Annotated in this window: 55 protein-coding genes; 21 read left to right on the forward strand and 34 right to left on the reverse strand. The window is 60.2% G+C overall.

Features of this window, described 5'->3' with window-relative positions; translation table 11 throughout:
* Nucleotides 1-44 precede the first annotated feature (44 nt).
* From KDL09_RS11510 to KDL09_RS11520, 3 genes are read right to left on the reverse strand one after another with little or no spacing between them, the layout of a single operon-like run.
* On the reverse strand, nt 45-1,040 hold the full coding sequence (locus tag KDL09_RS11510; RefSeq protein ID WP_294384890.1) for a hypothetical protein: 996 nt from the start codon (nt 1,038-1,040) through the stop codon (nt 45-47).
* The gene (locus KDL09_RS11515; RefSeq protein WP_294384893.1) at nt 1,040-2,656 is read right to left on the reverse strand and encodes a BON domain-containing protein; all 1,617 of its coding nucleotides are present in this window, start codon (nt 2,654-2,656) and stop codon (nt 1,040-1,042) included. The genes KDL09_RS11510 and KDL09_RS11515 overlap by 1 nt, the downstream gene beginning before the upstream one ends.
* Nucleotides 2,657-2,665: 9 nt before the next feature.
* Complete coding sequence (locus KDL09_RS11520) at nt 2,666-3,439, reverse strand: metallophosphoesterase family protein (protein WP_294384895.1); 774 nt, start codon at nt 3,437-3,439, stop codon at nt 2,666-2,668.
* 83 nt (nt 3,440-3,522) lie between these two features.
* Between KDL09_RS11520 and KDL09_RS11525 the strand changes: the two genes are divergently transcribed.
* Nucleotides 3,523-4,278, forward strand: coding sequence for an ABC transporter ATP-binding protein (locus tag KDL09_RS11525; RefSeq protein ID WP_294384896.1), 756 nt, complete (start codon nt 3,523-3,525; stop codon nt 4,276-4,278).
* 1 nt (nt 4,279) lies between these two features.
* Here KDL09_RS11525 and KDL09_RS11530 read toward each other — a convergent pair whose 3' ends face one another.
* The 4 genes from KDL09_RS11530 to KDL09_RS11545 are packed head-to-tail and all read right to left on the reverse strand — an operon-like array spanning nt 4,280 to nt 6,798.
* The gene (locus KDL09_RS11530) at nt 4,280-4,672 is read right to left on the reverse strand and encodes a hypothetical protein (RefSeq protein ID WP_294384897.1); all 393 of its coding nucleotides are present in this window, start codon (nt 4,670-4,672) and stop codon (nt 4,280-4,282) included.
* A gap of 1 nt (nt 4,673) precedes the next feature.
* Nucleotides 4,674-5,195 (reverse strand): DsrE/DsrF/DrsH-like family protein, encoded by a 522-nt coding sequence (locus tag KDL09_RS11535; protein ID WP_294384898.1) that lies wholly within the window; start codon nt 5,193-5,195, stop codon nt 4,674-4,676.
* Between the two features lie 38 nt (nt 5,196-5,233).
* Entirely contained in the window at nt 5,234-5,545 is a 312-nt protein-coding gene (locus KDL09_RS11540) for a TusE/DsrC/DsvC family sulfur relay protein (RefSeq protein WP_294384899.1), read from the reverse strand.
* 23 nt (nt 5,546-5,568) lie between these two features.
* Complete coding sequence (locus KDL09_RS11545) at nt 5,569-6,798, reverse strand: FAD/NAD(P)-binding oxidoreductase (protein ID WP_294384900.1); 1,230 nt, start codon at nt 6,796-6,798, stop codon at nt 5,569-5,571.
* Nucleotides 6,799-6,882: 84 nt separating this feature from the next.
* Between KDL09_RS11545 and trxA the strand changes: the two genes are divergently transcribed.
* On the forward strand, nt 6,883-7,341 hold the full coding sequence (trxA, locus tag KDL09_RS11550) for a thioredoxin (protein ID WP_294384902.1): 459 nt from the start codon (nt 6,883-6,885) through the stop codon (nt 7,339-7,341).
* Nucleotides 7,342-7,373: 32 nt separating this feature from the next.
* On the opposite strand, the gene KDL09_RS11555 is transcribed toward trxA, so the two are convergent.
* The 5 genes from KDL09_RS11555 to KDL09_RS11575 all read right to left on the reverse strand — a co-directional run bounded on the left by KDL09_RS11555 (nt 7,374) and on the right by KDL09_RS11575 (nt 10,536).
* Nucleotides 7,374-8,432 carry a hypothetical protein gene (locus tag KDL09_RS11555; protein WP_294384904.1) on the reverse strand — a complete coding sequence of 353 codons (1,059 nt, stop codon included), beginning with the start codon at nt 8,430-8,432 and terminating at the stop codon, nt 7,374-7,376.
* A gap of 148 nt (nt 8,433-8,580) precedes the next feature.
* Nucleotides 8,581-9,258 (reverse strand): methyltransferase domain-containing protein, encoded by a 678-nt coding sequence (locus KDL09_RS11560; protein ID WP_294384906.1) that lies wholly within the window; start codon nt 9,256-9,258, stop codon nt 8,581-8,583.
* Between the two features lie 12 nt (nt 9,259-9,270).
* Entirely contained in the window at nt 9,271-9,753 is a 483-nt protein-coding gene (locus KDL09_RS11565; RefSeq protein ID WP_294384908.1) for a DsrE family protein, read from the reverse strand.
* On the reverse strand, nt 9,750-10,175 hold the full coding sequence (locus KDL09_RS11570) for a rhodanese-like domain-containing protein (protein ID WP_294384911.1): 426 nt from the start codon (nt 10,173-10,175) through the stop codon (nt 9,750-9,752). The genes KDL09_RS11565 and KDL09_RS11570 overlap by 4 nt, the downstream gene beginning before the upstream one ends.
* A gap of 10 nt (nt 10,176-10,185) precedes the next feature.
* Nucleotides 10,186-10,536 (reverse strand): metalloregulator ArsR/SmtB family transcription factor, encoded by a 351-nt coding sequence (locus tag KDL09_RS11575; protein ID WP_294384913.1) that lies wholly within the window; start codon nt 10,534-10,536, stop codon nt 10,186-10,188.
* A gap of 69 nt (nt 10,537-10,605) precedes the next feature.
* On the opposite strand from KDL09_RS11575, the gene KDL09_RS11580 reads away from it, so the two are divergent.
* The 8 genes from KDL09_RS11580 (at nt 10,606) to arsA (ending at nt 18,468) form a co-directional block, all read left to right on the forward strand.
* Nucleotides 10,606-11,103: a hypothetical protein gene (locus KDL09_RS11580; protein ID WP_294384915.1), complete on the forward strand. Its 498-nt coding sequence runs from the start codon at nt 10,606-10,608 to the stop codon at nt 11,101-11,103.
* A gap of 40 nt (nt 11,104-11,143) precedes the next feature.
* The gene (locus tag KDL09_RS11585; protein ID WP_294384918.1) at nt 11,144-11,350 is read left to right on the forward strand and encodes a DUF2892 domain-containing protein; all 207 of its coding nucleotides are present in this window, start codon (nt 11,144-11,146) and stop codon (nt 11,348-11,350) included.
* Nucleotides 11,351-11,377: 27 nt separating this feature from the next.
* Nucleotides 11,378-12,385 (forward strand): efflux RND transporter periplasmic adaptor subunit, encoded by a 1,008-nt coding sequence (locus KDL09_RS11590; RefSeq protein WP_294384921.1) that lies wholly within the window; start codon nt 11,378-11,380, stop codon nt 12,383-12,385.
* The gene (locus KDL09_RS11595) at nt 12,382-15,654 is read left to right on the forward strand and encodes an efflux RND transporter permease subunit (protein WP_294384924.1); all 3,273 of its coding nucleotides are present in this window, start codon (nt 12,382-12,384) and stop codon (nt 15,652-15,654) included. The genes KDL09_RS11590 and KDL09_RS11595 overlap by 4 nt, the downstream gene beginning before the upstream one ends.
* Nucleotides 15,651-15,818 carry a DUF6132 family protein gene (locus KDL09_RS11600; RefSeq protein ID WP_294384926.1) on the forward strand — a complete coding sequence of 56 codons (168 nt, stop codon included), beginning with the start codon at nt 15,651-15,653 and terminating at the stop codon, nt 15,816-15,818. Before KDL09_RS11595 ends, KDL09_RS11600 begins: the two co-directional genes overlap by 4 nt.
* A 13-nt stretch (nt 15,819-15,831) precedes the next feature.
* Nucleotides 15,832-16,221, forward strand: a complete 390-nt coding sequence (locus tag KDL09_RS11605; RefSeq protein ID WP_294384931.1) for a DUF302 domain-containing protein — start codon at nt 15,832-15,834, stop codon at nt 16,219-16,221.
* A gap of 118 nt (nt 16,222-16,339) precedes the next feature.
* Entirely contained in the window at nt 16,340-16,669 is a 330-nt protein-coding gene (gene arsD / locus KDL09_RS11610) for an arsenite efflux transporter metallochaperone ArsD (protein WP_294384932.1), read from the forward strand.
* On the forward strand, nt 16,666-18,468 hold the full coding sequence (gene arsA / locus KDL09_RS11615; protein ID WP_294384934.1) for an arsenical pump-driving ATPase: 1,803 nt from the start codon (nt 16,666-16,668) through the stop codon (nt 18,466-18,468). The genes arsD and arsA overlap by 4 nt, the downstream gene beginning before the upstream one ends.
* Nucleotides 18,469-18,541: 73 nt before the next feature.
* Here the strand turns inward: arsA and KDL09_RS11620 are convergent, their stop codons facing one another.
* The 3 genes from KDL09_RS11620 to KDL09_RS11630 form a co-directional block, all read right to left on the reverse strand.
* Nucleotides 18,542-18,901 (reverse strand): RNA-binding protein, encoded by a 360-nt coding sequence (locus tag KDL09_RS11620; RefSeq protein ID WP_294384936.1) that lies wholly within the window; start codon nt 18,899-18,901, stop codon nt 18,542-18,544.
* Nucleotides 18,902-19,080: 179 nt separating this feature from the next.
* Nucleotides 19,081-20,121, reverse strand: a complete 1,041-nt coding sequence (locus KDL09_RS11625) for a hypothetical protein (protein WP_294384938.1) — start codon at nt 20,119-20,121, stop codon at nt 19,081-19,083.
* Nucleotides 20,122-20,242: 121 nt separating this feature from the next.
* Nucleotides 20,243-21,181, reverse strand: coding sequence for a glucosamine-6-phosphate isomerase (locus KDL09_RS11630; RefSeq protein WP_294384941.1), 939 nt, complete (start codon nt 21,179-21,181; stop codon nt 20,243-20,245).
* Between the two features lie 114 nt (nt 21,182-21,295).
* On the opposite strand from KDL09_RS11630, the gene mazG reads away from it, so the two are divergent.
* On the forward strand, nt 21,296-22,093 hold the full coding sequence (gene mazG / locus KDL09_RS11635) for a nucleoside triphosphate pyrophosphohydrolase (protein WP_294384944.1): 798 nt from the start codon (nt 21,296-21,298) through the stop codon (nt 22,091-22,093).
* A gap of 10 nt (nt 22,094-22,103) precedes the next feature.
* Nucleotides 22,104-24,833, forward strand: coding sequence for a DEAD/DEAH box helicase (locus KDL09_RS11640; RefSeq protein ID WP_294384946.1), 2,730 nt, complete (start codon nt 22,104-22,106; stop codon nt 24,831-24,833).
* A gap of 3 nt (nt 24,834-24,836) precedes the next feature.
* Here the strand turns inward: KDL09_RS11640 and KDL09_RS11645 are convergent, their stop codons facing one another.
* From KDL09_RS11645 to KDL09_RS11655, 3 genes are read right to left on the reverse strand one after another with little or no spacing between them, the layout of a single operon-like run.
* Complete coding sequence (locus KDL09_RS11645) at nt 24,837-27,275, reverse strand: MFS transporter (RefSeq protein WP_294384949.1); 2,439 nt, start codon at nt 27,273-27,275, stop codon at nt 24,837-24,839.
* Nucleotides 27,276-27,283: 8 nt separating this feature from the next.
* Complete coding sequence (ispD, locus tag KDL09_RS11650) at nt 27,284-27,949, reverse strand: 2-C-methyl-D-erythritol 4-phosphate cytidylyltransferase (protein ID WP_294384952.1); 666 nt, start codon at nt 27,947-27,949, stop codon at nt 27,284-27,286.
* Nucleotides 27,950-27,966: 17 nt separating this feature from the next.
* Nucleotides 27,967-28,419, reverse strand: a complete 453-nt coding sequence (locus KDL09_RS11655) for a GatB/YqeY domain-containing protein (protein WP_294384954.1) — start codon at nt 28,417-28,419, stop codon at nt 27,967-27,969.
* A 113-nt stretch (nt 28,420-28,532) separates the two neighbouring features.
* On the opposite strand from KDL09_RS11655, the gene KDL09_RS11660 reads away from it, so the two are divergent.
* Nucleotides 28,533-29,399 (forward strand): PIG-L family deacetylase, encoded by an 867-nt coding sequence (locus KDL09_RS11660; protein WP_294384958.1) that lies wholly within the window; start codon nt 28,533-28,535, stop codon nt 29,397-29,399.
* A 66-nt stretch (nt 29,400-29,465) separates the two neighbouring features.
* Here the strand turns inward: KDL09_RS11660 and KDL09_RS11665 are convergent, their stop codons facing one another.
* From KDL09_RS11665 to KDL09_RS11710, 10 genes are all read right to left on the reverse strand, one after another.
* Nucleotides 29,466-29,945: a peptidylprolyl isomerase gene (locus KDL09_RS11665; RefSeq protein ID WP_345781088.1), complete on the reverse strand. Its 480-nt coding sequence runs from the start codon at nt 29,943-29,945 to the stop codon at nt 29,466-29,468.
* Nucleotides 29,946-30,380: 435 nt separating this feature from the next.
* A complete protein-coding gene (locus KDL09_RS11670) occupies nt 30,381-30,803 on the reverse strand; it encodes a hypothetical protein (protein ID WP_294384962.1) in 423 nt (140 codons plus the stop codon).
* A gap of 44 nt (nt 30,804-30,847) precedes the next feature.
* On the reverse strand, nt 30,848-33,403 hold the full coding sequence (locus tag KDL09_RS11675; protein WP_294384964.1) for a pitrilysin family protein: 2,556 nt from the start codon (nt 33,401-33,403) through the stop codon (nt 30,848-30,850).
* Nucleotides 33,400-33,813 (reverse strand): Minf_1886 family protein, encoded by a 414-nt coding sequence (locus tag KDL09_RS11680; protein WP_294384966.1) that lies wholly within the window; start codon nt 33,811-33,813, stop codon nt 33,400-33,402. The genes KDL09_RS11675 and KDL09_RS11680 overlap by 4 nt, the downstream gene beginning before the upstream one ends.
* Before the next feature lie 46 nt (nt 33,814-33,859).
* Nucleotides 33,860-35,152: a glycosyltransferase family 4 protein gene (locus KDL09_RS11685; protein WP_294384968.1), complete on the reverse strand. Its 1,293-nt coding sequence runs from the start codon at nt 35,150-35,152 to the stop codon at nt 33,860-33,862.
* Between the two features lie 12 nt (nt 35,153-35,164).
* Complete coding sequence (ilvN, locus tag KDL09_RS11690) at nt 35,165-35,710, reverse strand: acetolactate synthase small subunit (RefSeq protein WP_294384971.1); 546 nt, start codon at nt 35,708-35,710, stop codon at nt 35,165-35,167.
* Between the two features lie 19 nt (nt 35,711-35,729).
* Complete coding sequence (locus tag KDL09_RS11695; RefSeq protein WP_294384974.1) at nt 35,730-36,512, reverse strand: site-specific DNA-methyltransferase; 783 nt, start codon at nt 36,510-36,512, stop codon at nt 35,730-35,732.
* Nucleotides 36,513-36,553: 41 nt separating this feature from the next.
* Nucleotides 36,554-38,281 carry a biosynthetic-type acetolactate synthase large subunit gene (ilvB, locus tag KDL09_RS11700; protein ID WP_294384976.1) on the reverse strand — a complete coding sequence of 576 codons (1,728 nt, stop codon included), beginning with the start codon at nt 38,279-38,281 and terminating at the stop codon, nt 36,554-36,556.
* A 332-nt stretch (nt 38,282-38,613) separates the two neighbouring features.
* Nucleotides 38,614-38,850 carry a hypothetical protein gene (locus KDL09_RS11705; protein ID WP_294384981.1) on the reverse strand — a complete coding sequence of 79 codons (237 nt, stop codon included), beginning with the start codon at nt 38,848-38,850 and terminating at the stop codon, nt 38,614-38,616.
* 21 nt (nt 38,851-38,871) lie between these two features.
* Nucleotides 38,872-40,086 (reverse strand): PQQ-binding-like beta-propeller repeat protein, encoded by a 1,215-nt coding sequence (locus KDL09_RS11710; protein ID WP_294384983.1) that lies wholly within the window; start codon nt 40,084-40,086, stop codon nt 38,872-38,874.
* Between the two features lie 155 nt (nt 40,087-40,241).
* On the opposite strand from KDL09_RS11710, the gene KDL09_RS11715 reads away from it, so the two are divergent.
* Nucleotides 40,242-42,158 carry a carbon starvation protein A gene (locus KDL09_RS11715; protein WP_294384985.1) on the forward strand — a complete coding sequence of 639 codons (1,917 nt, stop codon included), beginning with the start codon at nt 40,242-40,244 and terminating at the stop codon, nt 42,156-42,158.
* Nucleotides 42,159-42,537: 379 nt separating this feature from the next.
* Here KDL09_RS11715 and KDL09_RS11720 read toward each other — a convergent pair whose 3' ends face one another.
* Complete coding sequence (locus KDL09_RS11720; RefSeq protein ID WP_294384988.1) at nt 42,538-43,464, reverse strand: ThuA domain-containing protein; 927 nt, start codon at nt 43,462-43,464, stop codon at nt 42,538-42,540.
* Between the two features lie 89 nt (nt 43,465-43,553).
* Between KDL09_RS11720 and KDL09_RS11725 the strand changes: the two genes are divergently transcribed.
* Both KDL09_RS11725 and KDL09_RS11730 read left to right on the forward strand, forming a co-directional pair.
* Complete coding sequence (locus KDL09_RS11725; RefSeq protein WP_294384991.1) at nt 43,554-44,069, forward strand: peptidoglycan endopeptidase; 516 nt, start codon at nt 43,554-43,556, stop codon at nt 44,067-44,069.
* A gap of 13 nt (nt 44,070-44,082) precedes the next feature.
* Entirely contained in the window at nt 44,083-44,553 is a 471-nt protein-coding gene (locus KDL09_RS11730; protein ID WP_294384993.1) for an RNA pyrophosphohydrolase, read from the forward strand.
* Nucleotides 44,554-44,556: 3 nt separating this feature from the next.
* Here KDL09_RS11730 and KDL09_RS11735 read toward each other — a convergent pair whose 3' ends face one another.
* The 3 genes from KDL09_RS11735 to KDL09_RS11745 all read right to left on the reverse strand — a co-directional run bounded on the left by KDL09_RS11735 (nt 44,557) and on the right by KDL09_RS11745 (nt 47,292).
* Entirely contained in the window at nt 44,557-44,964 is a 408-nt protein-coding gene (locus KDL09_RS11735; protein WP_294384995.1) for a hypothetical protein, read from the reverse strand.
* Between the two features lie 108 nt (nt 44,965-45,072).
* Nucleotides 45,073-46,173 (reverse strand): recombinase RecA, encoded by a 1,101-nt coding sequence (gene recA / locus KDL09_RS11740; protein WP_294384998.1) that lies wholly within the window; start codon nt 46,171-46,173, stop codon nt 45,073-45,075.
* Between the two features lie 123 nt (nt 46,174-46,296).
* On the reverse strand, nt 46,297-47,292 hold the full coding sequence (locus KDL09_RS11745) for a type II secretion system F family protein (RefSeq protein ID WP_294385001.1): 996 nt from the start codon (nt 47,290-47,292) through the stop codon (nt 46,297-46,299).
* 131 nt (nt 47,293-47,423) lie between these two features.
* Between KDL09_RS11745 and ribD the strand changes: the two genes are divergently transcribed.
* The 3 genes from ribD (at nt 47,424) to KDL09_RS11760 (ending at nt 49,738) form a co-directional block, all read left to right on the forward strand.
* Nucleotides 47,424-48,482 (forward strand): bifunctional diaminohydroxyphosphoribosylaminopyrimidine deaminase/5-amino-6-(5-phosphoribosylamino)uracil reductase RibD, encoded by a 1,059-nt coding sequence (gene ribD, locus KDL09_RS11750; RefSeq protein WP_294385003.1) that lies wholly within the window; start codon nt 47,424-47,426, stop codon nt 48,480-48,482.
* A gap of 59 nt (nt 48,483-48,541) precedes the next feature.
* Nucleotides 48,542-49,123, forward strand: coding sequence for a GNAT family N-acetyltransferase (locus KDL09_RS11755; protein ID WP_294385005.1), 582 nt, complete (start codon nt 48,542-48,544; stop codon nt 49,121-49,123).
* 63 nt (nt 49,124-49,186) lie between these two features.
* The gene (locus tag KDL09_RS11760; RefSeq protein WP_294385007.1) at nt 49,187-49,738 is read left to right on the forward strand and encodes an HAD family hydrolase; all 552 of its coding nucleotides are present in this window, start codon (nt 49,187-49,189) and stop codon (nt 49,736-49,738) included.
* A gap of 1 nt (nt 49,739) precedes the next feature.
* Here the strand turns inward: KDL09_RS11760 and KDL09_RS11765 are convergent, their stop codons facing one another.
* On the reverse strand, nt 49,740-51,122 hold the full coding sequence (locus tag KDL09_RS11765; RefSeq protein WP_294385010.1) for an N-acetylmuramoyl-L-alanine amidase: 1,383 nt from the start codon (nt 51,120-51,122) through the stop codon (nt 49,740-49,742).
* Between the two features lie 141 nt (nt 51,123-51,263).
* On the opposite strand from KDL09_RS11765, the gene gpmI reads away from it, so the two are divergent.
* Both gpmI and KDL09_RS11775 read left to right on the forward strand, forming a co-directional pair.
* Nucleotides 51,264-52,814 carry a 2,3-bisphosphoglycerate-independent phosphoglycerate mutase gene (gene gpmI, locus KDL09_RS11770; protein ID WP_294385015.1) on the forward strand — a complete coding sequence of 517 codons (1,551 nt, stop codon included), beginning with the start codon at nt 51,264-51,266 and terminating at the stop codon, nt 52,812-52,814.
* Complete coding sequence (locus KDL09_RS11775; protein WP_294385018.1) at nt 52,811-53,134, forward strand: phosphotyrosine protein phosphatase; 324 nt, start codon at nt 52,811-52,813, stop codon at nt 53,132-53,134. The genes gpmI and KDL09_RS11775 overlap by 4 nt, the downstream gene beginning before the upstream one ends.
* Here the strand turns inward: KDL09_RS11775 and KDL09_RS11780 are convergent.
* Entirely contained in the window at nt 53,131-55,722 is a 2,592-nt protein-coding gene (locus KDL09_RS11780; protein ID WP_294385020.1) for a VWA domain-containing protein, read from the reverse strand. The genes KDL09_RS11775 and KDL09_RS11780 overlap by 4 nt on opposite strands.
* Between the last annotated feature and the right edge of the window lie 10 nt (nt 55,723-55,732).

Below are 55,732 nucleotides of genomic sequence, written 5' to 3' on the forward strand. Positions count from 1 at the left end.
CAGCGAAGCAAGGCGTGAGGCGGAGAACATGCGGAGGACTGAAATCAGGAAAGGGGGCCGTGGGCGGCTTCATGCAGCGCGCGTGCCTGCTCCTGCCACTTTTCGCGCGCGGCGCGGTTTTTGAAGGCCAGGATCTCACTGAAAGCGCGCAGCTCGTTTTCATCCCACTGGGCGATCTGCCTCCAGGTGCGGATGCCGTGTGCGTGGAGCTGCTCGCGAATGACTTTTTTGATGCCCTTGATCTGCGTGAGATCATCGTCCGCCACACCGGCGAGCGCGGCGGCTTTTTCCTCGGAGCGTCGCAGCGCCTGCGTCTGATTTTGGAGACGTTCGATTTCGGTGGTGGTCGTGAGCAGGCGTTTTTCGCTGTCGGCAAGGCTTCGGCGTGCGAGGCCGAGTCCTGCGGGATCAGCGGGCTGCACTTCTTCCAGGTGGCTGACACGACGCCTCCAGTCGTCCCGCTCCTGGGTCAGCGCGGCGAGGACGGGCTTCTGCTCGGCAAGCCGGGTTTCGAGTGCGGCAACTTTGTCGCGAAGCGTGGCTGGCGGCGTCTCCTTGGGTTTGGCGGCGGTGCTCCGTTTGCGTTTGGGTTTTGCCGGAGCTTCGGGGACGACGGGCGTTGAAGACGGCGGCGCGCTTCGAAGTTCCGTGAGTTCGGATTGAACGGCGGCGAGAGCCTCCTTGGCCTGATCACGCTCGGCGCGGAGGAGATCCATGTCGCGCAGCAGGCGGGCGGCTTCCTCTTCGAGGGCCCGGGCAGCTTCGTGTGCCTTCGCGGTGTCGTAATCACGTCTGCGGATCTCGGACTGGGCGGACTTCAATTCCTCACGCAGGGCGGTCAGCTCGGTGTCCTGTGGTGGCGGGCTTTCCGTTTCAGGGGAGGGCTGGTTCGTTAGGGCTTCGTCAACGCGGGGTTCGACCTCCTTGATTTCCTGCCTCAGCTCACGGCCCCGCCATTGCCAGCCGAACCAGCCGAACACTGCGGCGGTCAGGCCGAGCAGCGGGGCGAGGTAGAGCAGCAGCCAGAGAGTGGATGACATCAGCGGGAGATGGGAGAAGGCGAAGGAGCGGTGAGATGCAGGCGAAGCTGTTCCATAGCTTCTGCGGACAGATCCTCAACGAGTCCGACTGGAAGACTGTTGGGAATTTGACCGGATTTTGCGAGACCGCCCGCCTCCACCAGTTCATGCGTGACGGGAATGACCTTCCATGTGTCACCGGGAACAGCGATGGCGAAGACTCCCGCGTCCGATGCGGCCGGCGGTGGTGGCAGACTTTGAAACGTGTGAGGAACGCGTGCGGCAGGCCGGCAGTCGCCGCGGACATGAAAGTCGTCACTGATGACGAGAATGCGAGGGCCGTAGGTTCGGCGTGCGGCGGCGACGAGCTGCGCACGCACAGACTCTTCAGCGACCTGGCCGGAGAGGATGGCCTTGGAATCAAACAAGGCCAGAGTGATGAAGGCGGGCACGGTTTCAGACGGGCGGGAGGGCGAATACGTCCCCTCTCCCTGCAGCCAGCCGGTGAGCGCCGTGCTGTCATCCAGCAGCATCGCGGTCTGGAGCCCGGAGCGCAGTTTCGTCTTCCACGATTGTTCCTTCGGGGCGGTCTGCCAGTCCACGGGCACCCAGGCGTCATCACTGAGACCGAGAAAAAAGGATCTGCCACCGGGCCCTTTTGTCTCAGGCAGCAATGCGGTGGTGATGGGACCGAAGTCGCCCATCGGACGGCGTTGGGCGCTGACGCGGATTTCATCGTGAATAAGCCGTGGGGCAAAGGCGGCGAACGCCTCATTCAAGACCACATTCTTGATTGCGGTGGTGCCAACTTCTCCACGCAGGACGATCTCTTGATCGCGTACCGCGAGAAAGAGATGGCCCGGTGGAAGTGCGGCGAGGCGTTCTTGTTCAGTCCGGGCGAGATGCTGCTGTTGAAATGTCTCACGCAGCCGGTGCAGCGCCGGAAGGACCATGCTCTTCCAATCTTCTTCGGAGACACCGACGGAGCGTGCCTCGGTGTGCAGTTCGGCGTCGGTCTGGTTCAGCGAAAGCTCCTTCCAAGGCTGGCCGATGCGCGCGAGAAAAGCCTGGGCGGTGTCTTTCGGAATGGGAACCGCACGCAGCGTGGTCGAGACGCTGGCGGCTTCATCGTGGTTTTTGCCATCGACTTCGGGCGTGCCCGCGGAGCTGCCTCCTTGCGCACTCCAGCTTTGCTGTACGCTGCGGGCGAGGTCTCGGGCCTCGTAATCCGTGGCGGCGGCGCCCAGCAGACGGGCACCTGGGCCTGTGGCGGCCAGCAGCAGCCAGCCGGGAGGGTAGGGGGAGACTTCGATGTCGTTGATCACTCGGCTGACCGGATTGAGCCGAAGACCTAGACCGCCGGTGAGCGGGGTGGGAGCGCGCACAAGATCGCGCACGGCGGCTTCGATGACGTGACGGTCTTCCGGTGTGCGCACCCTGCCCGTCAGATGCGCCTGCTGGCCGTTGAACACGAGGTGCAGCCGGTCGAGCCTCTTCTCCAGCGCCGGCTGTCTGGCGAGTACGCTCTGCGCGGCGGTTTCGAGATCACGTTGCAGATGCGGCAGCACGATCAGCGCGCCAATGAGCCAGAGTGCGAACAGGGTGACAGCAGAAATGATCCAGCGCGCGCGTGTCATGGCGGGTGATCACTCTTTCTCGTTGAGCACGCGCACTTCCTCGAAGCTTAGCCGCCGTACTTCGCCGCGCTGGCTGGCCTGCACGAAAGTTTCCGTGCCGACATCGAGCGCCGTGAGCCAGCCTTCGCCATAGGCCCAGGTGTCGATGCAGATACGACCGGGCAGAACGCGGGGCAGGCCGTTTTTTTGCGCCGTGTGTCCGCAGATCAGGATCTTCCCGGAGAAGTGGGGATGTGAGTCGTCAAACCGCCGCCAGAACAGCCAGTCGTCGCTCTGATCCGGCATCGGCAGCATGGCGTTCAGATTCGCGTGGGCAAAGATGTGGGTGGATGTCGCATGCCAGCGGCGCAGACGCTGGCTGAGAAAATCCCAGTGCTCCTGCGGGATGGCGTTCCAGTCGGGCTTGTCCACGCATCCGTAGGATTGCATCGTCTGTCGTCCGCCCACGCCGTACCAGGAATCGGAATCAACCAGCCTGTTGCGGGCGTCCAGCATGAGGATCTCATGGTTCCCAAGCAGGGGGATAAGCTGGGTCTTTTGTTCCAGTTCGAGCAGGCGGTCGATCACGCCACGGGTGTCCGGTCCACGGTCCACGTAGTCGCCCAGCGTCACCAGGTTGTCATCGCGGCCCGGCTGGAGCTCGCCGAGAATCAAGTCCAAGGCGGTCGAGCAACCGTGCATGTCACCGATGACCAGCGTGCGCCCACGGGATGTCTCACGCGTGGGCAGTCGAACCCTCGATGTGTTGATGTCGGCTGCGTCGTCGCTGACGAGAATGGGCATCCACCATTCTTGCGCGAGGAACGCCGGACGCAACCGCCGATCATCGTGATGGCACATTCCCTTTCACGATGCTAAATGCGCGAATGCCACGCCACCAGTCAACCCGCCCGCAACCTTCCGCTGCCAAGCCGGCCTCTCCGCCGATCTTCGAGGCCCGGGGCCTGCGCAAAGTGTACCACACGGGCGATCTGGACGTGGTGGCGCTTCAGGGCGTCGATCTCGACTTTCACCCCGGTGAACTGGTGGTTCTGCTCGGTGCTTCCGGCAGCGGCAAGTCCACGCTGCTGAACGTGCTCGGTGGTCTCGACATCCCGACGGCCGGAACGCTGCGCTACAAGGGCTGGGATCTATCCGGCGGCGGCGAGCGCACGCTCACCCAGTTCCGCCGCAACTGCGTCGGCTTCGTCTTCCAGTTCTACAATCTCATCCCCAGCCTCACCGCCCGTGAAAACGTGGCCCTCATCACCGACATCGCCCCGGATCCGATGAAGCCGGAAGATGCGCTGGACCGCGTCGGGCTCAGCCATCGCCTCGATCATTTCCCTTCTCAGCTCAGTGGTGGCGAGCAGCAGCGCGTGGCCATCGCCCGTGCGATCGCGAAAAAGCCCGAGGTGCTGCTTTGCGACGAACCCACCGGCGCGCTCGATGTCACCACCGGCATCACGGTGCTGGAGGCCATCGAACGCATCAATCGCGAGCTCGGGACTCTGACGGTCGTGATCACCCACAACGCCGCCATGGCCGCGATGGCCGACCGCGTGCTGCATCTCTCCGACGGTCACATCATCAAGGAAAGCCGCAACGAGACGCGGGTCGACGTGAAGACGCTGCAGTGGTGATTTACGCCCGCGCCGGTGTCACCATGCAGCTTCGCATGCCGCGCAGGATGCGGTGTGTGCATTGCTCGAAGTGCGTCATGATTTCCTCTGCGCTGGTGTCCGGAGGCAGTGCTGCATCTGCCACGACCGGTTTGTCGCTGAGTGCGTCGAGGAAGACCAGCACGTCGGTCAGATGATGAAACAACTGCGCCTCCTGATCGGCCTCGGACAACATGACGAAGGCCAGATTGATGAGCCAGCGGCCGTCCTTGAGCAGGATGAAGCGCTGCGGGCGGAAATCGACGCTGCCGGGAGCATGGCCCTCCTGCCGCACAAGATACGGACCATGCCCTTTCGGCCCCCAGCCGAGGTTCATCACCTCGCAGCGGGCCGGATCGTTGCTCAGCGCGGGCATCTTAGGTGAAGAGGATGTGCGTGCCTGCACCAGCGGACTCGTTGTAGAAATCGCCCACGGTCAGCACACCATCGACGCGGTCCATGAGGTCCTCTTTCTTCAGCTTGAACATGTCCATCGCCAGCTTGCAGGCGAAGATCTTGCCGCCGGAGTCGGAGATGAGTTCGAGGAACTCGCGCACGGGCGGGATGTCGAGCTTTTCCATCTCCTTGTTCATGAGGTGTGTCGCAAAGGCGGACACGCCCGGAATTGCGCCCATCACGGTCGGAAACGGAACGGTCATCGGCATGCCAAGCATGGGCATGGCCATGTTCAGCGCGGAGTTGCCGACGGTGGACACCTTCAAATGATCCAGCGTCTTGTTCGCCAGCGCGTTCAGGCCGAAGAAGGTGAAAAACAGCGAGGCTTCGATGCCTTCCATGCGCGCGCCGTTGGCCATGATCAGCGCCGGGTAAATTCCATCCAGCGAGCCGCGGCTCACAATGATGGACATCTTCTTCACAGGTTGTTTGTCGTCGGACATAGGTGTGCGTGGTTCTTGGTTCCTTGTTCTTTGTTGAATCAAATGCAGCCGACCGGTTTCGGAATGCCCGAGATCTTCGACGCCTTCTTTAGCGGACCGCCGGGAAAGAGATCGTAAAGTTCCTTCGTCGTCACGACGCCGCTCTTGCCCATGCTGCGGATGGTCAGCGCCGCGCCTTTGGCCTGCTGTTCGCGCAAGTAGCGCACGACCTTCATGTGGGCATCGGTCAAAGCAGCCAATCCTTCTTCCGTGGCGATGGCGGCGGCGATCTGTTCATTCCATTGCGACATGTCGGTGAGGTAGCCTTCCTCATTCACGTCGACTTCGGTTCCTGCGATGGTTTTCTTCATGGTTTGATGGGTTGGGTTGATGATTACGCTTCCACAGGCTTCTTCTTCTGTCGGCTGATGCCAGGCAGCGGCCAGCCGCGGAGGAGCACGTTCCAGTAGATGTGTCGGAAGGCGAGTTTGCCGAGGTGATTGAGCCGGCTTTCCTCCAGCAGCTTCATGGGGCCAAAAGCAAAGGGGAAATTGCCCTCGTGCGGTTCATACTCGTAGTTGAAGTCAATCAACAGCGCCTTGCCGTTGCCGGATTCGACAAAGCAGTTTGAATGGCCGTCGAACTCTTCCTTCAACGGTTCGCCCTGGATGTGGCGGATGACGTTGTCGGTGAGCGTTTCGCTTTCGAAATGCGCCACGGATCCCGCTTTCGACGCGGGAAGGTTGGTTGCGTCGCCGATGACAAACACGTCGGGATACTCGATCGACTGCAACGTGTGCTTGTGCGTCGGGATAAAGTCCAGATCGTCGCCGAGCGCGGAACGCCGCACCGCTTCATCGCCCATGTTCGTCGGGGTCGTGACGAGCAGATCATAGGGAACCTCGCGGCCATCGAAGCACACAAGCTTGTTGATCTCCTGATCGACTTTCTCCGCCACGAAGTCGGTGACGAGTTCGATGCCTTTGTCCGTGAGCAAATGGCCGAGCTTCTTCGCCGCCTTCGGCTTGGTGAATGCGCCTGACAGCGGCGTGACGTAGGTCAGCGTGACTTTGTCGCGAACACCGCGCTCGCGGAAGAACGTGTCCGCCAGGAAAGTGAACTCCAGCGGAGCCACCGGGCACTTGATTGGCATTTCGTTTATGTGGATCACCACTCGGCCGCCTTCGAAGGATTTCAGTTTGTCACGCAGCGCCCGTGCTCCGTCGAGCGTGTAGAAGTCATGCACGTTCACGCGCCATTTCGGTCCCAGCATGCCTTCGGTCTCCTCCGGAGCCGTGCGGCAGCCAGTGGCGACGATCAGCACGTCGTAGTGCAGTTCTCGTCCATCCTTCAGCGCCACAGCATGATCTTCGGGCTTGAGCAGATCCACCTCCGCCTGCAGAAACTCCACGTCGTGGGGAATGAAGTCCCGCGTCTGGCGGACGATGTCGCTCTCTTCATACTTGCCGAATGGCAGGAAGAGAAACCCTGGCTGATAGAGGTGCTTGTCCGAGCGGTCCACCACTGTCATGCGCCATTCATGCGCGGGCAAACGTCGGCGCAGATGGTTGGTCATCATGGTGCCGGCGGTGCCGCCACCGAGGATGAGGAGATGCTTGTTCATGGTTGTTAATACGTTGCCTTGCATCACTGCTATATGAGTGTATGCGTATATGCAATAATTAACTCTGTTCCAATCTTGTCATCCATGAGCCACTCCCTTCAATCAGACGAACGCGGCATCATCCAGTCCTGTCCCGCCTGCGGCACGGCCAATCGCATCGCCTACGCCAAAATTGCCCAGCAGGGCCGCTGCGGCACCTGCAAGGCCGACCTGACCCGCATCGCCGAGCCGGTCGAAATCGACAGCGTCGAGGCCTTCGCCGCGCTCGTGTCGCAAAGTCCGCTGCCTGTCGTCATCGACTTCTGGGCGTCGTGGTGCGGCCCCTGCCAGATCATGGCGCCCGAATTCGCCAAAGCCGCCGCTCAGACCGCTGGCGAAGCTGTCTTCGTCAAAGTGAACACGGATGAACAGCAGCAAATCGCCGGACAGTTCCGGGTGCAGGGCATTCCTGCCTTTGTCTTGATCAAGAACGGCAAACTCGCGGCGCAAACCAGCGGCTTTCAAGCTGCCGCACGATTGCTGGCGTGGGTGCGGCAGTCTTGATGATCGCAGGCTCATCTTGCGAAGCAGGATGGCTACTTGGCCTTCAAATAAGGGCGCAACGCCTCAAAGCGAAAATCGATCTCGGCGATCTCATCCGCCGTCAGCTTCAGTTCGGAGAAGACCGGCTTGTCCGGGATGCTGCGATTGGGGCCGTACTGGCGGGAGATCATGTTCTTGAAGACGCCGCGTTTCTTCCACAGATGGAGTTGAAAGCCGCGCAGGTCGCCGCCGGGGAGATGCTGGCCGAGATTGAAGAGCAGCATCAGCTTGGCGTGGATGTCGCGCACGGTGTCAGGGTCTTTGCCGCTTTGCATGAGGTCCCAGACCTTCGCGAGCACATCCGCATACACCGCACGCTCCGTGATGAGTCCCTCGGTGCCAAGATGGGACTCATAGAGCCAGCCATGCGCTCCACGAGCGCTGAACACACGGCGGATCACCGGTTTCGCGGCGCATAGTTCTTTGGTGCGGGCGATGATGGGCGCGGCTTCTTCTTTGATGTAGCCGAAATTTGAAAACTCCTTCGCCAGTTCGATCATGAGCTTCACCGAGGGCACCGGACCTTTGTAGGCCACGCCGCCGGTTGTTTGGAAGATGACGGGCCGTGTCGCCATCTTGCCCAATGCCCGCCAATATTGCCGCAGGTCGTCCTCCGTGCGCCCCGAGTCCGGTGGACGCGAGATGATCGCCGTGGGCGCGAGCTTTTCCGCATGCCGTGCATAGACGAGCATCTCCTCCGTGTCTCGCCCCTGCACCCCGAGGCAGAGCGCTGATGTTTTGAAACTCTTGGCCGTCTCCGCCAGCACCTCCATTCCTCGCATTTTCTCGTCCATCGTCAAAAGGTCCACACTGTCGCCCGACTGCGGCCAGATCATGCCCGGGCAACCGCCCCAGTCCACGAACCGCGCTTGATCTGCCAGCACCTCATAGTCCACGGCACCCGAGTCCGTGAACGGCGTCGAGAGAATCGGAAACGGACCGCGCACCCGAGGATCAGCATCGGCGGCATGAAGAGCACCGCGGGAAAAAAGGACCGTTGCGCCCGAAACGGCAGTTCCGAGGAGATGGCGTCGTGTGAGGTTGTTCGTCATGGCGTTGCTTTCTAAACGCGACAGGAACTCGACATCTCCAACAATGTGGTGAGCGCCAAAAACAAACCCCGCCCTGACTGATGCCAGAACGGGGTTCCGTGGGCTTTGGGATTTCAGATCACTGCGCACCGTGGACCTGCCCTCGAACTCACTTCCGCCGGAACTTCACAAAGTAGTTCTCCTTCAGCACATCCTTCACCTCGGCGATCTTTTCAAAGCCGGCGGCAGTGACCTCGGCTTCGAAGACTTCCTGTCCGGCCCGCACATGGCCCATGACGAAGTCGCTGCTCTCGCCGGGGATGCGTTTGAAGTCGATGAGCATCAGTTCGCCGCCGGGTTTGAGTGCCTTGTGTAGCGTAGCGAGCGTGGCCTGTGGATACTCGAAGTGGTGATACACATCGCAGATGAAGGCGAGATCGATGCTTGCTTCGGGCAGTTCCACACTCTTCTCGGTGCAGAGGATCGTCTCCACGTTCGCAGCATGGGCCTTGGAGGCGCGTGCCTTGATGTGCTCGAGGAAGTTCTTGGCGATATCGACGGCGAAGACCTTGCCCGTTTCGCCGACAGCCTGTGAGAACGACAGGGTGAAAAGTCCTGTGCCTGCTCCAATGTCCGCCATCGCCATGCCAGGCTTCGGTCCGACGGCTGCGGCGATCTTTTCCCGTTGATGGAAGATCTCGCGGCTCTCGGTCTCGAACTTCTGCGTCCACTCCTCCACCTTGAGCTTCGGATCGAGGAACTTGTCGTTGATGCCTGGTTTGACACTCGCCTCCTGGGCGATGGCGATTGTGGTGAGAAGGCAGAGGGAGATGAGGCTGCGTTTCATGGCTGGGAGGAGTTACTCAAACTTGATGTAGGCAAAGCCTTGGAGTTGTAGATCAATGAGGCGAGGGAAGGCGCCGACGACGAGTTTCACGCCAGCCATTAGTTCCGCCGGCTTCACGCCCTTCTGCTGCATGGTGTTTTCGCACAGTTCCACCTGCACACCCCGCTTGATGAGTTCGGCGAGGATCTCGCCATTCGGATTGGCGGCTTCTATACCCAGACGCTTCCGCGCTTCGTCATTCACCACGGCGGCGATGCCGGTGCCGTGGTAAACGAGATGCAGATGCACCTGATCAGCGGCGATGCCTTGCTTCTGATAGGTGTTGATGAGCTTGCGTGCGTAAAAGAGCCCCTTGTTCACGCCCTCATGCTGTGCGTCATCGGTGACTTGATACACGATGCGCAGATTTTCACGCACGAGGATTGGAATGACCTCCGGCTCGGCGGCTGCAGCGGTGAGGGTAAAGGTCAGCAGGCAGAGGATCAGTTTTTTCATGGTTGGGAATCCGGTTTCCACGACATGTAGCCGCGGTGGATGTGCTGGATGTTTTTGAAGCCGAGGTCTTTCAAGCGCGTGACGGCTTTGCGGCTGCGGAATCCACCGGCGCAATAGACGAGCACCGGCTTTTCTTTGTCGAGCTTGGCGACCTTGGTGTCGAAGGTGTCGTCGCCGATGGAGATGTTGACTGCCTTGGGCAGCGCACCGCCTTCGAACTCGCCTGCCGAGCGCACATCGAGCACTTGGGTCTCAGGATGCTCTCGCAGCCACGCGTTTGCCTGACCGGCGTTGAGGTTGGCGCACACGCAGCCGGGGGCGGCTTTGAAAAGCTGGCGGTCCCAGTCGCCTTCATACCAATACCAGCCGCCGACGATGACGGCGAGGATGAGAATCGTCCAGATCATGAGTCGGAAGAACATGAAGAGGTGGTCACGAGCCGCCGAGTTTCTTGACCTGGTTGGAGAGGCGCTTCAGCAGGTTGCTGCACACGTTGTCGCACAGGTCGGTGATGCTGGGGTCAGCGATGAAGCAGATGACCGTCAGTCCTTCCTTGCGGCGGCCGACCATGCCGGCTTCGACGAGCGACTGGACGTGGCGGGAGACGTTCGCCTGAGTGAGGCCTGTGGCTTCGACGATCTCGGTGATGTTCTTCTCACCTTCCTCCAGGGCGCGCAGGATTTTCAGGCGGCTGGGCTCGGCGAGCGTGCGGAACCATGAGGCGATCAAAGCGAGGGCCTCATCGGTGACCGGCGGCAGGGATTTCTTTCGTGCGGCGGGCATGATGTCAAAAAGGGTTTGCAGACAGCGACTATATGCGTATAGACTCATACAGTTGAATAAGAGAACACCATGAAAACCACTTCGTCCACCAAAACCTTGCTTCTGGCTGTTGTTGCCGTCGCCACGGCCTGTTCCACCTCCTGCGCGCAGCAGCGCGGCGGTCCGGGCATGCCCGCCGAGGCACGGGAGCAGATTCACGCCCTGTTCGACGGGCATGACAAGATTCATCGCGATTTGAAACTTACGGCGGACGGCTACACCGCCCTCACTGAGAGCGACGACCCGAAGATGGCGACGGCTTTGAAAAAGCATGTCGGCCAGATGCAGGAACGACTGGCTTCCGGCCTGAGTGTGCGCCGCTGGGATCCGGCCTTCGCCGAATACTGCGACCACTACAGTGAGATGGAGCATCAATTCACCACCACGGACAAGGGCGTGCGCATGACGGTCAAGGGACGCACAGCAAACGCCGCCAAAATCGCGCAGAATCATGCCAAGGTCGTTTCCGCCTTCGCCGCGCACGGCTGGAGTGAGCATGACAAAAAGCACGACACTGTGACCCGCTGATTTTTTCCTCCAACAATCGAAACCTGATAACATCACCACCATGAAACTCGAAAACGCCATCCGCGCCCTCGCGGGCACCTTCATCCTCATCAGCCTCGCTCTGGCACACTACGTCAGCCCGAACTGGCTTTGGTTCACCGCCTTTGTCGGCGCAAACCTCCTGCAGTCCGCCTTCACCGGCTTTTGTCCGGCGGAGATGATTCTCAAGAAACTCGGCGTCGGCGGCTCCTGCTGCTCGAAGAGTTGATCCACTGAACGCCGTTCTTTCCCCGCCATGAAACGCCTTCTCCCGATCCTATTCCTTGCTGCCTGTGGCAAACACGACCCGGCGCAACACACGGCTCCCGATCTTCCAAGCATCGCCGTGAAGGTGCAGGCTGCAAAGCTGGCACCGCACACCGCGTCTGAAGAGGTCGTGGGGACGGTGCGTTCGAAATTGCGCGCCATGGTGGAGGCCAAGGTCAGCGGGCGCGTGCTCGAATACACCGCCACGCCCGGCGCGATGGTGAAGGCGGGCGATCTGCTCGCGCGGCTCGATGTGCAGGAGATTCAGGCGAAGGTCGATCAGGCCAAGGCGATGCTCGACCAGGCCAATCGCGACTTTGACCGCCAGAAGCAGCTCATTGCCAGCAACGCGACGACACGTCAGGACTACGATGCGGCAGATGCCCGCGTCAAAGTGGCGACCGCCGCCGTGAGCGAGGCCGAGACGATGCTCGGCTACGCCAAGGTCACCGCGCCCTTCGATGGCGTGGTCACGCGCAAGCTCGCCGATGTGGGCGATCTCGCCATGCCGGGCAAACCTTTGCTCGAGATCGAAGCTCCAACCGCACTGCGCTTCGAAGCCGATCTGCCGGAGGCGATTCTCGATCGCGTCACGATGGGCGCGAAGATGCAGGTGAAAGTCGCCTCCGTTTCAGGACCGCTGGAAGCCGTCGTGAGCGAGATCGCACCTGTGGCCGATCCGGTGAGTCGCACGTTTCAGGTGAAGCTTGATCTGCCCAAAGCAGACGGCCTGCGCACCGGCCAGTTCGGTCGCGTCTCGGTGCCCGTGGCAGAGGTGAAGCTTCTGCTCGTTCCCAAAAGCGCCGTGATGAAGCGCGGGCAGATGGAGCTGGTGTTTGTGGCGAAGGATGGCAAAGCATCGCTGCGTCTGGTGAAAACCGGCAAATCGCTCGACGGCCAGGTGGAAATCCTTTCCGGCCTTGAAGAAGGCGAGCAGGTCGTGATCAGCGACGTGGCAAAAATCACCGATGGCCAACCCGTGACGATCCAGCCATGAGCGAGCCTTCATCCAGCCATCTCGGCATCGCCGGTCGCATCGCCGCGTCGTTCATTGACTCCAAGCTGACGCCGCTCGTTGTCATCGCATCCGTGCTTCTCGGTGCGGCGGCCATCGTGCTGCTGCCGCGCGAGGAAGAACCGCAGATCAAGGTTCCGATGGTCGATGTCATGGTCTCCATGCCCGGTTCATCGGCGAAGGAGATCGAAGAACGCGCCACGCGGCCGATGGAGAAGCTGCTGTGGGAGATTCCCGGCGTTGAATACATCTACAGCACGTCGAGCGACAGCCAGAGCCTGGTCATTGTACGTTACAAGGTCGGCGAAGATCCGGAGCGCAGCCTGTTCAAGCTCACTGAAAAACTGCGCTCAAACTTTGACCGCATCCCGATGGGGGTCACGATGCCGCTCATTAAGCCGAAGAGCATCGACGACGTGCCGATCCTCGCGCTCACCCTCCACAGCGGCCGTTACGATCACCTCACGCTGCGCCGGCTCGCCGCGCAGGTTGAGGAGTCCGTCAAACAGGTGCCGCTGGTGGCTGAGACGACTTTGCTCGGTGGATCGCGTCGCGCCGTGCGCGTAATGCTTGATCCCGTCAAACTGGCCAGCCGCAATCTGAGTCCCGCAGGCTTGGTGCCGATGCTACAACAGGCGAACCGCCAGTTCCGCGCGGGAGGACTCACCACCGGCAACAACGAGGTGCTCGTCGAGACTGGCGCCTTCCTCAAAACAGCCGAGGACGTCGGCAATGTCGTCATCGGCGTCTTCAGCGGGCGTCCGGTTTATCTGCGCGAGGTCGCGGAGGTGCTCGATGCAGGCGAGGAACCGACGCAATACGTCTTTCACGGTACGAAGACCAAGGAAGAGCCCGCCGTCACGCTCAGCATCGCCAAACGCCCCGGCGCCAATGCGATCAGCGTTGCCGACGAAGTGCTGCGCAAGGTGGACACGCTCAAAGGATCGATCATTCCTGCTGATGTGACCGTGAGCATCACGCGCCACTACGGCGAGACCGCGGCGGAGAAATCGAATGAGCTGTTGTTTCACATGGGCATCGCCGTGTTCAGCGTGGCGATCCTGATCTGGCTCACACTCGGCTGGCGTGAGTCGGGAATCGTCGCCGTGGCCATTCCGGCCACGCTGGCGCTCACGCTGCTCATTTTCTACCTCTACGGCTTTACGCTGAACCGCATCACTCTCTTCGCGCTCATCTTCAGCATCGGCATCCTCGTCGATGACGCCATCGTGGTCGTGGAGAACATCGTGCGTCACTTCCACTTGCCGCAGAACAAAGGCCGCAGTTGGAGCACGATCGCGGTTGAGGCCGTGGGCGAGGTCGGCAATCCGACTATCCTCGCCACCTTCGCCGTGATCGCCGCCGTGCTGCCGATGGCCTTCGTCGGCGGCCTGATGGGGCCTTACATGCGCCCGATTCCGATCGGTGCGAGCGCCGCGATGTTCTGGTCGCTGCTCATCGCGTTCATCGTCACGCCCTGGGCTTCGATTCGCATCCTGCGCTGGGGAAAGAAGTATTCCAAGCTCACGGAGGGCACTGCATCCGCCGCGGATCTCGCGCATCACAACGCCAGCGAGCATCCGGAGGATTTCTTCACGAAGCTCTACCGCCGCATGATGGGGCCGCTCATTCATCACACCGGCTGGCGCTGGATGTTCCTCATCGGCATCACCGTGTTGCTGCTCGCATCGATGGCGACCGTTGGCATCGGCTGGGTGAAGGTGAAGATGCTGCCGTTCGACAACAAGAGCGAGTTTCAGGTCATCTTGAACATGCCGGAGGGCACTTCATTGGAGCAGACCGCCGCCGTCGCTCGTGAGATGGCCGCGGCGATCCGCACGGAGCCAGAAGTCACGAATTATCAGGTCTATGCCGGCGTCGCTTCGCCCTACAACTTCAACGGCCTCGTGCGTCACTACTTCATGCGCCGCGGTGCGAACGTGGCCGACATCCAGGTGAATCTCGTCGGCAAACACGAACGCAAGGCGCAAAGCCACGACATCGCCAAACGCGTGCGGCCTGCGGTCGCCGCCGTCGCGGAACGTTACGGCGCACGCGTCGCCATTGCCGAAGTGCCACCCGGACCGCCCGTGCTGCAAACGCTCGTCGCGGAGATTTATGGTCCAGATGATGAGTCGCGGCTCAAGCTCGCGGAAAAGGTGAAGACCATCTTCAAATCCACGCCCGGCGTCGTGGACGTGGACTGGTATATCGAGGCCGATCAGCAGAAGGCGCGATTCATCATCGACAAGGAAAAAGCCGCGCTGCACGGCATCAGCGCCGCCACGATCTCCCAGACGCTCAAGATCGCCGTTGATGGAGAAACGGTCGATCTACTGCATCAGCCTGCCGAGAAGGAGGACGTGAACATCCGCCTCGAACTGCCACGCAGTGCGAAGACCACGCCCGAAGAACTGCTCGCGCTGCGCGTGCGTTCTGGTGATGCGAATGCACTGCCTGAACCCGGTGCCTCCGGATCGCCGCTCGTGCCATTGCGCGAACTCGTGAAAGTCGAGCACGTCACCGTCGAGAAGAGCCGCTATCACAAGAACCTCATGCCCGTGACTTACGTCATCGGCGATGTGGCAGGCGTCGTCGAAAGTCCCGTGTATGCCATCTTCCAGATGAACGAGGCGCTCAAGAAGCTCGATACACGCGAGTTCGGCGGCAGCGGCGCCGAATTGAAAATCCTCAATGCCGCGATGCCGTTCAGTGATGAACAGCCTTCGATGAAATGGGATGGCGAGTGGCATATCACCATCGAGGTCTTTCGCGACCTCGGCGCGGCCTTCGGCGCGTGTTTGATCCTCATCTACGTGCTCATGGTCGGCTGGTTCCGCAGCTTCCTTACGCCGGTGATCGTCATGGTGGCCATTCCATTCTCGCTCGTGGGCATTTTGCCCGCGCATGGCCTGCTCGACGCCTTCTTCACCGCCACCAGCATGATCGGCTTCATGGCCGGCGGCGGCATCGTCGTGCGAAACTCGATCATCCTCGTCGATTTCATCGAACTGCGAATCAAAGAAGGCATGCCGCTGAGCGAAGCCGTCATCGACGCCGGCGCCGTGCGCTTTCGTCCGATGCTGCTCACTGCCATGGCTGTCGTGGTGGGAGCCGCGGTGATCCTCGCCGATCCGATCTTCCAAGGCCTCGCCATCGCCCTCATGGCCGGAGAGATCGCCAGCCTGTTCATCAGCCGGATGGCCGTGCCGGTGTTGTACTACATGGCGAACAAACATTCCCATCCATGATTCGCCTCCTCATTCCCATCACTATCGGTGCCGCACTGGGTGCAGCCATGGGCTACTTTGGCCAGTGCAGCTCCGGCACCTGTCCGCTCACCTCGACTTGGTGGCGAGGAGCCATCTACGGCAGCGTGATGGGCCTCATGTTCGCGCTCAGTTCTCATCGCTAACCCCCATCACTCTATGAACCCACGTTACGTTGTTGAAACCACCAAGAGTCCGGACCAGGCCGTGGCCGATCTCGAAGCCTCCGTCAAACAGCACGGCTACGGCGTGCTTCATGTCTACGATTTGAAGGCGACGCTCGCCAGCAAGGGCTTCGATCTGCCAAATGCCTGCCACATCCTCGAGGTCTGCAATCCCAAGCAGGCCGTCGCTGTGCTGACCGCCGACATGGGCATGAACATCGCCCTGCCTTGCCGAATTTCAGTCTACCAAGACGGCGGAAAAACCCTGATTGGAATGGCGCGCCCCTCAGCTTTGCTGGCCTCGCTGTCACAGGCCGAGGAATTGAAGGCCATCGCCGAGCAGGTCGAAAAGGACACGATTGCCATCATCGAGGCGGCGAAGTGAGGCATGCAGCCCTCCGAGCGCCTGTATCAACTGCGGTTTGCAATGGAGGAACATGGCAGCACAAAAAGCAGGCTGATTTTTGCGGTTACTTGGCCGAATGGCCAAGTATAGTGGCGTCATGAAAACGATCCAAGTCTATGATCCGGCGATGTGCTGCTCCACCGGCATCTGTGGTCCAAGCGTTGACCCTGATCTCGTCAATTTTGCGGCGATGCTGTCCCAGCTCAAAGGCATGGGGGTTCATGTGGAGCGCTTCAATCTGGCCCAGCAGCCGATGGCGTTTGCTACGAACGCATGCGTGAAAGAGATTCTGGCGAAGGAGGGAACCGCAGCGCTGCCGATTTCATTTTGGGATGGCGAGGTCCATTTGAAAGGCCGCTACCCAACGCATGATGAGCGCCCAGGCTGGTTTCAGGCAGCGATAGAAAAGAAGGAGGCCGCGGTATGAAACTGCCGCTGTTCCGTCCTGATGCAGCCACAAGCACGCGCTATCTGTTTTTCACCGGCAAGGGTGGTGTGGGGAAGACCTCACTTTCGTGTGCGACGGCTCTCAAGTTGGCGGAAGCGGGCAAACGGGTGTTGCTGGTGAGCACGGATCCGGCGTCAAATCTCGACGAGGTGCTCATGACGACGTTGACGAATCAACCGACGCCTGTGCCCGAGGTGCCTGGACTGCATGCATTGAACATCAATCCCGTGGAAGCGGCGGCGGCATATCGTGAACGGGTGATCGGACCGATGCGAGGCGTGCTGCCTGAGGCAGCGCTCCGCAGCATGGAGGAACAGCTTTCCGGCTCATGCACGGTCGAGATCGCCGCGTTTGACGAATTCTCCGGATTCATCGGCAATCCTGACGCGGCGAGGGATTTTGATCATGTCATTTTCGACACCGCACCCACCGGCCACACGCTGCGGTTGATGAGCTTGGCAAAGGCCTGGGATCAGTTTCTGGACAACAACACCAGCGGCACTTCCTGTCTGGGACCATTGGCGGGGCTGGAGAAACAGCGCGGCATTTACGAGGCCACGGTTCAGACATTGTCCGACGCCTCGGCAACGACGCTGGTGCTGGTGAGCCGTCCTCAATTGTCAGCACTGCGTGAAGCCGAGCGCACGTCGGGCGAGTTGCGTGCCTTGGGTGTGACAAATCAATGTCTGGTGATCAACGGCACCTTTGAAACCAACTGCCCGCAAGATGTCACCGCGCAGGCCATGCAGCAGCGTGGTGAATCGGCAATGGGCAGTGCCTCAGTCTTCATCGACAGCATGCCAAGTTTCATCATGCCGCTGCGGCCGATCAATATTCTTGGAATCGAGGGACTGCGTGTGCTGCTGGATGGCGAGTCGGCGAAAGGCAGCGTCGCGCCTGTCGATGCCGAGTGGATTCCGCCAGACATGCGCCGTTTGACAGATCTCGTGGATGAAATCGAGAAGAACGAGCATGGCGTCATCATGACGATGGGCAAAGGTGGCGTTGGCAAAACGACCGTTGCTGCAGCGATCGCGGTGCTGCTGGCCCGTCGAGGTCATGCCGTGCACCTCAGCACCACCGATCCTGCCGCACACATCGCACAGACGCTGGACGGGCAGATCGATGGTCTCACCGTGAGAAGAATTGATCCTGCGGCGGAAACGGCGGCCTATCAGCAGGAGGTGATGCAGACGCAGGGCGCGCAAATGGATGAATCAGGTCGCGCGCTGCTCGAAGAGGATCTGCGCTCTCCGTGCACGGAGGAAATCGCCGTGTTTCGAGCCTTCGCACGCGAAGTGGGGCAGGGGACGCGACGCTTTGTCGTGCTCGACACCGCTCCCACGGGACACACGCTGCTGCTGCTGGATGCGAGCGAGGCGTATCATCGCGAATTGCAGCGGCAGGCGCGCAGTACACAGCCGGAGGAGGTGCTGCATTTGCTTGATCGTCTTCGCGATCCCGATTTCACGCACATTTTGCTCGTCACCCTGCCCGAGGCCACACCCGTGCATGAAGCCGCTGCGTTGCAGGCGGATCTGCGCCGCGCTCACATCGATCCGCATGCGTGGGTGATTAATCAAAGCCTGCTCGGCTGTGGTTCGTGCGATCTTTTGCTGCGACGTCGGGAAGAAACGGAGCATCGCTACATTCGCGAAGTCGTCGAGAAACAAGCCAAACGCACGGCGTGGCTGCCGTGGCAGGCGGTGGAACCTGTGGGGGGCGAGGCCCTGAGTCGTCTGGCACAAAGCGGCGTTCCGAGGATGACAGTCGCCTAACGCCAAAAAAACGGCACCCTGTCGCCAGGATGCCGCCGTGAATCTCTTGGGGTTGGAGTGTTGGCAGGGGCGCTTAGTAGCGACCGCCGCCGCCGCCGGAGTAGCCGCCACGGCCACCGCCTTTGCCACCACCGTAGCCGCCACGGCCACCGCCGCCACCACCGTAGCCGCCTGCTGGGCGATCTTCTTTCGGACGGGCTTCATTGATGGTCAGGTTGCGACCACCGAAGTCTTTTTCGTTGAGGCCACGGATGGCTTCATTCATGGCGGTTTGGGAGTCCATGGTCACGAAAGCAAAGCCACGAGGACGACCGGAGTCGCGGTCCATGGGCAGGTGGATGTCAGTAACGGTGCCGTAGTCGGTGAAGAGGGCGCGGACGTCGTCTTCGGTGGCAGTGAAGGGCAGATTGCCCACATACATTTTGGTATTCATATCGATTTCTTGGGTTCAGTCAGCTTGAACGATTGCTGAAGTAAGCTCCGTGAGCGGATTTCAGAACACCAAAGAAACAACCTGATGAACGACTTAGCTTAGCCTTTATCAGGTTAACTTGCGGCGCCCCTGTCGTCTGGATTCAGACAATAGCAAACGATTGTTTCACTGCAGGTGCCTCAGCCCTGCCGTGATTCAGTGCTGTCGATGATCAATCCGGCGGGTGGGATTGGTCCGGTCATGCCAGCCTCTCCCGTTGGCACGGTGGCTGTTGCATCCGGCTTCGCACCGGCACCGCGCAGGTTGATGATCTTCTTCATCAGGTCGAACCAGAACTGGGCGCCGAGGGCCGCCGCCGCCCCCGCCATGAGCCAGCCGAGAAGGCTTTCAAAAAAGGTGCTCAAAGGGTGTGTGGCCCAGGCCAGTGCCGTGGTCTTGTTCCACCCAACGGGAAAACCAGCATCGGACAGCTCCGTGACAGCCTTGTCGAACTCGGCGCGGGCACCTGCGGATTCTTCCACGCCCATTTTGACGATGAGATCGCTCTGCGCTTTGACGGAGGCTTCCGCCCGCTGCACGAAAGCGGCACGCAGGTCGTCGTTGGTGGAGAGGGCCCGTGTCATCGCGACCACGTTCAGGTTGCAGGCAATCGCCAATGCCAGGCCGAGGCCAAAGTTCCAGACTTGTGTCAGGCGCTTGTACCAGCCGGTGGTGCGGTCCATCATCGAGTCGAACCACTGACCGGCAAGAAACTGGAAGACGCTCATGGGTTCCTGTCCGGGCAAAAGATTGCGTTCGGCATCTCGGCTCAGTGCCTGTAGTGCGCCGCGCGAATCTGCGGGAAGCTGTGAAATGCCCTTTTGCACCTGTTCCCAGCGTGTCTCTGCCTGTGCTTCGGTCCCCTTCGACTCCAAGAGGTCCATCAGCACCTGGCCGAACTGTCCGCTGGAGAGATAGGACGGGAAGTGCTTCGCCACACTCGCGTTAGCCGAGGTGTGACGGTGCATGCCCGTCATGAGCGGATGCTGCACGAAGTCCTTCAGCGGCTCCGCGTCTTTTCCGTGCCCGGACTGTGGCAGCAGGTGCGCCAGTGCCTTCCACAGGGTCTTTCCACGGGCATTGCTCCAGGAGAGAATCATCTCGCTCGTTGTCGAGACGAGCACACTGAACAGGAAGAAGATGAACGAGAGACCGAGGGCGACGTCGAGTGTCTGGAGCATGGTGCGGGAGGGAACCTTGGTTGCGGAGAGTACTCAGGGCCGCGAATGACGAAACCAGAAATTAGAATGGCGAATGTTTCACCTTCCAAGGCTTTGCATTCGTCATTACCCCCTCCGGCGGTCAGTGCATCTCGACCTCGCAGTGGCCGAGGCCGCCGCGATAGTAGTTGAACTGCACATTCGGATGATCGGCGAGCAGCGACATTGGCACGGAGGAGTCCGCGAGGCGCTTGGAAATCATCAGCGCGGTGAGTCGCTGGCCCAGAGGATTGTCGTGAAGGCCGGCGTGCCAGATGCTGACCTTCTCGGCCATCCAGGTTTCCTTGGGTCCCACGGTGATCGCTTTTTGAGGCACCATCGTGATGTTGCCACCGCCGGAAGTGCGGGCGTTCTGCATCAGGGTCACGGGATGGAGATCCACAATGCGCGTGGTCAGCTTGCGGTATTCGGCAGGCGGCGGCGGCTCATTCTTGAATTTGCCAGCACGTTTGGGCGGATCGTTGAAGGCCCAGTGCTTGATGTCGCCCTGACCGCCCTGCATCACCGCGCACCGCACACCGCTCTGCCAGCTCTTGATGTAGGCAGCAGTGTCGGCTTTGGGAAAATGCAGCTGCGAGTCCGGCATGCAGAGCTTCTTTTGCATGCGGTCGAAGCAGAGCTCGCGGTCGGCGCGTTCGAACGACAGCGGATGCTCCATCGTGACTTCCTTCTTGGTGTTTTCGTCGTACCACTCGTCCATCCCCCAGAAGTGGCCGTCTTTGATCGAGATGCCGAGATCGTTCACGAGGCGTGCCACGAGAGGCAGCTGCTCCGTGGGGCCGATCGGCCCGCAGATGCCCGCCGGATTGTCCGGTGTGGCCTGCTTCCAGGCGTGGATGTATTCCAGAGCCTCCGCGAGATAAAAATCCTCCAGCGTGTCATACATCACCACTTTGAAGCCGGGGCGGGTGAGCTGTCTCAAATCCCTCTCCGTGAGCCGTGCGGCGTCGTTGATGAGGTCATTTTCCAACGTGGTGTAGTCCCACCAGTCCGGTGCGATGTGGCTGTGTTTACGCGGCATGGTTCGTTTGGGTTGTTGCGGAGATAGTCAGGGAGAACGGTCCTTTTGCCAAGCTCTCATCACCCCCGGTGAAAATTTTCTTCCCTCAGCCCTCGAGGCACGCTACCAGCACGCATGGACGACGCCACCATGCTCAACCACCCCGACGCCCTCACCCGCCTTCGCTACGTCGTGCACCGGCTGCGCGCGCCAGGCGGCTGCCCGTGGGATATGGAGCAGACGCACACCTCGCTCATTCCGCATGTCATCGAAGAGGCCTATGAGGTGGCGGATGCCATCCGCGGAGGCGATTCCGCCCAGATTTGTGATGAACTCGGCGACATTCTTCTGCAGCCCGTACTTCATGCCGAAATCGCAAGCGAGACGGGAGCTTTCGATCTCGACAAGATGGCGAACGGTCTGACCGACAAACTCATCCGCCGTCATCCGCATGTCTTTGGTGACACCACAGCCGCCACCTCTGATGCCGTGCTCAGCCAATGGGACGCCATCAAGCGCACCGAGAAGGGCACCGAGCACGAAGGAATGCTGCATGGCACCGGCAACGGCCTGCCTGCTCTAATGCGCGCGCAGAAACTGCAGAAGAAAGCCGCGCGTGTCGGATTCGACTGGCCGGACGCTACGCCTGTCTTTGCGAAGATACGGGAAGAAGCCGCCGAACTCGAAGGAGCCATCGCCTCAGGAGACAAAGCCCACATGGAGGAGGAGCTCGGTGATCTTCTCTTCAGTGTCGTCAATCTCGCGCGCAAACTCGGCATTGAGTCCGAGCCTGCGCTCGCCGCGGCCAACGAGAAATTCACCCGCCGGTTCCACGCGATGGAGACGCATCTTCGCGAGCAGGGGCACGAACTTGGCAAGCTCTCGCTGGAGCAGATGGACGTGGCGTGGGATGCGGTGAAGCACAGTGTCTGAGAGCGCGTTCATGGAGCCCGGCGATTTCTCATTCTCACAACTCTGGACGCAGGTGCGTTCGAAGTCGTGGCTATGGTTGTTCCGGCGGCAGCAGATTGAGGAGGGCGGGCGCCTGTTGAAACACGGCGACATCGGCCTAGCGGGTGTGCATGTCTGCGCGGCGAACGAAGTCGAGATCATCGCGGGTGTCGGTACCGGATTGTTCAACTCCGCCTCCGTCACGGCGCATCTGCGGCTGCGGGATGATGGCAGCATGGCGATGACTTCGCACTGCACCTGCGCGGTGGGCACGCTGTGCCAGCACGCGGCGGCGCTGATGCTGATGCTTGACCATGAGGAGGGACGCAACCGCATCGAAGGCATGGCGCGAGTGCGGGAGCGAACCTCTGTTGCGCCGGAGGATGAGCCTGAGGTTCGGAAGGAACCCGTGGAGGTCGAGATGCCTCCGTCTGAACCCCGGCCGTTGCTGCTGGTGAGGCGCATGATGGTGGAGATGCCGCAGATCACCGCGAAGCGAAACATCGGCGGCTGGGAACCGCGCAGCATCGCTTTCATCCAGCCTTGCGCGGAATACGACGACTGTCCTCTGCGCTTTGAGATGCTTGTGCGCAGTCCGGCGCATCAGTGGGAGGATGAATCGGGCAAACGCCACACCTTGGTGCGCAACCTGCGCTCGGAACGCTTGTTGCTCGCCGATTTGTCCAGCCTGGGCTTCAAGTCGTTCTCCGAGGCGCTGCCTGGAGCCAAGGCTCCCGAATCCACGCTCGGGTTCATGGCCGTGGCGGGAGATCAGGCGTTGTTTTGGTCCCAGTTTCTCAAGGACCAGGTGCCGAAGCTGCGGGAGACCGGCTGGCGCGTCGAAGTGCCCGAGGGCATCGGCTTCCAAATCCATGAGGCGGACGAAGACGCGTGGTTCACCGATCTCGCTGCGGATCAGGGAGGTCGTGAGTGGTTTTCGCTTGATCTGGGTGTCGAGATTGAAGGACGTCGCATCTCGATGGTGCCGCTGCTTGTCGATTGCGTCGATCAGGGGCTCACTTCGTCCGTGCTCGAGAAGAATCTCGATCAGCGCTTTCTGCTCTCGCTGGGAGGTGACGACGGCGACGTGCTCTCCGTGCCGGCGCATCGTCTCGTGGTGCTTCTTCGCTTCTTTGACGAACTGCTCGCCACACGACCTGTGCGTAAAGACGGCAAGCTTCAGCTCGACAAACTGCGCGCCGCGCAGCTCGCCACGCTTGATGGCATGCCGATTCGTGCTCCGGCTGAGCTCACCGCGCTGAGCGAGCAGCTCGGCAGTTTCCGCGAGATCGGCCTCATCAATCCGCCAGCGTCGCTCAAGGCCAGTCTGCGCGACTATCAGCGAGAAGGCGCTTCTTGGATGCAATTCCTGCGCGAGTTCGGACTGCACGGCATTCTGGCCGACGACATGGGCCTGGGCAAAACGCTGCAGACGCTCACGCACATCCTCGTCGAGAAGGAAAGCGGGCGCATGAAGCATCCCTGTCTAATTGTGGCTCCAACGAGCGTGCTGCGAAACTGGATCAATGAGTCGATCAAGTTCACACCGACACTCAGTCTGCTGCTCATGCACGGGCAGTCGCGCAAAAGCGATTTCAAGCATCTCAAGCAGTACGATCTTGTCGTCACCAGCTATCCGCTGCTCGTGCGTGATGCCGATGTGATGCAGGCGCAGGACTGGCACGTCGTGGTGCTTGATGAAGCGCAGAACATCAAAAATCCGAAGAGCCTAGCCGCGCAGGTTTGCGGTGGCCTGAAGGCGAAACACCGCCTCTGCCTCACCGGGACGCCGATGGAGAACCACCTCGGCGAGCTGTGGAGCCTCTACAATTTCCTCATGCCCGGGCTCCTGAGCGATGCTGACACTTTTCGTCAGCACTACCGCAATCCCATCGAGCGTGATGCGGATGCGGAGCGCCAGAAACAGCTCAGCACGCGCATCCAGCCGCTGCTGTTGCGCCGCACCAAGGACGCAGTGGCCAAAGAACTGCCGCCAAAGACGGAAATCCTGCACAGCATTGAACTTGGCCGGGCACAGACCGATTTGTATGAGACCATCCGCGCTGCGATGGACAAACGCGTGCGCGAGGCGATTGAGGTAAACGGTTTGGACCGTTCGCAGATCGTCGTGCTCGATGCGCTGCTCAAACTCCGCCAGGTCTGCTGTCATCCGCGGCTGCTGAAGCAGGAGACGGCGCAGACTGTCGAGGACTCCGCCAAGACTGCCTATCTGATGGATGAGATGTTGCCGGAACTGATCGAGGAAGGACGCCGCATCCTCATCTTCTCGCAGTTCACCGAGATGCTCGCGCTGATCGAGGCGCGCTTGAAAAAAGAGGGCATGCGCTATGTGAAGCTCACTGGCAGCACGAAGGATCGTGAAACACCGATTCAGGAGTTTCAGGCCGGCAAGGTTCCCATCTTTCTCATCAGTCTGAAGGCCGGTGGCGCGGGCATCAACCTCACCACCGCGGACACCGTGATCCATTACGACCCGTGGTGGAATCCGGCGGCGGAAGCGCAGGCGAGTGACCGCGCGCATCGCATTGGACAGAAGAATCCCGTCTTCGTCCACAAGCTCATCTGCGAGAACACGATCGAGGAGCGCATTCTCAAAATGCAGCAGAAGAAGGCGGCGCTGGTCGAGGGCCTGCTCTCTGGGCGCAGTGACAAGCTTCAGCTCACGCAGGCCGACATTCAGGCGCTTTTCATGGCCGAATAGAAATCAGCCGACGAGGAAGCCCTGGTCGTCGAGTTTGACACCTGCGATGCTCACGGTGCGTTCGTCGTCTGGCATGAGGCCGCTGATGCACACGCCGTCGGCGGTGGATTCGATGCGAAGTCCTGGCAGCAGGCGGCCGATTGAATTGGGTTTCCGGCCGAACTGTTCGTCTTTGTCATTCGCCGGCATCGGTGGATCAGGAACCTCGACGGAGACGAGGATGCCGGTCTCCGCATCAATGTAACCGCGCAGAGCCGGGGCAGGGGACGTTGAGGTGATGTCGCTGTCGAGGCAAAAGGCGAGGCGTTCGTGGCCTGTGAGTTTCGAGAGAGTCGCGCGCGTGCCAAAAGCAATGAGATGCGTGGCGTGGGCTTCGCTCGGGCATTCGACGTATTTGGATCCGGGGATCAACTGGGTGAGCGCCTTCACGGTTCGGTGAACGACACTTCCTTCTGGCTCCAGACTGACGAAAACATCTCCAGCGCGATGCCATTCCACTTCGGCAAGGCGTTTGGCATTGGCAAAGGCCACCTTGTCCTCGCCGGCGTGTGTCCAGCTTTTGCGTCCGAGAAAGGCCTCGTCGCTAAGGGCGAGCATCGAACGGCGAACGGCCTCTGTGGTGGCTTCGCGCGCAGCTAACGGTTCGCCGAAATGCACTTCGACGGGATAGCGCAGATGCTTGGGGCGTTTGGTGAAGAACTTGCCGCCTTGGAAGGAAAAGATGCTGCCGTAGAGACCGTCGAGATAGACGGGAACAACATGCGCATCCGCCTGACGCGCCATGAGCTCGAAGCCTTTGCGCAGTTCGTTCACCATGCCGTGACGGGTGATCTGGCCTTCGGGGAACAGGCAGACGACCTCGCCTTCCTTGAGAGCTGTGGCGACGGAGCGGATGGCGTCCTTGGCACGTGTCGCGGAGATTGGCACGGTGCCGACGAGACGCATGAGCCATTTCAGCCACCAAAGATTGTAAAGCGCATCCCACATGACGAAGCGCACCGGACGGCGACTGGCGGAGCCGACGATGAGAGCATCGACATAGCTCACATGATTGGGCAGCAGCAGCACGCCGCCGGTCTCCGGAATGCGGTCCACATTCACAGGCTTCACCTTGTAGAGGGCGCGCACGGCGGCGAGCATGAGGAAGCGGACGAGGTCCTGGGGAAGCAGGCGCATCGTGTAAACAGCGGCCGCGAAGGTCGGAATTGAGAGCAGGATAAACTGGGTCGAGGAACTGAGTTCGAGCCATTTCATCAAGGCAACGATGGCCACGGCGACAAGCGTGCCGAGGCAGTCCATCAGGTTCATCCCGGCATGAATGCGCGCCTTTTCATTTTTCTCCGCCTTGTCCTGGGCGAAGGCGTAAAGCGGCACCATGAAGCAACCGCCTGCAGCACCGGTGAAGATGATGCCCGCATACATCCAACTGCTGCCCAGGGAGGCGAGACCGGACCAGAGCAGACCAGCCACAAGGCCAAACCCGCCGAGCGGGATCAGGCCTAGTTCGATGCGGTTTTTGCTGATGTGCGACGCGAAGAAGCTGCCGCTGATCACACCGATGCCAAGAATACCGGCGACCTTCGCGAGTTCCATCGGCCCGTCGCCATGACCCGTGTCCGGATGTAATTCTTTGGTGAGCGTGACGAGGATGAAGCTCAGCGCGTTGGAGATGAACCAAAAGTAAGTGACCCCGAGAGCCGCGAGGCGGACAGAACGCCGGCGGAAGACGATTTTGAGACTCTCAAAGTGCTCCAAGGCCATGCCTTTGCGCCAGTGAACGTCATGATGCGACGGCGTCTGCTGGATGCAGAGGGCGGCGATCAGTTCTCCGATGCCGAAGATGCTGATGATGATGAGCGGCCAGAGCGCCGACATCCAAGCATCGCCCGTCTTTTCATACTCAGTGCCATACCAGATGCCGCCGGCCCACATGCCGCCGAGGATGCCTGCGAGCATCGTGACTTGCAGCCAGCCTGAGACGCGTCCGAGTCGGCGTGAGCCTGCGAGCTCCTTCATGATGCCCATCTTCGCCGGGCTGAGCACCGCCGCCTGGACCGCCAGCACGAAGAATCCGACAAGGCAGATTTCGAGCGAACCGGGAACACGCTTCATCCACAGGGCAAGGGCGAGCCATGCAAAGCAGATGATCTGCATGACCTGCATCCAGATGATGACGTTGCGCTTGGAGAATCGGTCCGACCAGTAGCCGGCGAGGGGGGCAAACAGCATGTAGGGCAGTGAGAAGATCGCGCCAAGCCAAAGCTCCATATGGCGGCCCACCCACGAGTCGCGGGCGATGATGATCGACAGGGCGATCAGCAGCATTTTGACAAAGTTGTCGCTGAACGAATTCAGCGCCTGAACGATGAGCACGAGAACAATGGACGCCCAGTTCCGGCGTGGCAGGTTCGGTGCGTTGTCGAGGGCGGCGTATTCGGGCATGGCGGCGTTCAGTCCACAAAACGTTCCGCCAGCGCGATGTCGGCTGGAAACGTGATTTTCGGATTCGGCTCGAAGTTTTCGATCACAAACACGGGCTCTCCAAGATGTTGCACGGCGGAAACTTCGTCAGTGACGAGAAGGCCGTCGCGAATCACCGCTTCGTAGGACCGCATCAGAATGTCTTTTTGGAAGACCTGCGGGGTCTCCATGATCCAGGCATTCGAGCGGTCGATGGAATCGATGATGCGGTCTTCGCCGTCACAGCGCTTGAGCGTTTCGGTCATCGGGCGGGCGCAGGCGACAGCGGCCTTCTGTCTGGCCGCTTCCACGCAGCGGGTGATCTGCGCCACAGAAATGAGCGGACGCGCGCCATCATGCACGGCGACGATGTCACAGGCCGGGTTCAATGCCCGGAGACCCGCCTGTACGGAGAGATGGCGCTCAGCGCCGCCAATGATGATTTGCGTGACCTTCTCGGCGCCGCTGGAGCGCCACACATCGACTTCCATGCGCAAGGCATCGCTGGTGACGACGATGATTTCGTCAATGACCGCGCACTTTTGAAACACGCCGATCGTGCGTCGCAAGACGGGTTCGCCGCTGAGCTGGGCCAGGAGCTTGTTGAAGCCCATGCGACGGCTGCTGCCAGCGGCAACGATGATGGCGGAAGTCATGAAGACGTTCGGGTCGGTTACGCGAGGCGTTTTGCGACTTCGGTCGAGATCGACTTGCTGTCGGCACGTCCAGCGACGCGCTCCTGTAGCGCCTTCATCACGCCGCCCATGTCTTTCTTGGATGTGGCGCCGAGTTCTGCGATGACGGTCTCGACGAGTTTGGCCAGTTCGTCGGCACTCATGGCGGCAGGGAGATACTTTTCCAGAACGGCGATCTCGGCTTTGGCGGCGTCCACCGCTTCCGGACGACCGGCTTTTTCAGCCCCATCCACGGAGTCCTGCAGTTTCTTGATCTCCTTGCGCACGACGGCAAGCGCGTCGGTGTCGCCCAGTTCTCCGTCCGCGCCGAGTTTTTCGATGGCGGCATACTTAAGGGCCGACTTGAGGTTGCGGATCACGTTGAGAGCCACGGTGTCCTTGGCGCGCATGGCGTTTTTAAGATCTTCGGAAATCTGGGAGATGAAGCTCATCGGAAAGGTGGCGTGGTTGGGTTAAGCTGGCCCGCGATCATGGCGTGGCGGCGGCCTTTGTCCACCTGTTAGGGAGCGCCGAATGGATTGGCCTTTGCACAGCCCGGGCCGCCGTGCATGGTCAATTTACTGTGCAATTCCGACATCCCAAACACGATCTTTACATCCCTGACGAAACCGAACCCTGGACTGCCCTGCGTCGTGTGACGCATCTGGGCATTGTCTCCCACCAGGACGATCTAGAAATCGCTGCGTATCACGGCATCACCGAGTGCTTTCATAGCGAAGACCAGTGGTTCGGCGGCGTGGTGGTCACGGACGGTGCGGGCAGCCCGCGCAAGGGGCCGTATGAGAAGTATACCGACGAGGAGATGCAGAAGGTGCGTCTCATCGAGCAGCGCAAGGCGGCCTATGTGGGAGAGTACAGTATCATGGTGCAGCTTGGCTATCCGAGCGAGGATATCAAAAAGCCCAGACATGCGCCGGCAGTGGAGGATTTGAAGTTTATTCTGGAGCACGCCCAGCCCAAGATTTTGTATCTCCACAATCCGTGCGACAGGCATGACACCCACGTGGCGACTTTTTTGCGCTGCCTGGAGGCCATTCGGGAACTGCCACCGGAGATGCGTCCGGAGACGGTGTATGGCTGCGAAGTCTGGCGGAAGCTCGACTGGCTGCTCTCTGATGACAAAGTGATGCTCTGGGTGGACAAGCACCCGCACATGCTGCGCCCGCTGCTGGGCGTGTTTGATTCGCAGATCAGCGGCGGAAAGCGGTATGATCTGGCCGAAGAGGGGCTGCGCCACGCAAACGCGACCTACTTTGACTCGCACACGACAGACAACACGAACCTGCTGACGTTTGCGATGGATCTGACGCCGTTGACGAAGGATGACAGCCTGTGCCCGGTCGAGTACGCGGTGAACTATGCGGAACGTCTGGTCGGTGATGTGCGCGATCGCGTGAAGAAGTTTATGTAGCCACAAAAAATGCCAGCCGGAGCGACCGGCTGGCATTGAGATCCTGAATCAAAGTTCTCGGAGCGATTACTCGGCGAGCTTGGCGCTTTTGATGACGATTGGCTCGTTGGGCACGTCACCGTGGGGGCCTTTGCGGCCTGTGGCGACAGCAGCCATGGCATCGACGACGTCCATGCCTTTGGTTACTTTGCCGAACACGCAGTAGCCCCAGCCGTCCTGACCGGGGTAGTCGAGGAAGCTGTTGTCCTTGAGATTGATGAAGAACTGGGAGCTGGCGCTGTGTGGATTGGGCGTGCGGGCCATGGCGATGGAGCCCTTCACGTTCTTCAGGCCGTTCTTGGCTTCGTTTTCGATGTTACCGTCCGTTTCCTTCTGCTGCATGTCAGGGGTGAAACCGCCGCCCTGGACCATGAAGTCAGGGATCACACGGTGGAAGATCAGGCCGTCATAAAAGCCTTTCTTCACATACTTCACAAAATTGGCGACGGAAATGGGGGCCTTGGCGGCGTCGAGTTCGAGTTCGATGGTGCCTTTGGAGGTTTCCATCACGATTTTCACAGGTTTGGCGTCACTCACGGTTTGGGCTGGGGTTGTTCCGGTCAGACCGGCAAACGTGATGACGAAGGCGGCAAGAGTCGGTGCGATTGATTTCATAGTTGGGGTTGGGTGGGAACGGGAATGAGCCACGGAGCTCCCTCATTTGCAATGATCAAAATCTTCGTCCCGCCTGCGCGCGAAGGCGCAGTCATAGGAGCCGCACCGCATGCCGGTGTCTGAAAACAACTCGGCCCGGAGGGACCCAACCAAAATCCCTCCGGGCCTTTAGGTGACCAAGGAGTCCCAACCATGAAGCGACTCCCCAGCTCGTTGTGTGTTTCCCTGAGCGAACCCAGGAAATGTTTGTGAAGCTTGCGCCCCAACTGAGTCTTGAATAGAGCAGCCGTCGGGCCAAGTCTGGCGGCGAAATTCAGTTTTTTTACCTTAGGGTATTCCGCTGCCCCCGGAGAGGTTTGCAATGATCGTCACCAGAGGATCCACCAGAACAGTCGCAACGAGGTGGCCAGACAAAATCAGAACTGCCGCTGAAACTACTGCCGACACCCATACATGGCGCCCTTGTTTCAAGGTGAAGATCATCGTGATGGCAGCCAAGGCCATCAGCCATGCCACTGCGAGCAAAGACATGCTGTTTTGCAGCACCAGCCGCGTCAACACTGGTAATTTCTGCTTCGAGCCCAGCATGTCTTCAAAGATCGTTTCGAACCTCGGTGCAGCTAGCAGCACGCGGGTGCAGTAGTAGAGCGGCAGGACATTCAGGACCGCAAACAAACATCGAATGCCAAGCGCCCACTCACGGATTTCCAATTCGAGGGCTGAGACACGGTCCAAATGTGATTGCTCCATAGCGGGCGTTTATCAGAGAACCGTTGTATGTGTCACGTGAAAACTCACTTTGGCAGCACTCGCACGATGAATGCTTTCTTCTCACCGAAGTACTTCGCGGCCACGCGCTGGACCTCCTTGGAACTGATGTCAGCGATGATGCCGGGAAGCTTTTGATAGTGGTCCCAGCCGAGGCCGTTGACTTCGTTCCAAGCACAGATGTCGGCCATTCCTGTGTTGCCCTGCTGGGCGCGCAGCCAGGAGGAGCGCCAGGTCACGCGGGCACGGTCGATCTCGTCGATATGCAGGCCGTTGGCGGCGAGATCATTGATCTGTGCCATGAGTTCCTTTTCAGCGAGCTTCACCTTCTTGGGGTCCGTGCCGACGTAGAAGTAGAAGGCGCCTGCGCCCATGGCGGCGAAATTTTGAGCACCGACATAGTAGGCGAGGCCGAGCTCTTCGCGGATGCGATTGAACAGGCGGCTGCCCATGTCGCTGCAAGCTTCGTCAATGAGGTTGAGCGCATGCACATCCCGGTCTTCAAGGCCGACGGTGCGGAAGCCGACCACGATGACAGCCTGCTCTTTGTCGAGATGCTCGGTCCACGCGGCAGGTTTGGCGCTGGCGTGGTATTCGCGCGCGTGGGCGATCTGGCGCGGACCGCGCGGAAGTTTGGCGAAGGTCTTTTCGACCAGCTTCTTGATCTCGGCTGCTTTGACATCGCCGAAGACGGAAACGACACCGTTGCCGGTGGCGAAGCTGGCATTCAGCATGGCGCGGCAGTCGGAGAGCTTAAGGGCCGCAACGGTTTGCTCGGTGCCGAGCGCGGTGCGGTGGAAGGGCTGTCCGGCGAAGATTTCGCGGCGTGCTTTGCGCATCGCCACGGTGAGCGGGTCTTCCTTCTCTTCGACGATGTTGGCGATCTGGCGCTTCTTCACGTCGGCGAGCTGGGCCTGGGGAAGTGCAGGATGCAGGATGAGATCAGCAAGGAGATCGAGCGCACCAGCTTCGTCGCCACGCATGACGTCGGCACCGATCATGTAGCGATGCGCATCCGCGGTGCACATCAGGCTGCCACCGCGGTTTTCGAGTTCGGAGGCGATCTGCGCTGCAGCACGCTTCTTGGTTCCTTTGAGCAGCATCTGTGCGGAGATCTGTGTTACGCCTGCAGTGATGTCGGTTTCGGCGAGGACACCGGCGAGGAAATTCGTGCGCACACTGACGAGCGGCAGGCGCGGATTCTCGCCGACGATCAGGATGAGCCCGTTTTTGAGTTTGAAACGCTGAATGTCGGGGCGCGAGGAATCGGCAGATGTTGAAACCTTGCTGGCGGCTTCGACCTCATGCCCGACCAGGACGGTGCTCATGGCCTCGGGGCGCAAATAGCGGCGCGCGGCATCCCGGATGACTTCGGGCGTGAGTGCGGTGATCGCTGCGAGGAACTGGCGCTGATAGTCGAGCGAACCGGAGAGCAGCCATCCGCCGCCCAGGCTGCCGGCCTGGCCTTTGACGGTGCTCAGGGTGCGCATTTGGCTGCTGAGCGTGGCGCACACGGCCTTCTCGAGTTCGGCGCGGCCCGGGCCGGTCTTTTGCATAACGGCGATGACATCAAGCATTCCTTTTCGCAGCTTTTCGACATCGGCGGGATTGCACTCAGCCTCGACATTGAAAAGGCCTACTTCGGGTGCGCACCAAGCACCCGCCCAGACGTAGTGCGCGATGCTGCGCTTCTCACGCAGTTCCTGATAGAGGCGCGAACTGCGGCCGGAACCCAGGAGGAATGCCAACACATCGAGCGCGGGCTTATCGGCATGGCTCTCCCCGGGAATCTGCCAGCCCAGCGCGACGCGCGTCAGCTCCGTGGCGAAGTTTTTCGCGGCGAATCTGCAGCCTTGCTGGCGCGGTTCGTCTGGAAGCTGCACAGGATCAAAGGCACGGCGTTTCCAATCGCCAAAGTGACTGCGCACCGTTTCAAGGATCGCTGTGGAATCGACATCGCCCGTGATCACGACAAAGGCGTTGTTTGGCACATAGTGCCGCTGCACGAAACCGACGACGTCGGCGCGGCTGATCTGATCAAAGACTTCGCGATGACCGATGATGGGATGACGCAGCGGGTGCTGACGAAATGCTGTCGCCTGCATCAGATGCTGGATCGTGTCGCCAGGATCGTCGTTCCCCATGGCCATCTCGCGGCGGATGACGTCCTTCTCACGCGCGAGTTCATCGGCATCAAACTTCGAATGGCGGATCATGTCGGCGAGGATGTCGAGATAACCATCGGCGTGTTCGGCGAGGCCGTCGATCCAGTACACGGTGCGGTTGAACGAAGTGTAAGCGTTCACATAGCCGCCCAGCGCCTGGATTCCCTGGGAGATCTGGGCGGGGTCACGTTTCGCAGTTCCCTTGAAGAGCATGTGCTCCACACAGTGGGCGATGCCTGCACCTGTGTGCTGCTCCTCATGCATGCTGCCTGCTTTGATCCACACCTGCACACTGACCAGAGGGTGCGCGTGATCCTCGCGCACGATGACATCAAGACCGTTGGGGAGTGTGGTAACGCTGGCGTCAGCGGAAGGAAAGGAAGGGGCGGTGGCGGAGCGTTGCAGAACTTTCTTCATGGGGATTTTTTCTCGAGAGTGTCGCGCTGGGACGACGGCAAAAACGGTGCGGCGAATGCGGTGGCAAAATCATAGCCGCCGGCAAAATCTTCGAGGCTGTCGCCCTCGTTTTTGCCGAAGTAACCGCAGGCAATGAGGTTATAGACGATGTTGCCAACGTCTTCGCCGCGCTGGAGCCCCCACTGATCAAGGATGACGGTGGACATGGGCCCGTATTCGGAAAGGACGTGCTCACGAAAACCGGCCAGCAGTTCCTGGCCGCTGACGTGCTGGTCGTCGGCATTCTCATCGCGGAACTTCTTTGCGGCCACGTGCAGGGCGTCGCGCACCAGTTCGTAGGCGGCAGGGTGGTAGCGGGGGTCTTTTTGAATCGAGCGCCGGACGGCCTCGCCGAAGGTGATGGAAGTCATGGGCGGGCGGATATTGAAGCGGAGACGAGCAGGGTCAATGCACGGCTCACGCGGCTGAGATGGCTTCCTGTAAAACGGCTTCAAACCGCTCCGCCATGCGTGTGGCGCTGAATTCCTGACGGACCTTGGCCATGCCGTTTTTGGAGAATTTCTCCCGCAGTTCGTCGTCGTTGAGCAGGGACTCGAGCGCATCGGCGAGCGTCTTGGCGTCATCCGGTTTGCACAGCACGCCGCCTTCCGTGGCGGCGATGAGCTCTGGAAAAGCACCATGGTCCGGCTGCACCACGGGGACACCGCTGGCGACCGCCTCAATGACGTAAAGTCCGAAGGCCTCGCCGTAGGTCGCCGGAACACTGAAAACGGTCAGATCGTGAAAAAAGTGAACTTTATCTTTAAAGCTCAGATTTGGATGCCACTCGACACGGTTTGCCAGTCCGGCAGCCCTGATCTTTGCTTCCAACTCGGCGACGTACTTGTCATCGACGGGTGTTTTGGCTCCGCCGATGCGCAGCTTGACGCGAGGAACGGTTCCGCGTTTGGCTAGATCGATGAAAGCGTCCACAAGCGTGGTCAAACCTTTGCCATGAATCATGCGGGCGAAGTAGCCGATGGTCGGCCAGTTCGGGTCAGGCGACGCGGTGGTGAAGGAGGATGCATCGATGCCGTTTGGAATGACCTTGATCTGGTCAGGGGCAGTTTCGAGCCGCCGGTGCATGAGGTCGGTGTAAAACTGGCTCGGTGAAATGAAACGGCGCACGCTACGGGCGTTGGTGCGCATGGCCTCCCAGCATTGTTCACGGTAGGGTTCCGGCAGCGTGTCGAGGAAGCTGTCCTCGCCCTGCAATGAGCAGATGATGGGAATGCCGAGCTCCTTTTCGATCGCGGGGGCGAGGCCGGTCAGCAGACTGTTGGACAAGGAGATGACATCGAACTTCCCGTGACCGCGGATCCATTCGATGAGTTTTTTCCACTCACCCCACTGGCGGCCTTCGGTGCCAAGCAGACTGCCGAGAGCCATCTCACCTAGCGACTTCGCGCTGGTCATGCCCATGCGGCGGGCGGCTTTGCGCAACCGGTCAGGAGCGTTCAGCCAACGATGAACAAATTTCGGAAGCTTGTGAAACCACGTGAATTTCTGCTGCAGAAAAAGCGAGATGCCGCCGATCTGCACCGGGAGTTCCTGCGCTCCGAATTCACGATCTGTCACCAGCGGCAGGTAGAGGGGCGCCATGAGCGCATCATGACCGCGCACACGCAATGCTTTGATAAGCGCGTGGTCGCGCAGGCAGCTTCCGCAGTGGAAATTGCCGGTGCCGGGGGTCAGATGCAGAATGCGCATGCTGAGTAGCTTTTACGTCTCAGTCAGTCCGCGGGCCATCACGACTTTGCCGGTGCGAACGGTTTCGACGATGTCGAACTTCGTCAGCAGGCGGACGGCGGCATCGAGTTTGTCGGTGTTGCCACTGATGAGGGCGATCAGGCTGTCCTCCTGAAGATCCACCGTCTTGCCATTGTAGTGCTCAATGATTTGCAGGATCTCCGTGCGCTCGGCGGCGCCGGCGGCGATTTTGATGAGCACCATTTCCTTGGCGACGGCGTCGCGGTCAGTGTGCTCGATGCAGTGGATGACATCGATGAGCTTGTTCACCTGCATGATGATCTGGTGCAGGCCCTCTGGATGACCGCTGATGCCGATGGTCATGCGGCTGAAGCGCGGATCACGCGTCTGGGAGACTACGAGGGACTCGATGTTGAAACCGCGGCGGCTGAAAACGGCGCAGATGCGGCCGAGGACGCCGGGCTGGTTGTTCACCATGACACTGAGCGTGTGAATATTGATGATGTCAGCCTGCGGGGCGGGCTTTTTGTCAGTGGTGGCGGGGATGCGGTCGCTCATGGGATTTCAGAGGTTGGATTTAAAGATATTTGACGGTTTTGAGTCGGTTCTTGGCGATCTTGAGGTAGTTGGAGTCCTTTTCGATGCCGAGCCACTTGCGCTTCAGACGCTTGGCGGAGACGGCGGTGGAGCCGGAGCCGAGGAAGGGATCGATGACGAGGTCGCCCGCGTCAGTGGAGCAGAGAATGAGTTTGTCGATGAGATCGAGCGGCTTCTGCGAAGGGTGGCCGCATTTTTCCCTCGACGCCCCTTTCAGGCTGGGCACGCGAAGGATGTTGGTGGCGAATTTGCCGGCCTCGAGGTGCTTGCGGCGCGCATCCTTGTCCTTATACCGATTGTCTTTGAGATAAAGCTCGATGGTGGCGGCATCGTAGGGGATGCGCACGGCATCCTTGTTGAACTTTGCACCGTTGCCTTTGCGCAGGACGAGGATCATCTCGTACTGAGGGGTGAAGCTGTCACGTCGCTCGTCATAGCCCACCGCACGATCCCAGATGATGAGATCGTGAAACTGGTGCTGCTGACTGAGTCGTGACATGAGATGCAAAAAAGCGTGTTCGCGTTTGCCTAGCTGACCGAAGATGAAGCAGAGACCGTCATCGCGAAGAACGCGCATGGACTCGGCGACCCACGCCTCGCACCAGGCGAGGTAGTCGGCGGCTGTTTTCCATTGGGTGTCCCAGGCTTCATTCTCGAGAACGTTGAAGTAAGGTGGATCGGCGATGATGGCTTGGGCGACGGAATCGGGGAGCTTTTGGAGTTCCTGAAGTGCGTCGCCTTGGATGATGCGGTTGGTTTTCATCGGCCGATCGAATGCGGACACGGGGTCCGCCCTCCGTGCGATTACGTGGAACCGGTGGGCTTCTCCATTTTCTGTTTCGGCGCTTCAGTGAGCATGTCTTCGAGCGCGGCACCGGCGGGGATCATCGGGAAGACGTTTTCAGTCTTGATGCACTCCGCTTCGATGATGCAGGGGCCGTCGTTGTAATCGAGGGCCTGCTGCAGGATACGTTCGATGTCCGCGGGGCGGCGGATGTGCCAGCCTTTGATGCCGTAGGCCTCGCCGAGCTTCACGAAGTCGGGATTGCCGATGAGATCGACACCGCTTTCGCGGTTCTCGAAGAACAACTCCTGCCACTGGCGCACCATGCCGAGGTAGCTGTTGTTGAGGATCAAGATTTTGATCGGCAGCTTGTGGATCGCTGCGGTGGCGAGTTCGAACAGGGTCATCTGGAAACCGCCGTCACCGCAGATGCAGACGACCGTCTTGTCCGGGCAGGCAAGCTGGGCGCCGATAGCCGCAGGGAAGCCGAAGCCCATCGTGCCGGCTCCGCCGGAGCTGAGCCAGTGGTAGCTCTCGTCGTTCTTGTAGAACTGTGCGGCCCACATCTGGTGCTGGCCGACGTCGGTGGTGACAATGGCCTTGCCCTTCGTGAGCTGGTAGAGCTCGTCGATGACCTGCTGCATGCGCAGGCCGCCCTGCTTCTTGTAACCGAGCGGGAACTTCTTCTTGTAGCCGTCGAGATGGGTTAGCCAGTCTTCGGTCGGGAGTTTTTCGACGAGCGGAAGCAGATCGCTGAGCGCGGCCTTGGCGTCGCCTTTGATGGCGACATCGACCTTGATCATCTTATTGAACTCCGCCGCGTCGATGTCGATGTGGATGAGCTTGGCGTTGCGGCCAAACATGTGCGGCTTGCCGATGATGCGGTCATCGAAGCGGGAGCCGACATTGAAGATAAGGTCGGCTTCGACGATGGCCTTGTTGGCGTAGGCGGTGCCGTGCATGCCCAGCATGCCGAGGGAGAGCGGATGCGTTTCCGGGAAGACGCCCTTGCCGAGCAGAGTCGTGGTGACCGGACAGCCGAGCGTTTCGGCCAACGTGAGCAGTTCTTTGTCGGCGCGGGCGATCATCGCGCCCTGACCGGCGAGGATCACGGGACGCTTGGCACCTGCGATCAAACGGGCGGCTTCCTTGATGGCGGCCTGATCAATCTTGAAGTTCTCTTCGGGGTGATAGCCAGGCAGGTCCATCGGCTCGTCAAAGGAACCGGTGAAGGGCCCCTGGCTGATGTCCTTCGGAATGTCGATCAGCACCGGGCCCGGTCGACCGGTGGTGGCGATGTGGTAGGCCTCCTTGGCGACGCGGGGCAGCGCGTTCGAGCTCTTGACCAAGAAGTTGTGCTTCACGACCGGAGACGTGATGTTGAAGATGTCGGCTTCCTGAAAGGCATCCTTCCCGAGCATCCAGGTGACCTGCTGGCCGCAAAGGATGATCATCGGGACGCTGTCCATCTGGGCGGTCATGATACCGGTGACGGTATTGCCAGCGCCGGGGCCGGAGGTGACGAGAACGACGGCCGGCTTGCCGGTGGCGCGGGCGTAACCGTCGGCCATGTGCACGGCACCCTGCTCGTGGCGGACGAGGATGAACTTCATGTCCGTCTTCACGGTCTGGAGAGCATCAAAGATTGGGATGGCAGCCCCGCCGGAGTAACCGAAGACATACTCGATGCCGAGATCGGCGAGGGTTTTGATGAGCGCCTGCGCGCCGTCCATTTTTTGCTGACTCATGATGATTGGGGTGAAAATTGCGATTTGGGCGCCAAAAGTGGTGTCAAAAGTTAAAATGACAAACGAAAATTTGGTTTTTGAAGGCAAATGCAGATTGAGAAGACTGCTTTCGATCCAAAAAAGTTGAGTTTATGACCCAAATGGATGATTTGAGGCAGGCGGGCCTTCAAAAAACAGGCGATACGCCTCCAGTGTGTTGTCTTCCTCGTCCGAGTCCTCAGCGCAGCCTCCAAAACGGTTTCCCAACCGCTGTCAATTTTGGGAGCGGCCTCCGAAACGTTTTCCCGGTCGGTGCAAATTTCGCACTGGCTTTCGGAACGTTCTTCCGGCCATCATTTACACCACCAAAGCGCAGCCGCCGCCACCGCGGCGGTCAGAATGATTAGAATCAGGCATCTAGCACCCCAGCGCCGCCAGGATCGCCTTGCTTCCCGGTCCATCTCCGCTTCGCCGACCATGGAGTTTTCCATCATGACATCATCGGCACGCAGAAAAAAGCCGAACAGCCTGGTCACCCGCAAGCAGACAGCCACCAAGGGCTCAAGAAGGGCGGCGAGGAACTCGGACATGAAACAGGCGTCCTCCGGACGTCACTTCCTGATCCGATACAGATTCCCTTCCGTGCGGATCAGCAGATCCGAACCAACGACGGCGTAGGAAGCGAGGGAGCGCTCGCCGAGGTCGTTCTGGGCGAGGATTCGGAAGGTCTTGCCGGGTTTGACGACGACGCCGAGGCCTTTTTCGTCCTGAAGGTAGAGTTTGCCATCCGCGACAAGCAGGGAGGCAGAGATGGGGCCGGTGCAGCGCTCGGAGTAGTGCACCTGGCCGGTTTTGGCATCGGCGCAGGTGAGGATGCCGTTGTCGGCTACAAAGTAGAGTTCATCGCCAATGACGGCCATGCTCGGGTTGTGCGGCGCGGCCTTTTCGATCGTCCAGGCGATGTGGGTGCCGGTGACGTCGCCTTTGCTGTTTTCATCGACCTTGATGGCGTAGAGCACCGGCTTGTCGTAGCCGCTGGAGAGGTAGATCATGCCATGAGCGTAAATCGGACGTGGCACAACGCTGTAGCCTTGATCGTAGAAGCAGTGCCAGATTTCCTCGCCGGTTTTCGGATTCAACGCGTTCACCACGCCGCTACCGGGGGTGATGAGCTGCTTCTGTCCGTTCACGTCGATGATGAGCGGCGTGCAGAAGGAGAACTTCTTCTTCGCCTCCGACTCGCGGGCGAAGGCCCAGCGCTGCTTGCCGGTGGTTTTGTCGATCGCGATGACCTTCGGTTCCTTCTCGGCATCGGCGGAGAAGATCAGCAGGTCTTCAAACAACACCGGGCTGCTGCCATTTCCATGCACCGGCGAGTAGGCGTACTCCTGCGTGGCCCAGACGGTCTGGCCTGTCGCCGCATCGAGGCAGGCGGTGCCGAGGTGGCCAAAGTGAACGTAAAGCTTCCCGTCCTCGTAAATCGGTGTCGGGCTGGCGTGGCTGTTTTTGCGATGCGCACGCGGAGCGACGGCGGTGAAGAGCTCCACATCCCACGCAGGTTTGCCAGTTGCGGCATCAAACGCCATCGCATGAAGCGAGCGGTCGGCCTTCGGATCTTCCACTCCGCCAACGGGAAGCGCCGAGGTCAAAAAGATGCGATCACCGATCACCACCGGTGAGGACCAGCCCACGCCGGCGACCGCCGTCTTCCATGCAATGTGCGAGGTGGGGCTCCAAGTTAGAGGAAGGTTCGTGGCATCCGAATGACCTTGTGCGGCAGAACCACGGAACTCCGGCCAGTCGGCGGCAGAGAGGAGGGAAGACAAAAGAGCGGTACAAATGAGAGCACGGATCATATGAAGTGCAGGGAACGCGACTGGCGAGAAAACACTATCAGGATTCGAGTGCGCAACGCTCTCCACTATTGCACGAAGGCTGGTCCGTGGTCAGTATAGGGCCTCTTCAACCTGCCCCTCTATCCATGTCCACGCTTGTCATCGCCTTCGGCGCCCTGGTTCTCTATCTTATTGCCTACAACACTTACGGTCGCTGGCTGGGAAAGAAGATTTTCAAACTGGATGGCAACGCGGTGACGCCGAGCGTCGAGATCAACGATGATCAGGACTATGTGCCCACCTCAAGAGGCATCGTTTTTGGTCATCATTTCACCTCGATCGCCGGCACGGGACCGATCGTGGGCCCGGCGTTGGCGATCATGTGGGGCTGGGTGCCGGCTCTTTTGTGGGTGCTGTTTGGCTCGATCTTCATCGGGGCCGTGCATGATTTCGGCGCGCTGGTGGTAAGCATGCGCAATCGGGGCATGACGGTGGGAGAAGTGGCCGGCCGTCTGCTGAACAAGCGCGTGCGTCTGCTGTTTCTCGTGCTTCTGCTTTTTGCGCTGTGGGTGGTGCTGGCGATTTTCGGCTGGGTGATTGCGAGTGTGTTTGTACAGTTCCCAGAGTCCATCCTGCCGGTGTTTTTGCAGATCCCGATTGCGATCTGGATCGGGGTGAAGGTGCATCGCAAGGGCGGCAACCTCCTCTGGCCAAGCATCATCGCACTGACACTGATGTATGCCACCGTGTGGCTGGGCGCAGGCTGTCCGGGAATCACATCGAGCGGTGGTGCGATTGGCGGGACGATTCAGGCCATCAATGCCTCTCTGGCTGCATGGCCGATCTGGGCGTGGGTGGCGGTTCTTTTGGCCTACTGCTATGCAGCAAGTGTGATGCCTGTGTGGATTCTGCTGCAGCCACGTGATTACATCAACAGCCTGCAGCTTGTGACCAGCCTCGTGATGATTGTCGCCGGTCTGATGGCGGCGGCGATCTTCGGCTTCTCCGGGGGCACGGCCGGGCCTCAGACATTGGAAATGGTGGCCCCAGCCTTCAACGCATCGCCTCTGAACGCTCCCCCGATCTTTCCTTTCCTGTTTGTCACCATTGCCTGCGGAGCTGTGAGCGGCTTTCACTGTCTGGTCTCCAGCGGTACTTCTTCCAAGCAGATCAAGAGCGAGAATGACGCGCAGTTTGTCGGCTACGGTTCGATGCTGCTGGAAGGCTTCCTGGCGACGCTGGTGATTTTGGCGACAGGCGCGGGGATCGGTCTGGGATGGGACACGTTTCCTGGCGTGCATGGCGGCACTTTGTGGGGGCAGGTTTATGCCGATTGGAAAGGCGTGACCGGAGGCAAGGCGATTGCTGCCTTCGTGGTTGGGTCAGGAAACTTCGTTCAGGCATTGGGAATCGAGGCAACCATGGCCAAGGCGTTGATGGGCGTTCTGGTGGCCAGCTTTGCAGGCACCACGCTGGACACCGCCACCCGTCTCCAGCGCTACGTTGTGCAGGAGCTTGCCGCAACGTTCGCGCCGCGTGTCTCACCCAGCGCGATGGCGGCAGAAGCTTACGACACGGAGTTTGAGCATGGTCAGGTGAAGAAAGGCTTCAGCCTGAACCCGCTCGTGTGGTTGACCAACACTCATGGTGCCACGCTCTTCGCCGTGGGCACGGCCTTCCTGCTGGCGCTGTTTCCGGCGCCCGGCAAGGAATGGAGCTGGGCAACGATTGGCACTGGTGGTCTCATGCTTTGGCCGCTCTTCGGAGCCACGAATCAACTTCTGGCTGGATTGTCCTTCGTCGTCATCAGCTTCTGGCTGTTGCGGCGTGGATTGCCAACATGGTTTGCTTCCATCCCGATGATCTTCATGATGGCCATTCCGGCCTGGGCCTTGCTGACGGATGTTCAGAAGTGGATTAACGGAGGCAGCTATCTGCTGGTAGTAGTTGGAGTCATCGTGCTGGCGCTGGAGGTCTGGATGGCCATCGAGGCCATGTTGATCTGGCCAAAAGTGCGCGGCGTGCTCGAGGAACCGTTGCCACCACTGCCAGCTCGGTCCTAGGCCGTGTTTGAAAACCTCCGTTGTCTTGCCTGCCGCAGAGCGGCAGGCGTCTTGTAGCCCGGCCTTTTCAAGGTCGGGAGAACAGGCACGACATCCCGCCCTCTTGGTTCCGCGTCGCAGCGCGACGCTCCAACCCTCCTTCTGACATCAACGGGTTCGCGTGTCGCTCTGCGACACCGAATGGGTGGCGAAACTCTCTTTGCCATCTTCCCGGCCTTGAAAGGCCGGGCTACGTTTCGGTCGTCGGTCCGCGACTGCCGGACAGGTTTTCAAACACGGCATAGGCTTGTTCGAAAAACAAATGTCACTGTGCCAAACCGAAATCTCGGGCGGCAGTGCCATGCGCGGCAGACTTTTTGGCCCTGACTAAGCCCTCAAGTTACTTCTTAGCGGGCTTGGGAGGCGGAGGGGCGACGTAGGGTGGATTGGTCATCGCGCCAGGAGCCGTTTCTTTGAGGTTCGGATAGACGTCAGCCTCAACATCGCCGAGCGCCCACTTCACGCCGCCCACGAGAATGCTTTGGAAGGTAGGATTGGTCCACACGTCTTCGCGATGTCCCATGGCGGTGTACCACACGCGACCTGCGCCTTCTTTGCGTGCCCAAGTGCTCGGATAAGCAGGACGCTCGTACTCCTTGCCGGTCATGGCAGGAGCATCAATGACACTGAGCACATGAATGTCAGGGGTGAAGTCCTTGAGTGAGTACCATTCTTCTTGGAAGCCGTATTCAGAGCCGACGCCTGCAAAGCCGGGGAACTTGGGGTCCGTCACGGTGTTCTTGGCCACCTGCTGGGCGCCGTGCTTGATGAATTCCGCGCCAAGGAAGCGCACATAGGCGTCCGCCTTGTCGCCGTGGTTCAAATAACGTTCGGGGCCCTTCTGTGACTCGTTGTCGGTGTGGAAGGTGTCGCTGGCGGAATGGGTGCCGATGAAACCCTTGCCGCTTTTGACATAGTCAAACAGCGCCTGCTTGCCTTCGGCAGACATGGGCGGGTTCTTGTCGGTGCCTTCGCTGCAGAGATCGCCGGTGGTGTAGAAAAACACGGCGTCGAATTGGGCGAGGTAGTCTTTGCTGAACTTGGAGCCGTCTTTCGAGAACTCGAATTCCCATCCGTTTTTCTCACCGAGTTCGAGCAGCACTCTTTCGGCATAGCTGGGCTGGCCGTTTTTCCAAGAGATGACGGCGTGTTCGTAGCCGCTGGACTTGGTGAAAAAGAGAATCTTGTGCTTGGCCGGTGCGGCGGAAAAAGCCACGGCGCACACGGCGGCGGCCAGGAGGAGCGGAGCTGCGAGTTTCTTGAACATGGGGCCCTGATACTGGAGGATTTTTGAAAACAAGGCAAGGCGGCGTTGCCCGCCTTGTCATTTTGCAGGTGCAGCGTACGATGACGTGGATGACTCGCTTTTTTCTCAACCTTTTGCTCCTGCCGCTCTGTCTGCTGCTGTGTCATTGCGGTTCCAGAGCGGGCTCCCGCTGGGAGTATGAGTATGTCCCGGGCAAGACGGCGGTCATCATCGGCGGCAGGGCTGTGCCGCCTGCCAATGCTCCGGCGGCGGTGATGCGCGCCATTTCAGCCGGAAACCGCATTTGCACCAAGCCCTACAGACGCGGAGGTGGTCATGCGCGATTCGAAGACAGTGCGTACGATTGCTCGGGAACGGTTTCCTATGTGCTGCACGCCGCTGGCAAGCTGGATTCGCCTACGGTGTCAGGCGCCTTTCGAAACTTCGGCCGCAGTGGTGCAGGGAAGTGGATTACCGTCTATGCACGCAAAGGGCATGTGTTTGTTGAAGTCGCCGGATTGCGTCTCGACACCGGCTACAGTGATGCGGACAGTGACGGGCCGCGCTGGAGCAGCCGTTCGCGGCCCACCAAAGGCTACACCTTGCGTCATCCCTCAGGATTATGAGGTCTCAGCAGTCATGATTCCCTCTGAAGCCATCGTTTATCGCCCCAATGCTGCCGCCATCCTGCAGAGGGCGGATGGAACCATCTTTGTGGCGGAGCGCATCAATATTCAGGGAGCGTGGCAGTTCCCGCAGGGTGGCATTGATGAAGGCGAGGATGCAGAGACGGCGCTGTTTCGTGAGCTGGCTGAGGAGATCGGAGTGAAACGAGAATTGTTGGAAATCGTCCAGCGGCGCGAGGGCTATCGCTACACTTTCCCCAAGGGGCGGCTGAAATACGGCTTCTATGGAGGACAGGAGCAGACGTACTTTTTGTGTCGCTTCATCGGCGAGGACAAGGATTTCAATCTGGATGCAACGCATCGCGAGTTCGCGCGTTTTAAGTGGATCAAACCGTCCGAGTTTCAGATGGACTGGGTGCCGAAATTCAAGCGCCACGTCTATCGCCAGGTGATGCTCGATTTCTTCGGCATCGAGTTTACCTAGGGGTCAGTTCAACCCGAAACGTCGCAGGCCACGCCAGCGCGGAGTGAACCATTTCATTTTGGAATGAACTTTCGGGGACTGGAGGCGGCTGCCTGATGACTGGTCCACAAGCAGAGACACTTCGAACCCGTGCGAGCCGTCGGTTCGACGGCGGGGCGGACAGGCGACCACGAGGCCTCTGAGCATGACCCATTTTGACTTTGCTCCTGCCATGGCGAGCATCTCAGGCGGCAGGGCGGAGCGCTTGATGCGCATCTGCACCTCGGCCCCGATTTCGAAACGCTGCCGCGACCAAAAGACGAGGCCGCAGGAGGTGATTTCACAGAGCTCGACGACGGCCTGTCTGCCACCGCAGGACGATTGTTTTTCGTTCGCGGAGGTTTCCTGCTGTTGCTGGCCGTGTTTAGCCATACGAGTCGCGGAATGACCGCGAAAAAAGGCGCACGGAGCAGGGAAAGTCAAACGACGAGGCGAGATGTGAGGAAACTATCACAAGTCGCCTGTCATTTTGCTGGTGTGCTACTCTTCGTCGGCGAGGGAAGGGGGATTTCCAGCTGGCGGCGCGTCGCCTCGTTTTTCAGCCTGCTTGGCCTTCACAGCAGCCTCGATCTCGGAATAGACGGCTGTGTCGTTGCGCAGCACCTCTTTCGCTGCGTCACGGCCTTGGGCGAGCTGGGTTCCTTTGTAGCTGATCCAAGAACCGCGTTTTTGCAGAATGTCGAAGTCCATCGCGAGATCCAGCAGCGAACCAACATTCGAGATGCCCTCGTTGTACATGATGTCGAACTCGGCCTCAGTGTAGGGAGGGGCGAGCTTGTTTTTGACCACTTTGACCTTGGTGCGGTTGCCGGTGACGGTGCCGTCAGTCGTCTTGATGGCACCGATGCGGCGGATGTCCACGCGGACGCTGGCATAGAATTTCAGGGCCTTGCCGCCAGGGGTGGTCTCCGGATTGCCGAACATGACTCCGATCTTTTCACGGATCTGGTTGGTGAAGATGCAGCAGGTGCGCGCCTTGGAGATGATGGCCGTAAGTTTTCGCAGCGCGGCGCTCATGAGGCGGGCCTGGGCGCCGACGGTGGAGTCGCCAATTTCGCCTTCCAGTTCCTGGCGGGTGACGAGTGCGGCCACGGAGTCGATGACGATGACGTCGAGCGCGTTCGAGCGGACGAGTGTTTCGCAGATGCGCAACGCTTCTTCACCGGAACTCGGCTGTGAGACGAGTAATTCGTCCATTTTGACACCCAGACGCCGGGCATACGCGGGATCGAGGGCGTGCTCGACGTCGATGAAGGCAGCGAGGCCCCCCATTTTCTGCGCTTGGGCGATCACCGTGAGTGTAAGCGTCGTCTTACCGGAGGATTCAGGGCCATAGATCTCCACGACACGACCGCGTGGGAAACCTCCCGTTCCGAGCGCTTGGTCGATCAACAGGTTGCCGGTGGGGATGACGCTGATGTCGGATTTCACGCCTTCGCCGCCCATGCGGAGGATGGCTCCTTCGCCGTAGTCCTTTTGAATCTGCTGGATAGCCAGATCGAGATTGCGACCGCGCGCTTCGGCGAGTTTGTCGGGCTTGGCGGAGGAATTGTCGGCGGATTCTTTGGGTGCTCTGGCCATGATTAGTGTGGATTGAAGGTGAATAAAAGCTGTTCGGGCGAACAGAAAGCGCATTTGCGGCATGCCGTAAAGCACTTTCGTCCGTTGAACGCGATTATTCGGCTCCGGCAGCCGGACCTGTCACTACAGGCTCTCAATCTGCTTCATCATCCCGCCGTAGTAGCCGGTCATCATGGTGATGATGCGATACGCCACATACATGACGACGAGCCCGTAAGCTATTTTGGGCAGCCACTGCGCCGCACGCTGAACGGCGTCGCCCGCTTCGATGGCTTCGGCTGCGGCCCAGCGGTTCATTTCATGATCGAGGGTTCCGGCCTCCTCGGCTGTGGCAGTTCCATGGACAAACACGAGCGGAAAGCCATGCACGTCCGCCATTGCACCTGCGATGGTTTCTCCCGCCGCGATGCGCTGTGCGGCATCACGCGCTGCGTGCCGCAGCATACCGCTGTGCGAGGCGCCGCCTGCGAGAAGCATGCATTCCGTCATGCGCATCGAGGCCAGCAGGCAGGCATGAAACACTTGTGAAAATCGGGCCAGAGCCCAGTGCCGTCGCACGCCGCCGATCAGGGGGATGCGGCTCAGCCATTGATCCACCGCTGCAGATTCAGCGCCCAACCGGGACAGCCAGCGCCAGAGCAGGAAGAGCGACAGGATGATCAGCCAAAGAATCGCGAGAGGCATGAAGATGCCGGAAAGGGAGATGTCCTTGTCCTCCATCGAGGCGGTCACCATCGTGGGCAGTTCCGGCAAAACGATGCCCAGATGTGCGAGCACGAGGGGGTAAACCATCGCCCCGAGCGCCTGCCGCACCGCCATGTCCCAGGCCTCAAAGTAACGTGCCAGATGGCTGAAGGCGTCTCCCAGCCTGCCGCTGCGTTCTCCCGCGTCGATCAATGCGAACTCCAACGCATCGGAGAACGCTCCGCAATGATCGGTGATCGAGGTGGCGACTCCCTTGCCCTCTTTGAGACCCAGTTGAAGGCCCTGCAGCCACGTGCGGCGTGCATGGGACGGCTGCTGCTTGAGCATCAGGTCGATCGAGCGGTCCAGATGAAAATCCGCGCCCACGAGTTTGGCCAGTTCGCGATACAGCAGCGCTTTTTCGGAGAGTTTCATCAGCGGTGAGAGACTAACGCCGGCGTGTTCGCGGCGGCGAGCACAAAAATCTCACAGCCAATGGCTGCCCTGTCGTGTGACATACTTATTGCTTCTCAGGGTCACTTTCACCGCCTATCGTTTTGCCCCGCATGCCGCCGCCCATCGCCTACAAAGAAACTCCCGACCAGCACTGGATGCACCTTGCGCTCGATCAGGCTCAGCTTGGTGCCGGTTTGACCAGCCCCAATCCGACTGTCGGTGCGGTCATCGTGGCGCAGGACAAGGTCATCGGGCGCGGTTATCATCACAAGGCCGGCGAGCCCCACGCCGAGGTCGAGGCGATCCGCGATGCACAGAAGTCGAATCCCAAACTGCTGCGCGGCTCGACGATCTACGTCACGCTCGAACCCTGCTGCACGTCAGGGCGTACACCTCCATGCACCGAAGCCATCAAGACCGCAGGCATCAAGCGTGTGGTGTTCGGCGCCTATGATCCGAACCCCAAGCACCACGAGCAGTCGCGCGACATCTTCCTGCTCGCGGGCATCGAAGTGACCGCCGGTGTTTTGGAGGCCGAGTGTCGTGCGATCATCCGCCCGTTTACGAAATGGATCACCACCGGCATTCCTTATGTCATCGCCAAGGCAGGGCAGAGCCTCGACGGCCGCATTACGCGTCCCGCAGGTGAAAGCCAGTGGATCACCAATGACGCCGCCCGTGCCCATGGTCGCAGGCTGCGCATGCGGGTGGACGCCATCCTTGTTGGCGCTGAAACAATCAGGAAGGACAACCCGCAACTCACCTTGCGTGATGGCAGCTCCGGCAGCGGCAAAATGCAGCCCTGGCGTGTGGTGCTCACCCGCAGCGGTGATCTGCCGCCGCACTCCCACATTTTCACCGACTCTTTCAAGGACCGCACGGTCATCATGCGCGGCAAAGATCTGCCTGAGGTGCTGGCTGATCTTGGCAAAGGCGGTGTGCTTTCCGTGCTCATCGAAGGAGGCGGGATTATTCTTGGTCAGGCCTTTCGAGAGAGACTTGTCGACGAGGTTTACTGGTACATCGCGCCGCGTCTGTGTGGGGGAGGCCGTCCCTCCCTCGCGGGATCTGCGCTGCCCCAGTCCATCCGGCTCGATGATGTCACCGTCCGCCCGATGGGGGACAATGTGATGATGCATGGTTTTCCGATCTGGCCTGAGGAGCCTTGATCGGACGGTGCGGCGGGGTGGCACGCTTGGTGCTTCGTTCGTGGACGTCCCTCACGCTCATGATCGAATTCGCTTTGGAGAAATATCCAGTGCGCCAGACGCTGACCAACGGCGTGCAGGCAATGATCCGTCCCCTGCAGGAGGATGACGGAGTGGCGTTTACGCGGTTTCACGAGGCCATTCCCAGCGGTGAGCGCTTTTTGACGAAGCACCGCCTGAACGGAGCGGATGAAATCGAGGCGTGGTGCCATGATTTAAACTGCGAGAAGCGGTTGACGCTTTTGGCCTTGGCGGACGGTCAGGTGGCCGGGCATGCCACGCTGCATCAGCGGCCCGGAGGGTGGAAGAGACACATCGGCATGGTGGATGCCCTAATTCATCCGGACTATCGCGGCTTGGGGGTGTTGCGCGCCCTGCTCGGAGGGCTTGTGGATGCTGCATCTCATGCGGGACTGACGCGCTTGGAAGCAGAATTCAACGGCGAGCGGAAGAACACCGTCCAGTCCTTCATCAAATGCGGGTTTGTGGAATTGCTTCGCCTGCCTGACTACCTGCGGGACATGCAGGCGCAACCGCATGACTATGTGCTGATGGGGCTGAATCTGGCCGTGGACTATGAAAACACCGGTGCAGGTGATTGAGCCCGGCGCCTCTTTTGCAAAGATGAGTTTTCTTGCCGTCGCTGTGCGCTATGCATGCTGTGCATGCCTAACTCTTCGTCGCCTCGTCCTGCTGTTTTTTTTGACCGTGACGGTGTCGTCAATGTCTCGCCAGGCGACGGCTATGTGCTGCGTTGGGAGGACTTTCATTTTCCGCCCGGCATCACCGAGGCGCTGGCGCTTTGCAAAAAGCGTGGCTACGCGACCATTTTGGTGACGAGTCAGCAGGGCGTGGGCAAGGGTCTCATGTCTCAGGATGATCTGAATGACATTCACGCGCGCATGCAGGATGAACTGGCCCGTCATGCTGCGGCCTTTGACGGAGTGTATGCCTGCACCCATCTCGTCGGCACCTGCACCTGCCGCAAACCGAGCCCGGAGATGATTCTGCGTGCCCGTGATGATCACGGTCTCGACTTAAGTCGAAGCTGGCTTGTGGGTGACCACGACCGCGACATTCAAATGGCCGTCAATGCGGGCGTGCCACGCACGGTACGCATCCTGAGCCATCACGAGCCGCTAGTGGCCGCCGAGTTTACCCTGGAAGACGCGGTGGGGCTGGAAGAGCTGCTGAACGCTCAGCTTCCAGCCTGCTGACTCAGCGTTTGGCCATCGCGGACTCGAGCGCCTTGCGGTAGTTCACCACAGCGTCACCGATGGCGGCAGAAACCTGCTGGCGGTACGTTTCGGAGGCGACGAGCTGGCACTCCGCACCGTTGGTGACGAAGCCGCCTTCAAACAAAATGCCGGGCCGCTTGCAGCCTGTGAGGACGCTCCATTGCGCGCGCTTGATGCCGCGATCGACGAACTTGAAACGGCTGATGACGCTCGCATGCACTGCGGTGGCGAGAGCGATGTTGGCGGAGTCCTGCTTGTTGCCGGTGACGCCATTGATGTTGTAGCCACCACCGCGGCTGATCGTGGCGGCGGCGCTTTGCGGAGTGAGCGCCCAGGTTTCGATGCCTGTGGCTGCGGAGCCGCCAGAGTTGAAATGGAAGCTCAGGAAGATGCTCTTTGGTGTCTGGTTGGCGATCGCCACACGTCCGCCCAGGCTGATAAAGGTGTCGTTGGCCCGGGTCAGGATCACCTTGAAACCACGTTGCATGAGCGCCGTGCGCACGGCCATGGCCATCTTCAGCGCGAAGTCCTTTTCATAACCGTAAATCCCGCGCGCGCCGGCATCATGGCCGCCGTGCCCGGCATCGACGACGACAGTGTCGAAATACTCGGCGTTTTCGATATGGCTGGGATACAGCACGGGATCGATGAGCTTGCACAAATCCAGGCGCGAAAACAGCACCTTACCGTTGTGTTCCTGCACCGGGAAACTCAGGATGAACTTGATGTTGTTGATGAGCAGTTCCTGCGATCCGACCTGAGCCTTGAGGATGAGCTTGGAGGAGCCGAGCCAGAAGTGATTGCCCTGAACGCGGAAGGTGGTGAATCCATAGACAGGGTTGTAGAAATTGCGGATGCTTTCCGCCGTGACGTAGTCACGTCCACCGATCTTCACGATCTCCCAGCCGCCATTGGCTGGCAGCACCGTCACCGCCTCCGGTTTCGACGATGAGGGCTTGTCGCCCGCATCGGGATTGAACTCACCTTCGGTGCGCCGGGCCGAGGATGTCACGTCCTTGATGGGCTCGGGCTTGGACTCCGTTTTGGCGACCGTTTTCGGCGGAGTGGAGGTTGTCGGCTTGTTTAGCTCGACTTTCTTCTTCGAGCCTCCGCCGGTCGTCGTGATGATCACCCTTGGAGGCTTGCCGCTGGATGTCGTTTTCGAAGTGGTTTTTGCCGGTTCCGATTTTGGTGCCGGTGTAGGGGCGGGCGGAGTCTCAGTCTTGCCGCCTCCGCCGAAGAGCTTCTTGAAGAATCCCGGCTTGTCCTCTGCCCGCGTCACATCGCACGACGCTGAGGCCATGGCGAGAATGAGGAAGGCGGTGACGGCCTGGGGAATTTTGGAATGCAGTCCAGAAGTCATGACAGGAATGACGGCAAAACGTGTAAAAGGCACCCTTTTATAGTCTGAGTCGGCATCGAGCGCAAACGTTCTGAGGGGGCGCTTCTTGCTCGCCCTTGATTCTGTCCCCGACTTGGCACAAGGAGGGCTGCATACACCATTATGGCAAAAAAACCTGTTGTTCTGATTATCCGTGACGGCTGGGGCATCAATCCCGGCGGCAAAGCCCAAGCCGTAGCCAATGGCGACGCCACCCTGCTTGCGAAAACTCCATTCCACGACCACCTCTATGCCACCTATCCGCGCGGCACTGTGAGCGCCAGCGGCGAGGACGTTGGCCTGCCGGACGGCCAGATGGGCAACAGCGAAGTCGGCCATCTCAATCTCGGCGCCGGTCGCATTGTCTATCAGGACCTCACCCGCATCAACAAGTCCATCCGCGACGGAGAACTGGCCAAGATGCCTGTGCTCATTGAGGCTTTCGAGCAGGCGAAAGGAAAACGCCTGCATTTCCTCGGCCTCATCAGCGATGGCGGTGTGCATTCGCATCAAGACCACCTCGCCGCGCTTTGCAATGCCGCCAAGGCAGCGGGCGTCGAGGATCTCATGGTTCACGCCATCACCGACGGCCGTGACACTTCGCCCACTGGCGGTGCGGCTTACATGGCCAAGCTGGAAAAGGATCTCGCTCCGAGCGGCGCGAAAATCGCCACCGTCATCGGTCGCTACTACGCCATGGACCGTGACAAGCGCTGGGACCGCAACAAGCTTGCGTGGGACGCCATCGTGCTCGGTCGTGGTGAATTGCGCAGCGATGCGCCAAGCGCTGCCGTGCAGGCTGCCTATCCGAAAGACCCGCGTGGTGACGAGTTCATGCAGCCGATGATCTTCTCAAACGCCAACGAGCAGCGCATCCGTGATGGCGATGTCATCCTGTGGTTCAACTTCCGCGCCGATCGCGCCCGTCAGCTCAGCGAGGCCTTCTTGAAGCCCGATTTCTCCGGCTTCGATCGCGAAGTCACTCCGAAAACCGGTTACTATACGCTCACCGAATACGACGCCACTTACACCGACCTCGGTGCGAAAGTCATCTTCGGAACCGAAACGTTGAACAACAATCTGGGCCAGGTCGTTGCAGCCGCCGGCTTGACCCAGCTTCGTGCCGCCGAGACCGAAAAGTACCCGCACGTCACCTTCTTCTTCAACAGCGGTGTCGAGGAGCCCAATCCTGGCGAAGACCGCTACCTCGCCATCTCGCCCAAGGAAGTGCCCACCTACGACAAGAAGCCGCAGATGAGCGCCCCGGACCTCACCTTCGAGGTGCTGCGTCGTTTGGAGAATTACGACCTCGTGATCATGAACTACGCCAATCCCGACATGGTCGGCCACACCGGCGTCGTCGAAGCGGGTGTGCACGCCTGTGAGACGATCGACCTTGGCGTTCGCCTCATCGTCGAAAAGGTGCTCGAACTCGGCGGCAAGCTCTTCATCACCGCCGACCACGGCAACTGCGAGCAAATGCGCAACGCCGACGGCTCTCCGCACACCGCCCACACGACCAATCTCGTCCACGGCATCTACGTCGCCGCCGATGCCGCCAACTACACCGTCGGCAACGGCAAGCTCGCCGACATCGCCCCGACCCTGCTCGACATGCTCGGCGTGAAGCAATCGGCGGAGATGACCGGGAAGAGTTTGTTGGTTAAAAAGTGATTCGACTTCTCTTCCTCTGCTCCCGCAATCACTGGCGCAGCCCGACGGCCGAGGCGGTGTATCAAAACGATCCTCGCGTCGAAGCGCGCAGCGCCGGCGTGAGTGTATCGGCGCAACGTCGTGTGACGGAAAAGCTGCTGCGTTGGGCCGATCTTGTTCTGGTGATGGACCGCGAGCACAAGGCGCGCCTGCGCGAGCAGTTTCCGGATCTTGTTCGTGATCTGCGCATCGAGGTGCTCGACATTCCGGACGACTACGAGTTCATGAATCCGGAGTTGGTGGCTTTGATCCGTGAGCGCGTTGAGCCGCTGCTGGGTTAAACGGCTCTTCTGACTGGAATGAGCTGCCACAGGCCTATCACATGTTCCCAGCGACGGATGCCGGTGTCGATCAGGAAGATGATCAGCAGCGCCAGCAGCAGTCCGGGCCAGAGCTCTTCGTATTGCACGGCCTTGGTTGTCTCAAGGTTGGGCAGGCGCTTGGAATCCGAGAGGTAATCACCGCCGGTGATGCGGACGGCTTCTTTGAGCAGGGCTTCGTTGACGGTCCCAAGGCTGGACTCGGAGGAAGGATTGTGAATGAGCCCTGCGGTGACCATTTCGGCTCCTGACTGAGCGCGGATGAGATACACGCCTGCCTGGGTCGGTTTGAACTCGGCCGTGTAATTGCCGGGAGCATCCTGACGCAGAGTGATTTTTTGCACCGCCTTCATCGGCGCGCCGAGCGCATCCGCCGCTACGTGAAACACCTCCGCTTCGACGACCGCGTTGTTCGCGCGTGTGCCGGCGTCGGAAAGAAGATCGACGGAAATGTGCGCGTTATCGCCTTCCATGCGTGCCGAGATGTCCATGAGCCGGCCCTGTGGTGCGCGCGCGGTCTCGCGCAGCACCTGCGACCAGAAGCGGCCGAAGCCATTCCAGCGTGCGATCCACAACGAAGCCCAGCGGCTTTTCGCATCGGAGGTGAAGGCCGTCGCTTTGCCGAGTCCAAAACGCCAGTGCGCGAGCAGTGGATCGCCCGTCTCCGTGACGAGAGGCACCTGCGCCGAGGTTCGGCGCGTGGTTTTCACGTAGCCGAGCAGCGCGGGCGAGTCCCATTTCTCGAACCCGGCGAGGATGGGATCCTTCTCCTTCAGTTCGGGCGTGAACGGCTCTTCGCGAATCATTCGCCCGGTGTGCATGAGCGTGTCCTGTGTGAAGATGCGTGTGATGCTGCTGGCATCCATCGTCGAGTAAGACTGCCCGCCGCCGCTGGAAGCAATCGCCTGAAGCAGTGCGACGTGAGAACCTTCGCCAATGGCCACGGTCGAGATGGTGAGTCCTTCGCCGCGACATTGCGTGGCGAGTTGTTCGTAGCCGGTTCCCGCGGTTTGGCCGTCGGTGAGGATGATCATGTGTTTGACGCGCGCTTTGGTGCGCAACAGCGCCTCACGCGCGAGTTGAAAAGCCGGCTGCAGGTTCGTTCCGCCACCCGAGGCCACGGCGGCGATCTGGCCCGACACCGCATTCGTCGAAGTGAGCCGCGTCATCGGTGCGACAACGTGCGCTTCGGAGTCAAACGCCCACACGCCGAGAGAATCGTTGTGCCCCAAGACTTCCGCGGTCGCGATGGCTGCACTCTTGGCCATTTCGAGCTTCTCTCCGGCCATCGATCCCGAGCGGTCCATTACGATGGCCACAGCAGCGCTCTGCTTCTCCTCCTCATCGGGCGCTTTCAGGCGCACCGGCAGCACTTCCTCGATCGGAGTGCGGTAGTAGCCGCCCACACCGAAGGAGCCGGGACCACCGAGCATCACGAGACCGCCACCGAGCTTATCGACGTAATCGCGCAGCGAATTCATGAGCGGCTCGCCGAGTTGATGTGCTGGAACATCGGAGAGGATGACGCCGTCGTAGCCGCCGAGTTGTTCAAACGTGATCGCGAGATTGCCCGGCTGTCGCAGGTCGAGCTCGATGCCTTCCTTCTCCATCGCCTGCATCAGATAGCGTCCTTCGCTGGCGTCGGATTCGATGTAGAGCAGCCGCAAACGCCCGCGCACATCGACAATGGCCAGTGCGCTGTCGTTGCCGGGCAAGGTGTCGCCTTGGACGCCTTCGAGCACGGCGCGGTATTGAAACGTGTTCCGCGTCGAAGGCGTGCGATTGAAGACGACCTCCTGTGTCGTGCCCGGTTTGAGCGTGACGGGACGTTTCTCCACCTCGATGCCGTTTTCGTAGAGCTTCAGGGTGCCGCTGCCCTCGATCGTGCTTTCAAACAGGGCTTTCAGGCTCAGACTCGCTCCTTCAAACAAACGGGTGCGGTTCGGCGTGAGCGCAATCATGCGCGCATCCGGTTTGCGCGGTCCGGAAACCGGCAGCGCGTGCAGTTTGATGCCGGACACCGCTGCTTCACGCGCTGCATTGAGCAGGCTGCCGCGTGCCTCATGTCCATCGCCGATGATCAGGATGTTGCGGCTTACGCCTGGGGGAAACATCGCCTCCGCGAACTCGACGGCGGCGGCGTAGTGGCTGTCGCCGCCGTTTTTCTTCTGCCACTCGGCCTGCATTGCAGGCGTGCTGGCTTCGGGCAGCAATTCGGGTCTTGCTCCGAGTTGAACGACGAAGGAATCAATGCCTCCTCCGAGGGCCGAGCGCACACGCGTGGCCTCGGCGAGTGATTTCGTCAATCCTTCCGCACCCATGCTCTGGCTGGCATCGACGATGATGCCGAGAGCCTTGCGTCCGGTCTGCGTCACACGCGCCGGTCCGGCCAGCGCGGCGATTGCGAGCATCACGCCGATGGCGCGCGTCACCAGAAGAAGGCGCTTCCGCAAACCCGACATCGGATGCGACGAGCGCGATTCGATCCAAAGCAGCAGCGCGACGGCTGGCAGGATGAGCAGAAGGAGTTTTGGTGATTCCCAGTCCAAGGACAGGAGT

It is taken from the genome of Prosthecobacter sp., assembly GCF_020439865.1.
Classification (GTDB): domain Bacteria; phylum Verrucomicrobiota; class Verrucomicrobiia; order Verrucomicrobiales; family Verrucomicrobiaceae; genus Prosthecobacter.

Coding starts and splice junctions, on each gene's coding strand:
- KDL09_RS11555 (WP_294384904.1), bottom strand. CDS start 8,432: ATGACGAACAACCTCACACGACGCCATCTCCTCGGAACTGCCGTTTCG.
- KDL09_RS11730 (WP_294384993.1), top strand. CDS start 44,083: ATGATTCCCTCTGAAGCCATCGTTTATCGCCCCAATGCTGCCGCCATC.
- KDL09_RS11685 (WP_294384968.1), bottom strand. CDS start 35,152: ATGCGCATTCTGCATCTGACCCCCGGCACCGGCAATTTCCACTGCGGA.
- gpmI (WP_294385015.1), top strand. CDS start 51,264: ATGGCAAAAAAACCTGTTGTTCTGATTATCCGTGACGGCTGGGGCATC.
- KDL09_RS11755 (WP_294385005.1), top strand. CDS start 48,542: ATGATCGAATTCGCTTTGGAGAAATATCCAGTGCGCCAGACGCTGACC.
- KDL09_RS11590 (WP_294384921.1), top strand. CDS start 11,378: ATGAAACGCCTTCTCCCGATCCTATTCCTTGCTGCCTGTGGCAAACAC.
- KDL09_RS11645 (WP_294384949.1), bottom strand. CDS start 27,275: ATGCCCGAATACGCCGCCCTCGACAACGCACCGAACCTGCCACGCCGG.
- KDL09_RS11655 (WP_294384954.1), bottom strand. CDS start 28,419: ATGAGCTTCATCTCCCAGATTTCCGAAGATCTTAAAAACGCCATGCGC.
- KDL09_RS11620 (WP_294384936.1), bottom strand. CDS start 18,901: ATGAATACCAAAATGTATGTGGGCAATCTGCCCTTCACTGCCACCGAA.
- KDL09_RS11595 (WP_294384924.1), top strand. CDS start 12,382: ATGAGCGAGCCTTCATCCAGCCATCTCGGCATCGCCGGTCGCATCGCC.
- arsA (WP_294384934.1), top strand. CDS start 16,666: ATGAAACTGCCGCTGTTCCGTCCTGATGCAGCCACAAGCACGCGCTAT.
- KDL09_RS11640 (WP_294384946.1), top strand. CDS start 22,104: ATGGAGCCCGGCGATTTCTCATTCTCACAACTCTGGACGCAGGTGCGT.
- KDL09_RS11570 (WP_294384911.1), bottom strand. CDS start 10,175: ATGTTCTTCCGACTCATGATCTGGACGATTCTCATCCTCGCCGTCATC.
- KDL09_RS11525 (WP_294384896.1), top strand. CDS start 3,523: ATGCCACGCCACCAGTCAACCCGCCCGCAACCTTCCGCTGCCAAGCCG.
- KDL09_RS11510 (WP_294384890.1), bottom strand. CDS start 1,040: ATGTCATCCACTCTCTGGCTGCTGCTCTACCTCGCCCCGCTGCTCGGC.
- mazG (WP_294384944.1), top strand. CDS start 21,296: ATGGACGACGCCACCATGCTCAACCACCCCGACGCCCTCACCCGCCTT.
- KDL09_RS11630 (WP_294384941.1), bottom strand. CDS start 21,181: ATGCCGCGTAAACACAGCCACATCGCACCGGACTGGTGGGACTACACC.
- KDL09_RS11575 (WP_294384913.1), bottom strand. CDS start 10,536: ATGCCCGCCGCACGAAAGAAATCCCTGCCGCCGGTCACCGATGAGGCC.
- arsD (WP_294384932.1), top strand. CDS start 16,340: ATGAAAACGATCCAAGTCTATGATCCGGCGATGTGCTGCTCCACCGGC.
- KDL09_RS11765 (WP_294385010.1), bottom strand. CDS start 51,122: ATGACTTCTGGACTGCATTCCAAAATTCCCCAGGCCGTCACCGCCTTC.
- KDL09_RS11530 (WP_294384897.1), bottom strand. CDS start 4,672: ATGCCCGCGCTGAGCAACGATCCGGCCCGCTGCGAGGTGATGAACCTC.
- KDL09_RS11605 (WP_294384931.1), top strand. CDS start 15,832: ATGAACCCACGTTACGTTGTTGAAACCACCAAGAGTCCGGACCAGGCC.
- KDL09_RS11705 (WP_294384981.1), bottom strand. CDS start 38,850: ATGTCCGAGTTCCTCGCCGCCCTTCTTGAGCCCTTGGTGGCTGTCTGC.
- KDL09_RS11735 (WP_294384995.1), bottom strand. CDS start 44,964: ATGGCTAAACACGGCCAGCAACAGCAGGAAACCTCCGCGAACGAAAAA.
- KDL09_RS11745 (WP_294385001.1), bottom strand. CDS start 47,292: ATGAAACTCTCCGAAAAAGCGCTGCTGTATCGCGAACTGGCCAAACTC.
- KDL09_RS11600 (WP_294384926.1), top strand. CDS start 15,651: ATGATTCGCCTCCTCATTCCCATCACTATCGGTGCCGCACTGGGTGCA.
- KDL09_RS11580 (WP_294384915.1), top strand. CDS start 10,606: ATGAAAACCACTTCGTCCACCAAAACCTTGCTTCTGGCTGTTGTTGCC.
- KDL09_RS11545 (WP_294384900.1), bottom strand. CDS start 6,798: ATGAACAAGCATCTCCTCATCCTCGGTGGCGGCACCGCCGGCACCATG.
- trxA (WP_294384902.1), top strand. CDS start 6,883: ATGAGCCACTCCCTTCAATCAGACGAACGCGGCATCATCCAGTCCTGT.
- KDL09_RS11675 (WP_294384964.1), bottom strand. CDS start 33,403: ATGAAGAAAGTTCTGCAACGCTCCGCCACCGCCCCTTCCTTTCCTTCC.
- KDL09_RS11725 (WP_294384991.1), top strand. CDS start 43,554: ATGACTCGCTTTTTTCTCAACCTTTTGCTCCTGCCGCTCTGTCTGCTG.
- KDL09_RS11535 (WP_294384898.1), bottom strand. CDS start 5,195: ATGTCCGACGACAAACAACCTGTGAAGAAGATGTCCATCATTGTGAGC.
- KDL09_RS11670 (WP_294384962.1), bottom strand. CDS start 30,803: ATGGAGCAATCACATTTGGACCGTGTCTCAGCCCTCGAATTGGAAATC.
- KDL09_RS11720 (WP_294384988.1), bottom strand. CDS start 43,464: ATGTTCAAGAAACTCGCAGCTCCGCTCCTCCTGGCCGCCGCCGTGTGC.
- KDL09_RS11585 (WP_294384918.1), top strand. CDS start 11,144: ATGAAACTCGAAAACGCCATCCGCGCCCTCGCGGGCACCTTCATCCTC.
- KDL09_RS11680 (WP_294384966.1), bottom strand. CDS start 33,813: ATGACTTCCATCACCTTCGGCGAGGCCGTCCGGCGCTCGATTCAAAAA.
- KDL09_RS11715 (WP_294384985.1), top strand. CDS start 40,242: ATGTCCACGCTTGTCATCGCCTTCGGCGCCCTGGTTCTCTATCTTATT.
- KDL09_RS11520 (WP_294384895.1), bottom strand. CDS start 3,439: ATGCCCATTCTCGTCAGCGACGACGCAGCCGACATCAACACATCGAGG.
- recA (WP_294384998.1), bottom strand. CDS start 46,173: ATGGCCAGAGCACCCAAAGAATCCGCCGACAATTCCTCCGCCAAGCCC.
- KDL09_RS11515 (WP_294384893.1), bottom strand. CDS start 2,656: ATGACACGCGCGCGCTGGATCATTTCTGCTGTCACCCTGTTCGCACTC.
- KDL09_RS11695 (WP_294384974.1), bottom strand. CDS start 36,512: ATGAAAACCAACCGCATCATCCAAGGCGACGCACTTCAGGAACTCCAA.
- KDL09_RS11665 (WP_345781088.1), bottom strand. CDS start 29,945: ATGGAAACCTCCAAAGGCACCATCGAACTCGAACTCGACGCCGCCAAG.
- KDL09_RS11560 (WP_294384906.1), bottom strand. CDS start 9,258: ATGAAACGCAGCCTCATCTCCCTCTGCCTTCTCACCACAATCGCCATC.
- ilvB (WP_294384976.1), bottom strand. CDS start 38,281: ATGAGTCAGCAAAAAATGGACGGCGCGCAGGCGCTCATCAAAACCCTC.
- KDL09_RS11625 (WP_294384938.1), bottom strand. CDS start 20,121: ATGCTCCAGACACTCGACGTCGCCCTCGGTCTCTCGTTCATCTTCTTC.
- ilvN (WP_294384971.1), bottom strand. CDS start 35,710: ATGAGCGACCGCATCCCCGCCACCACTGACAAAAAGCCCGCCCCGCAG.
- ribD (WP_294385003.1), top strand. CDS start 47,424: ATGCCGCCGCCCATCGCCTACAAAGAAACTCCCGACCAGCACTGGATG.
- KDL09_RS11760 (WP_294385007.1), top strand. CDS start 49,187: ATGCCTAACTCTTCGTCGCCTCGTCCTGCTGTTTTTTTTGACCGTGAC.
- ispD (WP_294384952.1), bottom strand. CDS start 27,949: ATGACTTCCGCCATCATCGTTGCCGCTGGCAGCAGCCGTCGCATGGGC.
- KDL09_RS11565 (WP_294384908.1), bottom strand. CDS start 9,753: ATGAAAAAACTGATCCTCTGCCTGCTGACCTTTACCCTCACCGCTGCA.
- KDL09_RS11540 (WP_294384899.1), bottom strand. CDS start 5,545: ATGAAGAAAACCATCGCAGGAACCGAAGTCGACGTGAATGAGGAAGGC.